Origin of the sequence: Candidatus Pelagibacter sp. HIMB1542 (assembly GCF_052047835.1) — a bacterium.
GTDB lineage: Bacteria > Pseudomonadota > Alphaproteobacteria > Pelagibacterales > Pelagibacteraceae > Pelagibacter.
Window position 1 is genome coordinate 628,136 of the sequence record NZ_JBNAJB010000001.1, and the last position, 54,806, is coordinate 682,941.

Annotated in this window: 66 protein-coding genes (2 of these 66 running past the window's edge); 24 read left to right on the forward strand and 42 right to left on the reverse strand. The window is 29.1% G+C overall.

Going from position 1 to position 54,806, the window contains the following annotated elements; translation table 11 throughout:
* The 4 genes from ACTTBI_RS03440 to mnmA all read right to left on the reverse strand — a co-directional run.
* Positions 1-903 carry the 5' portion of a chorismate-binding protein gene (locus tag ACTTBI_RS03440; protein ID WP_440652555.1) on the reverse strand. The gene continues 312 nt to the left of window position 1, outside the view, so only the first 903 of its 1,215 coding nucleotides appear in the window; it begins with the start codon at positions 901-903; the stop codon falls past the left edge of the window.
* The gene (locus ACTTBI_RS03445; RefSeq protein ID WP_440652556.1) at positions 881-2,101 is read right to left on the reverse strand and encodes an MFS transporter; all 1,221 of its coding nucleotides are present in this window, start codon (positions 2,099-2,101) and stop codon (positions 881-883) included. The genes ACTTBI_RS03440 and ACTTBI_RS03445 overlap by 23 nt, the downstream gene beginning before the upstream one ends.
* Entirely contained in the window at positions 2,098-3,273 is a 1,176-nt protein-coding gene (locus ACTTBI_RS03450) for a trans-sulfuration enzyme family protein (RefSeq protein WP_440652557.1), read from the reverse strand. The genes ACTTBI_RS03445 and ACTTBI_RS03450 overlap by 4 nt, the downstream gene beginning before the upstream one ends.
* Before the next feature lie 163 nt (positions 3,274-3,436).
* Positions 3,437-4,555 carry a tRNA 2-thiouridine(34) synthase MnmA gene (mnmA, locus tag ACTTBI_RS03455; protein WP_440652558.1) on the reverse strand — a complete coding sequence of 373 codons (1,119 nt, stop codon included), beginning with the start codon at positions 4,553-4,555 and terminating at the stop codon, positions 3,437-3,439.
* A gap of 41 nt (positions 4,556-4,596) precedes the next feature.
* On the opposite strand from mnmA, the gene ACTTBI_RS03460 reads away from it, so the two are divergent.
* Genes ACTTBI_RS03460 through ACTTBI_RS03470 form a run of 3 tightly spaced genes read left to right on the forward strand, consistent with a single transcriptional unit; the run spans position 4,597 to position 5,675 of the window.
* Positions 4,597-4,767, forward strand: a complete 171-nt coding sequence (locus tag ACTTBI_RS03460; RefSeq protein WP_440634941.1) for a DUF3553 domain-containing protein — start codon at positions 4,597-4,599, stop codon at positions 4,765-4,767.
* A 3-nt stretch (positions 4,768-4,770) separates the two neighbouring features.
* Positions 4,771-5,532, forward strand: coding sequence for a 3'(2'),5'-bisphosphate nucleotidase CysQ family protein (locus ACTTBI_RS03465; RefSeq protein WP_440652559.1), 762 nt, complete (start codon positions 4,771-4,773; stop codon positions 5,530-5,532).
* Entirely contained in the window at positions 5,532-5,675 is a 144-nt protein-coding gene (locus ACTTBI_RS03470; RefSeq protein WP_440652560.1) for a hypothetical protein, read from the forward strand. The genes ACTTBI_RS03465 and ACTTBI_RS03470 overlap by 1 nt, the downstream gene beginning before the upstream one ends.
* Here the strand turns inward: ACTTBI_RS03470 and ACTTBI_RS03475 are convergent.
* Complete coding sequence (locus ACTTBI_RS03475) at positions 5,667-6,230, reverse strand: regulatory protein RecX (protein ID WP_440652561.1); 564 nt, start codon at positions 6,228-6,230, stop codon at positions 5,667-5,669. The two genes, ACTTBI_RS03470 and ACTTBI_RS03475, sit on opposite strands and share 9 nt — an antisense overlap.
* A 24-nt stretch (positions 6,231-6,254) precedes the next feature.
* Between ACTTBI_RS03475 and ACTTBI_RS03480 the strand changes: the two genes are divergently transcribed.
* On the forward strand, positions 6,255-6,728 hold the full coding sequence (locus tag ACTTBI_RS03480; protein WP_440652562.1) for an ABA4-like family protein: 474 nt from the start codon (positions 6,255-6,257) through the stop codon (positions 6,726-6,728).
* A complete protein-coding gene (locus ACTTBI_RS03485) occupies positions 6,721-7,299 on the forward strand; it encodes a 2-hydroxychromene-2-carboxylate isomerase (RefSeq protein ID WP_440652564.1) in 579 nt (192 codons plus the stop codon). Before ACTTBI_RS03480 ends, ACTTBI_RS03485 begins: the two co-directional genes overlap by 8 nt.
* Here the strand turns inward: ACTTBI_RS03485 and ACTTBI_RS03490 are convergent.
* On the reverse strand, positions 7,296-7,640 hold the full coding sequence (locus ACTTBI_RS03490; protein WP_440652566.1) for a rhodanese-like domain-containing protein: 345 nt from the start codon (positions 7,638-7,640) through the stop codon (positions 7,296-7,298). The genes ACTTBI_RS03485 and ACTTBI_RS03490 overlap by 4 nt on opposite strands.
* Before the next feature lie 89 nt (positions 7,641-7,729).
* Here ACTTBI_RS03490 and ACTTBI_RS03495 point away from each other — a divergent pair, with 89 nt between their 5' ends.
* Together ACTTBI_RS03495 and bcp are read left to right on the forward strand one after the other, a co-directional pair.
* On the forward strand, positions 7,730-8,743 hold the full coding sequence (locus ACTTBI_RS03495) for a rhamnosyl transferase (RefSeq protein ID WP_440652567.1): 1,014 nt from the start codon (positions 7,730-7,732) through the stop codon (positions 8,741-8,743).
* A 1-nt stretch (position 8,744) separates the two neighbouring features.
* Positions 8,745-9,209 carry a thioredoxin-dependent thiol peroxidase gene (bcp, locus tag ACTTBI_RS03500; RefSeq protein WP_440652569.1) on the forward strand — a complete coding sequence of 155 codons (465 nt, stop codon included), beginning with the start codon at positions 8,745-8,747 and terminating at the stop codon, positions 9,207-9,209.
* Between the two features lie 54 nt (positions 9,210-9,263).
* Here the strand turns inward: bcp and ACTTBI_RS03505 are convergent, their stop codons facing one another.
* From ACTTBI_RS03505 to ACTTBI_RS03555, 11 genes are all read right to left on the reverse strand, one after another.
* Complete coding sequence (locus tag ACTTBI_RS03505; RefSeq protein ID WP_440652761.1) at positions 9,264-10,556, reverse strand: ammonium transporter; 1,293 nt, start codon at positions 10,554-10,556, stop codon at positions 9,264-9,266.
* A gap of 227 nt (positions 10,557-10,783) precedes the next feature.
* Positions 10,784-12,085 (reverse strand): ammonium transporter, encoded by a 1,302-nt coding sequence (locus ACTTBI_RS03510; RefSeq protein ID WP_440652570.1) that lies wholly within the window; start codon positions 12,083-12,085, stop codon positions 10,784-10,786.
* Positions 12,086-12,230: 145 nt separating this feature from the next.
* Positions 12,231-12,506 carry an HU family DNA-binding protein gene (locus ACTTBI_RS03515; RefSeq protein ID WP_075506581.1) on the reverse strand — a complete coding sequence of 92 codons (276 nt, stop codon included), beginning with the start codon at positions 12,504-12,506 and terminating at the stop codon, positions 12,231-12,233.
* A 157-nt stretch (positions 12,507-12,663) separates the two neighbouring features.
* Positions 12,664-13,776 carry an RIP metalloprotease RseP gene (rseP, locus tag ACTTBI_RS03520; protein WP_440652571.1) on the reverse strand — a complete coding sequence of 371 codons (1,113 nt, stop codon included), beginning with the start codon at positions 13,774-13,776 and terminating at the stop codon, positions 12,664-12,666.
* Positions 13,777-13,820: 44 nt separating this feature from the next.
* Positions 13,821-14,270, reverse strand: a complete 450-nt coding sequence (locus ACTTBI_RS03525) for a hypothetical protein (protein ID WP_440652573.1) — start codon at positions 14,268-14,270, stop codon at positions 13,821-13,823.
* Entirely contained in the window at positions 14,270-14,836 is a 567-nt protein-coding gene (locus tag ACTTBI_RS03530; RefSeq protein WP_440652575.1) for a hypothetical protein, read from the reverse strand. The genes ACTTBI_RS03525 and ACTTBI_RS03530 overlap by 1 nt, the downstream gene beginning before the upstream one ends.
* Before the next feature lie 330 nt (positions 14,837-15,166).
* Positions 15,167-16,513, reverse strand: a complete 1,347-nt coding sequence (locus ACTTBI_RS03535; RefSeq protein WP_440652576.1) for an NAD(P)/FAD-dependent oxidoreductase — start codon at positions 16,511-16,513, stop codon at positions 15,167-15,169.
* A gap of 46 nt (positions 16,514-16,559) precedes the next feature.
* Positions 16,560-16,979, reverse strand: coding sequence for a hypothetical protein (locus ACTTBI_RS03540; protein ID WP_440652577.1), 420 nt, complete (start codon positions 16,977-16,979; stop codon positions 16,560-16,562).
* A gap of 11 nt (positions 16,980-16,990) precedes the next feature.
* On the reverse strand, positions 16,991-17,590 hold the full coding sequence (locus ACTTBI_RS03545) for a LysE family translocator (RefSeq protein ID WP_440652578.1): 600 nt from the start codon (positions 17,588-17,590) through the stop codon (positions 16,991-16,993).
* A gap of 36 nt (positions 17,591-17,626) precedes the next feature.
* Positions 17,627-18,172 (reverse strand): hypothetical protein, encoded by a 546-nt coding sequence (locus tag ACTTBI_RS03550; protein WP_440652579.1) that lies wholly within the window; start codon positions 18,170-18,172, stop codon positions 17,627-17,629.
* Between the two features lie 241 nt (positions 18,173-18,413).
* A complete protein-coding gene (locus ACTTBI_RS03555; RefSeq protein WP_428080313.1) occupies positions 18,414-18,866 on the reverse strand; it encodes an Lrp/AsnC family transcriptional regulator in 453 nt (150 codons plus the stop codon).
* 117 nt (positions 18,867-18,983) lie between these two features.
* Between ACTTBI_RS03555 and ACTTBI_RS03560 the strand changes: the two genes are divergently transcribed.
* On the forward strand, positions 18,984-19,958 hold the full coding sequence (locus ACTTBI_RS03560; RefSeq protein WP_440652581.1) for a dihydrodipicolinate synthase family protein: 975 nt from the start codon (positions 18,984-18,986) through the stop codon (positions 19,956-19,958).
* A 23-nt stretch (positions 19,959-19,981) separates the two neighbouring features.
* Here the strand turns inward: ACTTBI_RS03560 and ACTTBI_RS03565 are convergent, their stop codons facing one another.
* Positions 19,982-20,371 carry a DUF2306 domain-containing protein gene (locus ACTTBI_RS03565; RefSeq protein WP_440647631.1) on the reverse strand — a complete coding sequence of 130 codons (390 nt, stop codon included), beginning with the start codon at positions 20,369-20,371 and terminating at the stop codon, positions 19,982-19,984.
* On the opposite strand from ACTTBI_RS03565, the gene ACTTBI_RS03570 reads away from it, so the two are divergent.
* On the forward strand, positions 20,370-20,816 hold the full coding sequence (locus tag ACTTBI_RS03570) for a DUF2141 domain-containing protein (protein WP_440652582.1): 447 nt from the start codon (positions 20,370-20,372) through the stop codon (positions 20,814-20,816). The two genes, ACTTBI_RS03565 and ACTTBI_RS03570, sit on opposite strands and share 2 nt — an antisense overlap.
* Before the next feature lie 69 nt (positions 20,817-20,885).
* Here the strand turns inward: ACTTBI_RS03570 and ACTTBI_RS03575 are convergent, their stop codons facing one another.
* From ACTTBI_RS03575 to ACTTBI_RS03585, 3 genes are read right to left on the reverse strand one after another with little or no spacing between them, the layout of a single operon-like run.
* On the reverse strand, positions 20,886-21,335 hold the full coding sequence (locus tag ACTTBI_RS03575) for a YtoQ family protein (RefSeq protein WP_440652583.1): 450 nt from the start codon (positions 21,333-21,335) through the stop codon (positions 20,886-20,888).
* 17 nt (positions 21,336-21,352) lie between these two features.
* The gene (locus ACTTBI_RS03580; protein ID WP_440614521.1) at positions 21,353-22,558 is read right to left on the reverse strand and encodes a M20 family metallo-hydrolase; all 1,206 of its coding nucleotides are present in this window, start codon (positions 22,556-22,558) and stop codon (positions 21,353-21,355) included.
* A complete protein-coding gene (locus tag ACTTBI_RS03585) occupies positions 22,558-23,193 on the reverse strand; it encodes a DUF1028 domain-containing protein (RefSeq protein WP_440652584.1) in 636 nt (211 codons plus the stop codon). Before ACTTBI_RS03585 ends, ACTTBI_RS03580 begins: the two co-directional genes overlap by 1 nt.
* Before the next feature lie 142 nt (positions 23,194-23,335).
* Between ACTTBI_RS03585 and ACTTBI_RS03590 the strand changes: the two genes are divergently transcribed.
* Genes ACTTBI_RS03590 through ACTTBI_RS03605 form a run of 4 tightly spaced genes read left to right on the forward strand, consistent with a single transcriptional unit; the run spans position 23,336 to position 28,704 of the window.
* The gene (locus ACTTBI_RS03590; RefSeq protein WP_440634012.1) at positions 23,336-24,892 is read left to right on the forward strand and encodes an ABC transporter substrate-binding protein; all 1,557 of its coding nucleotides are present in this window, start codon (positions 23,336-23,338) and stop codon (positions 24,890-24,892) included.
* Between the two features lie 56 nt (positions 24,893-24,948).
* Complete coding sequence (locus ACTTBI_RS03595) at positions 24,949-25,890, forward strand: ABC transporter permease (RefSeq protein ID WP_440614524.1); 942 nt, start codon at positions 24,949-24,951, stop codon at positions 25,888-25,890.
* On the forward strand, positions 25,887-27,749 hold the full coding sequence (locus ACTTBI_RS03600; protein ID WP_440652585.1) for a dipeptide/oligopeptide/nickel ABC transporter permease/ATP-binding protein: 1,863 nt from the start codon (positions 25,887-25,889) through the stop codon (positions 27,747-27,749). The genes ACTTBI_RS03595 and ACTTBI_RS03600 overlap by 4 nt, the downstream gene beginning before the upstream one ends.
* Positions 27,742-28,704 carry an oligopeptide/dipeptide ABC transporter ATP-binding protein gene (locus tag ACTTBI_RS03605; RefSeq protein ID WP_440652586.1) on the forward strand — a complete coding sequence of 321 codons (963 nt, stop codon included), beginning with the start codon at positions 27,742-27,744 and terminating at the stop codon, positions 28,702-28,704. Before ACTTBI_RS03600 ends, ACTTBI_RS03605 begins: the two co-directional genes overlap by 8 nt.
* 18 nt (positions 28,705-28,722) lie before the next feature.
* On the opposite strand, the gene ACTTBI_RS03610 is transcribed toward ACTTBI_RS03605, so the two are convergent.
* The gene (locus ACTTBI_RS03610; protein ID WP_440647654.1) at positions 28,723-29,742 is read right to left on the reverse strand and encodes a D-2-hydroxyacid dehydrogenase; all 1,020 of its coding nucleotides are present in this window, start codon (positions 29,740-29,742) and stop codon (positions 28,723-28,725) included.
* A gap of 61 nt (positions 29,743-29,803) precedes the next feature.
* Between ACTTBI_RS03610 and ACTTBI_RS03615 the strand changes: the two genes are divergently transcribed.
* A complete protein-coding gene (locus ACTTBI_RS03615; RefSeq protein ID WP_262589405.1) occupies positions 29,804-30,289 on the forward strand; it encodes a YajQ family cyclic di-GMP-binding protein in 486 nt (161 codons plus the stop codon).
* Positions 30,290-30,374: 85 nt separating this feature from the next.
* Entirely contained in the window at positions 30,375-31,670 is a 1,296-nt protein-coding gene (locus tag ACTTBI_RS03620) for a DEAD/DEAH box helicase (protein WP_440652587.1), read from the forward strand.
* 2 nt (positions 31,671-31,672) lie between these two features.
* Here the strand turns inward: ACTTBI_RS03620 and ACTTBI_RS03625 are convergent, their stop codons facing one another.
* From ACTTBI_RS03625 to ACTTBI_RS03635, 3 genes are all read right to left on the reverse strand, one after another.
* On the reverse strand, positions 31,673-32,293 hold the full coding sequence (locus ACTTBI_RS03625) for an SOS response-associated peptidase (protein WP_440618575.1): 621 nt from the start codon (positions 32,291-32,293) through the stop codon (positions 31,673-31,675).
* A 1-nt stretch (position 32,294) separates the two neighbouring features.
* Positions 32,295-32,843 (reverse strand): tetratricopeptide repeat protein, encoded by a 549-nt coding sequence (locus ACTTBI_RS03630; protein WP_440647658.1) that lies wholly within the window; start codon positions 32,841-32,843, stop codon positions 32,295-32,297.
* A 107-nt stretch (positions 32,844-32,950) separates the two neighbouring features.
* Complete coding sequence (locus ACTTBI_RS03635; protein WP_262589412.1) at positions 32,951-33,208, reverse strand: hypothetical protein; 258 nt, start codon at positions 33,206-33,208, stop codon at positions 32,951-32,953.
* 130 nt (positions 33,209-33,338) lie between these two features.
* Here ACTTBI_RS03635 and ACTTBI_RS03640 point away from each other — a divergent pair, with 130 nt between their 5' ends.
* Positions 33,339-33,734, forward strand: a complete 396-nt coding sequence (locus ACTTBI_RS03640) for a hypothetical protein (RefSeq protein WP_440652588.1) — start codon at positions 33,339-33,341, stop codon at positions 33,732-33,734.
* A 5-nt stretch (positions 33,735-33,739) separates the two neighbouring features.
* Here the strand turns inward: ACTTBI_RS03640 and ACTTBI_RS03645 are convergent, their stop codons facing one another.
* Genes ACTTBI_RS03645 through ACTTBI_RS03655 form a run of 3 tightly spaced genes read right to left on the reverse strand, consistent with a single transcriptional unit; the run spans position 33,740 to position 35,509 of the window.
* Positions 33,740-34,198, reverse strand: coding sequence for a hypothetical protein (locus ACTTBI_RS03645; protein ID WP_440652590.1), 459 nt, complete (start codon positions 34,196-34,198; stop codon positions 33,740-33,742).
* A 9-nt stretch (positions 34,199-34,207) separates the two neighbouring features.
* Complete coding sequence (locus ACTTBI_RS03650) at positions 34,208-34,897, reverse strand: ion transporter (RefSeq protein ID WP_440647664.1); 690 nt, start codon at positions 34,895-34,897, stop codon at positions 34,208-34,210.
* A complete protein-coding gene (locus tag ACTTBI_RS03655; RefSeq protein WP_440647666.1) occupies positions 34,898-35,509 on the reverse strand; it encodes an arylesterase in 612 nt (203 codons plus the stop codon).
* On the opposite strand from ACTTBI_RS03655, the gene ACTTBI_RS03660 reads away from it, so the two are divergent.
* Together ACTTBI_RS03660 and ACTTBI_RS03665 are read left to right on the forward strand one after the other, a co-directional pair.
* On the forward strand, positions 35,508-36,173 hold the full coding sequence (locus tag ACTTBI_RS03660) for an ABC transporter ATP-binding protein (protein ID WP_440614536.1): 666 nt from the start codon (positions 35,508-35,510) through the stop codon (positions 36,171-36,173). The two genes, ACTTBI_RS03655 and ACTTBI_RS03660, sit on opposite strands and share 2 nt — an antisense overlap.
* The gene (locus ACTTBI_RS03665) at positions 36,157-38,691 is read left to right on the forward strand and encodes an ABC transporter permease (protein WP_440652591.1); all 2,535 of its coding nucleotides are present in this window, start codon (positions 36,157-36,159) and stop codon (positions 38,689-38,691) included. Before ACTTBI_RS03660 ends, ACTTBI_RS03665 begins: the two co-directional genes overlap by 17 nt.
* On the opposite strand, the gene ACTTBI_RS03670 is transcribed toward ACTTBI_RS03665, so the two are convergent.
* The 6 genes from ACTTBI_RS03670 to ACTTBI_RS03695 form a co-directional block, all read right to left on the reverse strand.
* Positions 38,692-39,105, reverse strand: a complete 414-nt coding sequence (locus tag ACTTBI_RS03670; protein ID WP_440652592.1) for a carbonic anhydrase — start codon at positions 39,103-39,105, stop codon at positions 38,692-38,694.
* Positions 39,102-39,605 (reverse strand): SOUL family heme-binding protein, encoded by a 504-nt coding sequence (locus ACTTBI_RS03675; protein ID WP_440614539.1) that lies wholly within the window; start codon positions 39,603-39,605, stop codon positions 39,102-39,104. Before ACTTBI_RS03675 ends, ACTTBI_RS03670 begins: the two co-directional genes overlap by 4 nt.
* A gap of 68 nt (positions 39,606-39,673) precedes the next feature.
* Positions 39,674-40,228: a hypothetical protein gene (locus ACTTBI_RS03680; protein WP_440652594.1), complete on the reverse strand. Its 555-nt coding sequence runs from the start codon at positions 40,226-40,228 to the stop codon at positions 39,674-39,676.
* The gene (locus ACTTBI_RS03685; RefSeq protein ID WP_440652595.1) at positions 40,225-40,971 is read right to left on the reverse strand and encodes a sulfite exporter TauE/SafE family protein; all 747 of its coding nucleotides are present in this window, start codon (positions 40,969-40,971) and stop codon (positions 40,225-40,227) included. Before ACTTBI_RS03685 ends, ACTTBI_RS03680 begins: the two co-directional genes overlap by 4 nt.
* Entirely contained in the window at positions 40,962-41,231 is a 270-nt protein-coding gene (locus ACTTBI_RS03690; protein ID WP_440614542.1) for a GNAT family N-acetyltransferase, read from the reverse strand. Before ACTTBI_RS03690 ends, ACTTBI_RS03685 begins: the two co-directional genes overlap by 10 nt.
* A gap of 173 nt (positions 41,232-41,404) precedes the next feature.
* Entirely contained in the window at positions 41,405-42,838 is a 1,434-nt protein-coding gene (locus tag ACTTBI_RS03695) for a helix-turn-helix domain-containing protein (RefSeq protein WP_440652596.1), read from the reverse strand.
* Positions 42,839-42,949: 111 nt separating this feature from the next.
* Between ACTTBI_RS03695 and ACTTBI_RS03700 the strand changes: the two genes are divergently transcribed.
* From ACTTBI_RS03700 to ACTTBI_RS03710, 3 genes are all read left to right on the forward strand, one after another.
* Positions 42,950-43,111: a hypothetical protein gene (locus ACTTBI_RS03700; protein ID WP_440614544.1), complete on the forward strand. Its 162-nt coding sequence runs from the start codon at positions 42,950-42,952 to the stop codon at positions 43,109-43,111.
* Positions 43,112-43,151: 40 nt separating this feature from the next.
* On the forward strand, positions 43,152-44,426 hold the full coding sequence (gene aceA, locus ACTTBI_RS03705; protein ID WP_440652597.1) for an isocitrate lyase: 1,275 nt from the start codon (positions 43,152-43,154) through the stop codon (positions 44,424-44,426).
* A gap of 99 nt (positions 44,427-44,525) precedes the next feature.
* Positions 44,526-45,665, forward strand: coding sequence for a glycine cleavage T C-terminal barrel domain-containing protein (locus ACTTBI_RS03710; RefSeq protein ID WP_440652599.1), 1,140 nt, complete (start codon positions 44,526-44,528; stop codon positions 45,663-45,665).
* Here the strand turns inward: ACTTBI_RS03710 and ACTTBI_RS03715 are convergent.
* Together ACTTBI_RS03715 and ACTTBI_RS03720 are read right to left on the reverse strand one after the other, a co-directional pair.
* On the reverse strand, positions 45,662-46,429 hold the full coding sequence (locus tag ACTTBI_RS03715) for an ABC transporter permease (protein ID WP_262589435.1): 768 nt from the start codon (positions 46,427-46,429) through the stop codon (positions 45,662-45,664). The two genes, ACTTBI_RS03710 and ACTTBI_RS03715, sit on opposite strands and share 4 nt — an antisense overlap.
* A complete protein-coding gene (locus tag ACTTBI_RS03720; RefSeq protein ID WP_262589436.1) occupies positions 46,419-47,351 on the reverse strand; it encodes an ABC transporter ATP-binding protein in 933 nt (310 codons plus the stop codon). The genes ACTTBI_RS03715 and ACTTBI_RS03720 overlap by 11 nt, the downstream gene beginning before the upstream one ends.
* A gap of 69 nt (positions 47,352-47,420) precedes the next feature.
* Between ACTTBI_RS03720 and ACTTBI_RS03725 the strand changes: the two genes are divergently transcribed.
* A complete protein-coding gene (locus ACTTBI_RS03725; protein ID WP_440652600.1) occupies positions 47,421-47,789 on the forward strand; it encodes a thioredoxin family protein in 369 nt (122 codons plus the stop codon).
* Position 47,790: 1 nt separating this feature from the next.
* Here ACTTBI_RS03725 and ACTTBI_RS03730 read toward each other — a convergent pair whose 3' ends face one another.
* Entirely contained in the window at positions 47,791-49,230 is a 1,440-nt protein-coding gene (locus ACTTBI_RS03730) for a sodium:solute symporter family transporter (RefSeq protein ID WP_440652601.1), read from the reverse strand.
* A gap of 127 nt (positions 49,231-49,357) precedes the next feature.
* Between ACTTBI_RS03730 and mgrA the strand changes: the two genes are divergently transcribed.
* The gene (gene mgrA / locus ACTTBI_RS03735) at positions 49,358-50,386 is read left to right on the forward strand and encodes an L-glyceraldehyde 3-phosphate reductase (RefSeq protein ID WP_440652603.1); all 1,029 of its coding nucleotides are present in this window, start codon (positions 49,358-49,360) and stop codon (positions 50,384-50,386) included.
* Between the two features lie 85 nt (positions 50,387-50,471).
* Here mgrA and ACTTBI_RS03740 read toward each other — a convergent pair whose 3' ends face one another.
* Complete coding sequence (locus ACTTBI_RS03740) at positions 50,472-50,765, reverse strand: hypothetical protein (protein WP_262589440.1); 294 nt, start codon at positions 50,763-50,765, stop codon at positions 50,472-50,474.
* 3 nt (positions 50,766-50,768) lie between these two features.
* On the reverse strand, positions 50,769-51,281 hold the full coding sequence (locus tag ACTTBI_RS03745; RefSeq protein ID WP_262589441.1) for a pentapeptide repeat-containing protein: 513 nt from the start codon (positions 51,279-51,281) through the stop codon (positions 50,769-50,771).
* A gap of 105 nt (positions 51,282-51,386) precedes the next feature.
* Between ACTTBI_RS03745 and ACTTBI_RS03750 the strand changes: the two genes are divergently transcribed.
* Complete coding sequence (locus ACTTBI_RS03750; protein WP_440652605.1) at positions 51,387-52,451, forward strand: tartrate dehydrogenase; 1,065 nt, start codon at positions 51,387-51,389, stop codon at positions 52,449-52,451.
* Here the strand turns inward: ACTTBI_RS03750 and ACTTBI_RS03755 are convergent.
* The 3 genes in view from ACTTBI_RS03755 to ACTTBI_RS03765 are tightly spaced (at most 8 nt apart) and all read right to left on the reverse strand, a layout consistent with a single transcriptional unit that may run on beyond the window.
* A complete protein-coding gene (locus ACTTBI_RS03755; RefSeq protein ID WP_440652607.1) occupies positions 52,448-53,485 on the reverse strand; it encodes a Gfo/Idh/MocA family protein in 1,038 nt (345 codons plus the stop codon). The two genes, ACTTBI_RS03750 and ACTTBI_RS03755, sit on opposite strands and share 4 nt — an antisense overlap.
* 1 nt (position 53,486) lies before the next feature.
* Positions 53,487-54,470 carry an aldose epimerase family protein gene (locus ACTTBI_RS03760; protein WP_440652609.1) on the reverse strand — a complete coding sequence of 328 codons (984 nt, stop codon included), beginning with the start codon at positions 54,468-54,470 and terminating at the stop codon, positions 53,487-53,489.
* Positions 54,471-54,478: 8 nt separating this feature from the next.
* Positions 54,479-54,806: the final stretch of an SDR family NAD(P)-dependent oxidoreductase gene (locus ACTTBI_RS03765; protein ID WP_440652610.1), read on the reverse strand. 434 nt of this gene lie beyond the right edge of the window; 328 of the gene's 762 nt are visible here — the last part of the coding sequence; its start codon lies beyond the right edge, outside the window; the stop codon is at positions 54,479-54,481.

Genomic DNA, 54,806 nt, shown 5'->3' on the forward strand with positions numbered 1-54,806 from the left:
ATTTAATATTCCACCGATTGAAGTCACATAATGAAAAAGATGCTTATATTCCTCGACATATTTTTTTTTAAGTATTTTTACACTTCCAGGTTTACAAATTTTTGATAAATCACTTCTTTCCATATCAACTATCATGTTGTGTTCTTTGGTTTCTTTTTCATTATTTTTAAAATACCTAAGAGCTATATTTTTATTTGATAATAATTTTTTCTTAAAGGTACCAGCTATTGGTTTGGTAATTATTTTATTTTTTTTCTTATCTATTAATGTTTCAGGAGAACAACTTACTATAGAGTAATCCTTATCTTTAATCATAAATGACTCTGGTGAAGAATTAACTCGCATTAATTTCCAAAAAAAATTAACAGGATTGATTAAAGATTTATTCTTATATTTTGTGCAAATTTTAATTTGATAAGTCTCTCCTTGTCTTATTTTTTTTGAAAATAATTTAAATATTTTTCTATATTTTGCATAAGAAATATTAATCTTGAAAGGACTTAGTATTTGAGTTTTATTAAATTGATAATTGAAGGTGTGTTTTTTGATATTAGATATAACTTTAATATCCTTTCTAATTTTAATTATTGTCTCGGGTTTATAAAAAATTCCTTTATAAAAATTTATTCTTTTTTTATTTTTTAATTTAATACCAATTAAATTACATAAAATTTCATAACCAAAAAAACCAAGATATAAATCTGTTTCTTTTTTAAACTTTTTTTTCTCGATGGAATTAAGAAATTTATATATATTTTTTTTTGTTAAAATGATCTTTTTAGAAAAATCAGTATAAATATTGTATCCACCATCTACTTTATAAATTATTAAAGGCTTATCTGATTGATATAGATCCTCTAAGTAAGGGTTGAATTTAAGTTTATGCTGGCTGTGTTCTTTCAATTGCTTTCTCTACTATAGGTAAGTGTATCAGACCTGCAAATAATGATAATGCGATAGATCCGTACCATGCATAGTCAAAATTTCCATTTAATTCATAAAATACACCACCTAGATATGCTCCTAAGAAAGAACCAATTTGATGGCTTACGAAAACTATTCCATATAAAAGTCCAACGTATTTTGTGCCAAATATATAGGCCACAATTCCATTTGTTGGAGGAACTGTAGATAGCCATAAAAAACCAAAAGTAACTCCAAAGACGACAGAATTAAATATACTTGGTGGTAAAAAAATAAAATAAATAATTGAAACTCCTCTTAATAGGTAAATTGCACTTAATATTTTTTTCTTACTATACCTTGTTGCTAAATAGCCACTCGTAATCGTACCAGCCATATTAAATACACCAATTAAAGCTAGCACCATTGCTGGTGTCCAGTCAGGCAAACCTTTGTCTGCCATATAAGTTGGAATATGTGTTGCTACTAAAGCAATATGCCAACCGCAAACAAAAAAACCTAAAGTAAGATAGATAAAACTTTTATTTGCAAATGCTTCTTTTAAAGCTTCTCTTGCAGTTTGATTGTTATCTTTATTAACACCAACTGGTATTTTTGGAGTGCTAACAAATAAAGATATTATCAAGCCAATTCCTAAAAGAAGAGAAAAGTATAAAAGAGTATTTTCCCAACCTGTTTCAACTAAAGAATATCTTACAAGTAAAGGTGAAACAAAATATCCAAAAGAACCTGCGCATGTAACTATACCTGTTGCAATAGTTCTATTAGATGCTGGAAAATGCTTAGCTACAACTGATACAGGAATACCTATTGCCGTAGAACCTAAACCAATTCCTATCATTACTCCTATAGTTAAAGTAAAGTAACTTCCAGTATTAAATCCAGAATAAAAAAATAAAACTCCAACTAAATAAAAAACAAAACCAATAAATATTGCAACTGCTCCTCCATACTTATCAGTAATTACACCAAATAATGGACTAAATACTCCCCAGAGTAATAACTGCAATCCCATAGCAAATCCAAAATGAGAAATAGAAATATCCAGGTCAGTATTGAAATCAAAATAAAACAAACCAAAAGTCTGTCTTATACCTAAAGAAATTATTACTACTATCGATGCAGCTATTAGAGTAATTAAAGCTTTTTTACTTATAGTAAAATTTTCTGAGCTCATTTAAGACTTTTGAGAGCTTGTTTTATATCAGCTATAAGATCTGCTGGATCCTCTAAACCAATATGCAGTCTAACTATGTATTCGTTTTTTGCTAATTTAAGATAGCTTCTATTTCCTTGTTCTCTAACATTTTGATGTAAAGCTAAACTCTCAAACCCTCCCCAACTATAACCATGTCCAAATAATTTTAAATTATTTACAAATTTAACAACTGCCTTTTCACTTTTGGCTTTAATTCTTAAACCCATTAAACCTGAAGCTCCTGAATAATATTTTTTCCACATTCTAAAATTGTAAGAGTCTTTTTTGTATGGATACAATAATTTTATATTTTTAAATTTAGATAAAAATTCTGCTATTTTTTTTGCATTTTCTCTATGTCTATCTAATCTTACATCTAAAGTTCTTAATCCTCTTGTAATTAAATAAGCATCATCAGGTCCTAATCTTAAACCTGTGACTCTTTCAGTTGCTTTAACTTTTGGAAATACTTTTTTATTAACCGCTAAACTTCCTCCCATTACATCAGAGTGACCAGAATAATATTTTGTCGCTGAAACGATTGCCATATCAAAACCAAGTTTAATAGGTTTTAAAAAATATGGAGTTCCCCATGTATTATCAATTGCTGTTAAAATTTTATGTTTTTTTGCAATGGAGACAATCTTCCCTAAATCTTGAAAATCAAAAGTGTTACTTCCTGGGTTTTCTACAAAAATTAATTTCGTTTTTTTGGTAATTGCTTTTTCTAGTGTTTTAAGATCATGTGGATCATAAAAAGTTGTTTTAATATTAAATTCTTTTAAAAAATCTTGTGTCAAAAGTCTTGTTGGACTGTAAACTGGGTCAGCTGCAATAATTTCATCACCAGGTCTTGTAACGCTAAAGATTGCAAGGAATACCGCTCCAAACCCAGTAGGTGTTAAAAAAGTAAAATAACTTTCTTCAAGCTTAGATAAAATTTGCTGCAAAATATGAGTCGTGGAAGTTCCTTGTCTGCCGTAATCAAAATGTCCACCTGTTGGGTTTTTTTTTGCCTTGTCTTGTGTTTTTCTAATATCTTGCATCGATTTGAAAATAATCGTTGATGCACGCACAATTGGTGGATTAACTGACTGATTATGAAAGTCTTTTGCTGTATGTTTTAAAAATGTTTTAAAAGAATTGCTCATAATAAAATTTGATATGTTTAAAAGACAATGCTATATCCCGTAAAAAACGTCAATAAATTAATAAATAGGACTAAATGAGTTATCCGAAGAAACATAGGGGTCGAAGAAAACAAGGCTCCAAAAAGAGAAGAGCAAAAAGAAAAAATAAGAAGAAATAATTCTTTTATTCTTTAATCCAACCACCACCCAGAACTCTATGACCATAATGGTCTTTGCTATAGAATACGCATGCCTGTCCTGGAGATATTCCATCCTCAGGATTTAATAGATGAACATTTGCAGTATTATTGTCTTTTAAATCTACTTTTGCCTCAAGAAGACTACCTGTTGATCTAACCTTTACAAATATATTTTGATCAAGATCTTTTTTGTCAGTTAATAAGTTTAAATCTTTTAAAGATATTTCTTTTTTTCCAAGGTTTTCTTTGGGTCCTACTATAATTTCATTTTTGTCTGAATTTATTTTTAAAACATATAAAGCTTCTTTATCTGAAACCTTAATTCCTTTTCTTTGTCCAATTGTAAAATTAATTATGCCATCGTGAACACCAATTACTTTTCCATCTAAATTTTTAATGTTTCCTTTTTGAAAAGAATCTGGTCTAAATTTTCTAATTACTGATGCATAATCTCCATTAGGCACAAAACATATATCCTGACTATCTGGTTTATCAGCTACATTTAAATCTAGCTCTTTGGCAATTTCTCTTGTTTTATCTTTTAACATTCCACCTAATGGAAATCTTAAATAATCTAGCTGCTCTCTTGTTGTGTTAAATAAAAAATAACTTTGATCTCTATTTTCATCAATTGCTCTATACATATTATTAGTGTTATTTGATGTAATATTTTTTACATAATGTCCTGTAACTAACGCATCTGCTTTAAGATCTTTTGATACTTCAAATAAATCTTTAAACTTTACTGTTTGATTACATTGAACACATGGAATTGGAGTTTCACCTTTTAAATAACTATCAACAAAATTATCTATTACTCCTTGCTTGAATTTATCTTGATAGTATAAAATTTTATGTTCAATACCTAATTTATGAGCAACACGTTTTGCATCCATAATATCTTGACCTGAACAACACTGTTTAGATTGAGCTACTTCTTTTCCATCATCATAAAGTTTAAGAGTAATGCCTATAACTTTATAACCTTCGTTTTTCATAATTCCTGCTACAGTTGACGAGTCTACCCCACCAGACATTGCAACAACAACCGTTGTGTCTTCAGGTTTTTTGTTAATTCCGATAGAGTTTAATTCTTTATTCATTAGGTGGTATTTATACTTATTTACAATATAAGTTAAATTAAATGATTTTAGATTATGAACCAGGTGACAAAGTCACTAATCCTGAGAATAAAGAATGGGGCATTGGACAAGTACAATCAATTATAAAAGATAAGGTTACTGTTAATTTTGAAAATGCAGGTAAAAAAGTGATAAATGCAAAAAATATAGAATTAAAAAAAATAGGTAAATAAAAGATGGACTTACAAAAAATCATTGAAGATTTAGTTGATACTTTTTTATCAGCGGGAGACTTGTCCATTCAACTAAGAGAAAAAGGATTAAGCAAAGAAATTAAATCTGACAATACTCCAGTTAGTAATGGTGATATTGAAGTAAATAATTTCATATCTTCTGAAATATCAAAAGTAACACCTGACATTCCAATTATTTCAGAAGAAACTTCTGAAAACAAAAATTCTAAATTAAAGGATTTTTGGTTGGTGGATCCTATTGATGGAACCTATGATTACATAAACAATTTAGAGGAATTTACTATTAACGCAGGTTTAATTATCAACAATAAACCTGTTGCAGGATTAATAAATGTGCCTGCTAAAAAAAGAATGTTTTATTCACACGGGAAAGGCAAATCTTTTGAGTTTACTAATGAAAAAACAATAAACCTTTCTGAGTTACCATCTAAAAGAACAGAGCCACTTAATTTCATTTCTTACAGCAATAAAATTAAACCTGAGATACAAAAAATTTATGATGAGTTAGGTGTTAAGGAACATACTAGAATGAAAAGTTCTTTAAAATTTTGTGTTGTTGCTGCATGTGAGTTTGATGGTTATGTTGCGGAACCTAGAGCTTACGAGTGGGATATTGCGGCAGGACATGCAATTTTAGAAAATGCAGGAGGATCTGTGAGAGACTTTGATGGTAATGAAATTTTATATGGTAAAAAAGATTTAAAAAATCCAAGTTTAATTTTGAAAAGTAAAAATATAATTTAATGGATCAGCAATTAAGAATTATTTTAATTATAATAGTATCAGTCTCGATTTTTGGATTACTAGTTTTTGTTTTTGTTAAAAATTATATTAGAAACAAAATAAATCATCTTGTTGATGAAGAGAAAAAAAGAAAATTAAAGTAATTTAATTATCTTTTCATATTCATTTTTATCAATATCCATCACTTTTTTGGATGTTTCAAAATCAAATCCATTTCTTGCTAGTAAAGAAATATCTTTTTTATAAAACAAAGTTCTATTATCCTCTGCTCTTGCTGGTCCTATTCTCTTTTTTTTACATAATTTTATTGCTGAAAAGAAATCCTGATCAGAATTATCTTCTTTTATTTTCTCAACTGTATCCTTGATAAAACCATCATCAATACCTTTGCCCATTAAATAATTTCTAATTTTATTTATAGAGTTTCCTCTTTGGATCATGCTCTTCGCTTTGCTTTCTGAATAAAATTGATCATTGATAAATTTATTTTTTTCTAGATCAGATAGAACAATATCAATTAATTTGTTTAGATCTTTTTTTCTAGAGTCTGTTGCAGAAAGTTTCATATATTTTTTTAATAAATATGTTTTAAGTTGTTGTTTTGAAGGTGCATATTTTTCAACATAGGCAAACGCAAAATTCCTCATTTCATCAACAGTAACTTGAAGTGTTTTTCTCTTATTTCTTATAGGAATCATCGTTAGATTTTATATAATATAAATATGATCGAACAAATTTATAACTATTTCACAATTGATATACTTTATATGTGGATCAATTTAGGAGTTGTACCTTTTTGGTTCATCTTAATAGTTTTTCCCCAGTCACACTTAAGTAGGTATGTAGTAACTACTATATTTCCATTTCTATTATTAAGTGGGGTTTATATTTACATTTTATACAGATCTTTCATCGTTGGTTATGACTTCGATGCTAATTTTAGTTTGTATCTTGGTTTAGTTGAGTTGTCTCGACTGTTTGAAGACAATCTATACCTAACTCTTTTCTGGACTCATTTTGTAGCTATAAATTTATTTGTTGGTGGATGGATGGTGAAAGACTCTCAAAAATACTACGTAAATAAAGTATTAATGTCAGTCCCTTTAATAATTACATACTTAATTGGTCCTATTGGTTTATTTATTTATTGGATAATTAGAATTTTTTACGCCAAAAAACTAAATCTATATGAGTAATCATATAGATTTTTACTTCGATATTATTAGTCCTTACGCTTACATCGCATATAAAAAAATTTTAAAAATTAATAATGTTAATTTTAAATTGAAGCCAATATTATTAGGTGGTCTTCATAACTTAGCAGGTATTACTGCCCCTGCATTTAACAAATATAAAATGAAAAATATGCAAAATGATTGTGAGCTTATTTCAAAAAAAAATAACATAAGTTTTAAATGGAATTCTAAATTTCCAATTAACTCTTTAAGTATAATGAGAGGTTGTCTTTGTGTTGAAGATAATAAAAAAGAAGAATATTTAAATTCTTTTTTTGAAGCTTATTGGAAAGAAGACCAAGATTTATCTAATGAAGAAAATATCAAAGTAATATTAAAAAAATTAAAAATTGATGAGAATGATTTTTTTAATTCTATTAATAAGCAAAACATTAAAGATAAATTAAAAGAATTAACGCAAGAAGCTTTTGGGAAAGAGGTATTTGGGGCTCCTACTTTTATAGTAAATAATAAAATTTTTTGGGGACAAGACCGTTTAGAATATGCTTTAGATGAAATTAAAAATATTTAAACTATTTTAAAACTACTATTGCTGATAGATCCAAAACCACCTTCAATGTGAGAAATATTTTTGAAACCTTTTTCTGTTAAAGACTTTACTGACATTTCAGATCTAATTCCTCCAGCACAAAACAAGACTACCTCTTTGTCTTTATCAATTTGGCCATTCTTAAAAACATCGCTATCTAGATCAAGAAGAATTTCTAAATTTCCCATAGGTATATGGTTGGCTCCTTCAACTCTTCCTGTAAGTTCTAATTCATTTAATTCTCTGATATCAATTAGATTGCATCTATTTTCTTGAACCATTTGATATGCTTCATCAGCACTTATAGTTTTTATTTCAGTCATTGCTACTTGGCATTGATTGTACTGGTTTTATTGTTTAATAAATTATATCTAGATATCATGTTTTAAAAAAAAAAACTACATTTTGTTGTATGAAAAAAATTAATCTAAAAAAAATAAATTTTTTAAAAAAAATTCTTATTAAGCTTAATAGAAAATTTGGTTATGAATTAATTGATCAAAACAACTTAATTTTACCAACAAGTAATAAAGACATTAATGATAATTTAAGTACTCATAATCAAAAAAGTATATCTCTACCATTGGGAGAAGTAGAAATTAAAAGAAAAGTTGAAAGTTTACTAATAATTTTTAGATCATTTACCAATGAAAACAAACTTCTTAGTCAAAATAAAAAAAGACTATTTGAAAAAGAGAAAAAAGAATACACCTTAAGATCATTAAACTCTATTTGTAAAAATATTGTTAATTTAAAAAAAGAAATTAACAATTTTAAAATTTTTTTAAAAATAATTGATGATAATTCTGAAAAAAAAATAATAAATGAAATGGAAAATATTTGTTCGAAGAACAATATTGATTTTGAAATTTCTATTTTAGATAAAGAAAAATACTTTGATAAAATGAAATTTAAAGATAATCAAAGAATGCTGGCACATAATTCTCATATATTTATGTCAAAAGATTATGCTGTTAATTCTGATTATGATTTGTTGTACTTTGTTGAAGACGATTATGTTCATGAACATGATGCATTAATAGAAATGATTTATAGTTATCAAAGAATTTGCTCACAGCTAAATGAAGAGATTGTAATGTGTCCAGTAGATTACCCTTATCTTTATATAAAAGTTGATCCAACCATAAATTTAATAGGTTTTAAAAAATACTGGAGACAAATAAATCAATCTTTATGCACATATTTAATTTCAAAAAGTACATTAGAAAAATATTGGAATTATTATGAAGAAATGTTTTTAAATAATTACAATCCTTATGAAAAACCACTACACGATCTATATAAAGTGATTAAGTGTTTCTCTCCAATGCCTTCATTAGGAATGCATTTAACAAATATTAATTCAATTTATGGTTTGTCACCTCTTAAGGATTGGATTAAAGTATGGGAAAATAATAAATATTAAAATGAAAACTAATATAAAAGCACCAAGTTTCACAATCCAATCGACTTCTGGAGAAAATTATTCTTTAAAAGATTCAATTGGAAAATTTATAGTTTTATATTTTTATCCAAAAGATGATACTCCTGGATGCACAATTGAAACTAATGACTTTAATAAATTACTACCTAAATTTAAAAAACTAGGCTGTGAAGTATACGGTATTTCAAAAGATAGCTTAAAAAGTCATGATAAATTTAGAGATAAATACAAAATCAAATTTGATTTATTGGCTGATGAAGAATTAAAAGTTCTCAAAAAATATAAGGTTTGGGGTAAGAAGAAATTTATGGGACGAGAATTTATGGGAATAAATAGAACCACTTTTTTAATAGATAAAAAAGGTAAAATCCTAAAAATCTGGGAAAACGTTAAAGTAAAAGATCACGCCAAAGAAGTCTTAGAAACACTAAAAGATATTTCAAAATAAAAAAAGGCTCCTTATTTCTAAGGAGCCTTTTATTGTTATATATTGAGAGATATTTTAGTCTCTTATTGCGTAAGCTTTAACACCAACTTCAGCAACATCAGTTCCAAGTTTTTCAGCTTGAGAACTAATTCTAAGACCAATTGTTTGTTTTAGAACTTTAAACGTGATGTAAGAAAGTATGAAACTAAAAGCACATACCGCTATTACACCTGTTAACTGAGTTCCAAAATTTGTATCTGGATTACTTAATGGCACCACTAAAGTTCCAAAAATTCCAGCAAATAAATGAACAGGAATTGCGCCAACTACATCATCAATTTTTTTACTTTCTAAAAACTTTGTGCCAAAGTACATGATGATAGAGCCAACCGCTCCAATAGCAATTGCAAGCACTGGACTTGGAGTTAAAGGTTCTGCTGTAATTGCAACTAAACCTGCTAAAGCCCCATTAAGCATCATTACGATATCTGTTTTACCACCCAATAATCTTGTAACAACTGCAGCTGTAACAGTACCAGCAGCTCCTGCTAAGTGAGTGTTAACTGCAATTTTACTAATTGCATTTACATCATCGAACGTTCCCATTGCAAGTTGACTGAAACCATTAAATCCAAACCAACCAAACCATAATAAAAAAGTTCCTAATGTAACAAGCGGTATTGAGGATGCTGCAAATGGGACTAAAGATTTTGTTTCACCTTTTTTATTAAATCTTCCTTCTCTTGCACCTAATAATATTACACCTGCTAATGCAGCTGCTCCACCACATGCGTGAACTAAAGTTGAACCAGCAAAATCAGAGAAGCCTGAAGTTGCTAACCAACCTCCACCCCACTGCCATCCCATTGAAATAGGATAAATAATACCAGCCATGATTGCTGCAAAAATAAAAAATGGCCAAATTTTAATTCTTTCTGCTACAGCACCAGACACAATTGATGCAGTTGCACAAACAAACATTGTTTGGAAAAACCAATCTGAATAATCTGAATAACCTGTTGAAAGTTCTGAAGCATCGCTCCACATTGAAAATGAGCCAATAAACCCACCTTCAGGAATTCCGTAAGCTAAATTGTAACCACAGAAAAAAAATATTAATGAACAAATTGCAAATTTACCAATATTCTTTGCCGCAATTGTTGAAACACTTTTAGTTGTCACCAATCCACTTTCAAGCATACAGAAACCTGCTGCCATAAATGCAACTAAAACACCACCAAGATAAAATCCTAATGAATTGAAAATATATTGTCCTTCAGCTGACATTGTTGTTTCTGCTGAAGCTAAATTAGTAAAGCTTAAAAATATTAATAATCTTAATGATATTTTTTTTAAATGATTAATCATTATCTCTCCTTTTTTTGATCTTGTCGTTTTAATAAACATTAAAATTTTAAGTACTGCTGATAGGTCAAAAGAGTTATGAGAAATAAGCATATGTGTAAAAAAAAGGCCCCATTTCTGGGGCCTTTAGTTATTAACTAACTAGAGAGAGATATAAGTTAATTCTTTGTTTAGAGGCTCTTCAATGAGATAACGACATGGAGATCGAAGAGCCTCTATATTGCATGCAATTAGTCACGTATTGCGTAAGCAATTACACCTGTTTCAGTAACGTCTGTACCTTTAGTTTCAGCTTCTTTACTTAATCTGATTCCAAACGTACCTTTCATTATTGACCATACGATGTAAGACACAGCAAACACAAAAATGTTAATTGAAAGTACACCAATTAATTGTGCACTGAACGATGCATCAGCGTTTGTTAATGGCACTGCAAGTGTTCCCCAAATTCCAGCAAACAAGTGAGCTGGGATTGCACCTACAACATCATCAAGTTTAAAGCTAAATAATAATTTAGTTCCAAACACTACGATTAATCCACCAACAGCTCCAATTAAAATTGCTGCAAATGGAGATGGTGCTAATGGTTCTGCAGTGATTGCTACTAGACCGCCGATTGCTCCGTTTAACATTTGAATTACATCTGTTTTACCGTACATTAATCTTGTAATGATACCCGCGGCCATTACTCCACCACAAGCTGCAAGATTTGTATTGATAAAGATTGATGAGATCGCAACTGCATCATCAAAAGTACCTAATGCTAATTGTGAACCACCGTTAAATCCAAACCAACCTAACCATAGGATGAATACACCTATTGTTACTAATGGGATTGAAGATGCAGCAAAAGGTTGTAACGCTTTTGGTTGACCTTTACTGTCAAATCTTCCACTTCTAGCACCTAACAACATGATACCAGCTAAAGCAGCTGCACCACCTGTTGAGTGTACTAAAGTTGAACCAGCGAAATCAGAGAAGCCTAGTTCTGCTAACCAGCCTCCACCCCACTGCCAACCCATTACGATTGGATAAATAACTCCAGCTAATAAAGCTGCAAATAAGAAGAACGGCCATAACTTGATTCTTTCAGCCATAGCACCTGAACAAATTGAGACTGTTGTTGCACAGAATACCATTTGGAAGAACCAATCTGAACCATCTGAATAACCAGTGTCAATTGCACTTGCATCTGACCATGGTGTAAATGATCCTATGTATCCGCCTTCTGGAATACCATAAGCTAAGTTGTAACCAACTAGCCAAAACATAATTCCAGCAATTGCATACAAACCAATATTCTTTGCACAAATTACTGAAACACTTCTTGAAGTTACCATTCCAGATTCTAACATTGCAAAACCTGCTGCCATGAACATGACAAGGAAACCACAAATTAAAAATAGTAGAGTGTTAAATATAAACCCCACTTCAGCAGAAACAGTTGTCTCTGCCATACCCGCACTACTCATGCTTAGTAAAAATACTAAGCTTAGTAATGGTGCAGATATTCTCTTTATTATTTTAGTCATAAGACCTCCACTTGTTAAAGAGGTGGTTTATAAATTTAAAATATTTAAAAACTAACGCTGATTAGGAAAATTGGGTATGCAGTTTTTGCATATAGTAACAGCCCTAAACGTGTTTTTTCAATTGTTTAGGGCTGTTAAAAAAATATTATCTATTGAATACTTCTTTTAAAGCTTTCGCTGGTAAGAATTTTACTTTCTGAGAAGCAGCAATTTGAATCTGCTCACCAGTTCTTGGGTTTCTTCCAACTCTAGCTTTTCTTTTAGCTACTTTGTATGTACCAAATCCAGCGATTTTCACTGAATCATCACCTTTTAGTGCATCTAAAATAGTGTTGGTAATTGTATCAAAAGTTCGCTCAGCATCTGCTTTGCTCAAGTTTAATGAGCCAGAAAGCTTTGCTACTAGTTGTTTTTTGTTCATTTTAGCTCCGGTTTTGTTGGTTAATATTGATACTTGTCATAAACGTTGATAAATCAAGCTTTTTTTTAGTGTTCTTATTTAAACGATACACAAGATCTTGTTAAAAATTAAATAAACGTTGATTTTATTGATCTTTTTAACAATTTAGAAAATTAAATTATCTAAATAAACCAAGGTCTTTTAGGTCATTAAAGGTGGTGAAAAACATCAATGATAGCAACAGAAACAATCCGATTCGAAAAAAGCCTTCTTGTGTTTTTTGAGATAAAGGCCTGCCTAAAACCTTTTCAAATGCATAAAACATTAAGTGTCCACCATCTAACATTGGTATAGGAAACAGGTTAATTAAGCCCAAACTTATTGAAATATAAGCCATCATACTAATAAAAGCTAACACTCCAAAGGTTGCAACTTGCCCTGATATCTTTGCAATCCTAATAGGACCCCCAAGTTGAGAGGTATCTGCTTTCCCCATGATCATTCCACCAATATATTTTAATGAAGAAACACTAACAAAATAGACTTCATTTGCTGCATGATACAATGCTTGTGCTGGTCCTAATTTAACATGATTAATTTTATCATTGTAAGCACTTAGTTTTATACCAACCATTCTTTTATTAATTTTATTTCCTAACCCGTCTTCACCTTCAACAATATTAGGTTTTATTTTTAAAATTAATTCTTCGTAAGAACGCTTTACTTTAAAATCTATAAAGTCTGATGTTGACATTGTGATGTATTTAGAGACTTCCATGATGCTTTTAACTTCATTGCCATCAATTTCTAAAATAATATCTTGATTTTTTAAGCCTCCAACCATTGCAGGGCTGTCTTTTTGAACTTCGCTAATAACCGCAGGAGTAAAATCTTTTCCAACGAAAGTATAAATACAAAAGAAGATTGCTAAAGCCAATAAAAAGTTAGCTAAAGGACCACCGAACACAATTAATACTCTTTGATATAAAGGTTTTAAAATAAATAATTTATCTCTTTCCTCTTCATTATATTTTTCTAAAATTTCTTCATGATCTGCCTGTGAATAAACATTACGATCTCCAAAAAATTTGACATATCCGCCTAGTGGTATTGCACATACTTTCCATCTAGTTCCATGTTTATCATTCCAACCAAATAATTCTTTACCAAATCCAATAGAAAAATCAGTAACTCCAACTCCATATTTTCTTGCAAAATAATAGTGTCCATATTCATGAATAAACACCACAACTAAAATAAGAATTAAAAATGGAACAATATAACTAAGCATAATTTTATATTTTAAGTTAATATCATATTAATCACAACCCCTCATTACCAGTAGTAAGTCTTAGGCTTTTGAACATCTTTTAAAAAAGCCTTAGAATGACCTAATCGTCCTCTATTAATTGGTTCAAAATTAGTAATAAATCTCATACCTCTCAAAGGATCTTTTCTAATAGGCTCAATAAAAGTAATTTTTGGTTTATTATTTTCTTCTCTGATCTTTTTAAGCTCCTCCGCTCTTTCAAGATTTCTTTTCTTTATATAATTATCTATTTCTTTTTCATGATCAGATTTAACTTTTTCTTTTTTAATTTTCTTAAGTTTAATTTTATAGTTTAAATCAAAATTTGGCTTCGTTTCACCAACTTCTTTTTTACCAGATGTCTCATATCTTTTGCAGGCATCTTTAACCATTTGATTAAAGTTTGGCTTCGTTTCACCAAATTTTCTTTTACGAGATTTTGATATTTTAGATCGAGCTCCATTATATTTATTCATTATAAAACTCCTTTCTTTTTCTGTAGTCTTTTCAAAATTTCATAAAGTTTAAAATACTTAGAGAGTAATTTATCCTCAATAGTATTCAGTTTTAAAATAGCACTGCCACCATTACAATCTCTAGCAAAGGAAAGTCCAGATTTTCTAATAATAATATTAGATGATAGCATCATATTTTTATCTCCTCCTTCAACTACTTCTGCGACCTCATCTTTATATTTAGAAGCCTCATATTCTTGCATTTCATGATTAATGATCCCTGCTTCCAATCTAGCTATCCGCTTAAAACGAATTGAAATTTCAATCATTTTTGAAACAATTATTTCTTGTTGAATCCCAACTGGTTTTAATTCCCTAACCATTCGTTCAATAATATCATTGATATCCTCTACATTTTCACCAATGATTGCAATTTTTTCTGCGTAAAGTCCGTGTTTTATTGAATTTAAACTAGACTTTAATTTTCCTTTTTTACTAACAGGTCCTGTAGATTTTTTAGAATTTCTTCTGTTAGCTAATATTTTCTTCTTACTAGTTGCCATGCAACCTCCTATAATTTTAGTCACAGAGTCCCCTCTATGAATATTGTTATTAAAAGTTTAAAAGGCTCACCTAGTAGGCATTATTTAAGGCCGCATAGCATTGCTATGAATTTATTTTCTAACACAAAAACAAAATTAAAAAATGGAACATATATGGAACGCGACAATTTCTTTATCAATAAAAATTTATGGTAATTGTCCCTTATTTGGAGGGACAACTTCTAAAAATTAATTTTTTAAAAAATTATTTGCCTTTAAACTTATAATACAAAGAAAACAAAATAAGACCCACAAGAACAATTCCTACAAATATCCTTAAGTATTGATTAAAAAATATATCTATAAACTCAATCATTAAATATTAAACTTATCCTTAATTCTATAAAACCACACTGCTAATTTAAAATAAAATACTCTTAATTGTGGGAAAATAAATTTCTTAGGTAAACCTTTATAAATTTTTGAAATTTCTAAATCTTTACTATTTGATGAAAAAACTAGCTTAGACAATTGTTTTCCAGTCCAAGGAGCTGCACTAACCCCTACGCCGCTATAACCAAATCCATAATAAATTTCTTCATTATCTATTTTACCAATTGAAGGGGTAAGCTTTTGAGATAAAGCAATTAAACCTCGCCAATTATAATCAATTGTAACGTTATTCCATTTAGGAAAAATATTTTTTAAAAATTGTTCCATATCATTAGCTCTGTTTTGATTAGATTGATCACTTCCTTCAAAGTCTCCTCTAGTGCCAAACAAAATTCGATTATCTGGTAACTTTCGATAATAATACAGAAGGTTTTTAGAATTAGCTATTGGGGCATAAGTATTAAAGTTATGTAAACTAAGTTCTTCATTTGTAAGTGGTCTTGTTACAATAATATTTGAAATAACAGGTAATACTCTTCCATCCATTTCAGGAATTAATCCCTCTTGATAAAATCCATTAGTTGCAACAACTATTTTTTTTGTTTTTATTGATCCTTCACTGGTTCTTAAAAGATAAGAACCATTTTCTTTTTCTATTTTTTGAACTTTAGTGTGCTCATAGATTTTTAGTTTTTTAGACAAAGCACACTTTGCAAGTCCGTTTACAAATTTTAAAGGATTGATTGCAAAACCAGGTTTATATGAAAAAGCTCCAAATTGCTCAGTTCCACCATGACCTACTTCGTCAAATTCTTCTTTTGAATATACTTTAGTCTCTATACCAAATTCAGACTTATAAACTTCTGCTTGATCTTTAATTTGGTCAAATTTGTTTTTATGATGAGCTACTACAAAGTTATTTTCACCCGTTACATCACAATCAATATTATAATTATCAATTAATTCTTTAGTGTAATTAGCTCCTTCAACAGAATTTTTAAAAAATTTTTTAGTCTCCTCTTTTCCATAAAGAGATTGCATTTTTTTATAAGACATTTTGCTTGGAGGTAGACAGCAAAATCCTGCATTACGAGAAGAAGCACCCCAACCTACTTTTCCAGCCTCAACCAAAACTACATCTAAATTATGATTTTCAATTAAGTTAATTGCACAAAGTAAACCTGTGTAACCACCACCTATGACGACTATTTCTGAACTAATATCTTTTTGAAGTTTATCTAAATTTAAATTCTCACTTGAAGTTGCTTCCCAGTAACTAGGAACAGGTTTATTGAACTGATAAATATCTGAATGATAAATATTACTCATTGGTTAACGTTAGGTTAACATAACCCTTAATTATCTAAATAATAATTTACTTAAATTTATCTTCCCAGAATACAACTCTATCATCTGTTTTTTCTATTAAGTCCTTACAGAATATTCCGTATTTATCTAAAACTTTTGAAAAATTTTTATAATCTTGACCCATCTCATTTTTCATACTTTCAAAGGAAGTTTTAACTCTATTTCTCATTGTATCTGTGTTCATGCCTAATTGCTGACCAATCATAAAAACAGATTCTAATGATAAATCTGCCGATTTATTAAGTCCTGCTATAGTTTCATCATTGGCACTTCCACTTTTTTTAAAGCCTTCTTCAGACAATAAATAATAACTATAACAAGTTGTGAAATCTCCTTGCAGGTTATTAAATACAAATGTTTGTTGATCATCAGCATTAGCACTTGTGCTTAAGATACTAAGAATTATTGCAGATATAAGTTTTTTCATTTTTTGATTTTTTAAATTTTAATTGAAAGCATCCATATACCAACCAAAAATAAAGACAATGAGAAGAATTTGTTTAATATTTTTGAATATTTTTCATTTCTAAATTTTGCACCTAGTAAGTCACCAAATAATGTCCACAGAGTAAATGATACGCAGTTATTAACTGTGAAAATTGTACTGATTAAAATTATTCTTATTAAGTTTTGAGAACCGTCTAAAAAGATTGTGAACATTAAAGAAATTATCACATAAGCTTTTGGGTTAAATACCAAAAGTATAACTCCATCAACAAAAGTACATTTTAAATTTTGATTGTTGTTTTCATATGTGCTTGCCTTGAAGAATTTATAGGCAAGATAGATTACATATAATGATCCAATTATCTGAATGTATTGATATTGATCATTAATAAATGAAAAAAATATATTAAAACCAAAACCTATAAGAAAAGTAACTATAATCGTTGCAAGATGATAACCAAAATTTGCTGATAAAGTTTTAACAAAACCAAATCTAGCTCCATTAGCTGCAAAGAACATGTTTCCAGGTCCTGGGCTAAAAGCTAGAGGAAATAAAAAAATTATTAAAGCTACTATTTCAATTAAGGTCATATTTTAATAGGTAATTAAATTTATAATATTCTTAATTTAGGTTTTTTTATTTTTTTTATACATTCTCATCCACTTTTCAAAGATTACAATTGCATCATCCATATCTTTAGTTTTGTTAGGATGATTTTTTGCTCTTCCAAGCATAGTTGCAATAACATTTACTTGATACTTGATGGATCTTTTTTTGATAGCTTTAACTGTGTAAAGAGCCTTTTCTTTATTCTTAAAACCTAAACCATGTAAAGTTGTCTCAGGTTTATAATCAGAAAATAATGAAAGATTTAAAGGTTTAAAACTTTTATCTTTTATCATTTTATTCATTGGCATTTTATCCACTAAGGGGAATATCTTTTTAAGATTTATTGTATCTAACTTAGCTTTTTCGGTTCCATCAAATCCAATTAAACTCACACTAAAGTTTTTAGCTTTATCTAATTTTGTAACTAATTTAATAAATCGTTTGTGAAATTCTTTAATATGTTTTTGATAAATATTTTTTGAGTTTTTATACTCTTGATTAGTATAGTTTGGAGTATTCAAAACTAACAACCTACATTTCCATATATATTTTTTAAAATTCATTGGTATATTAAGTATTTTAGTTAATAGGATATATGAAGGAAAAAGAAATTAAATCTCATTTTAAGAAAAAAGCGCTATCTAAACTTGCTTTATCGATAAGCTTTTTCTTGGTCCTTTTAACTTCCACTGGATACATATTTAATTCTAAAGCAGCAATTTTTCTGTTTTATATTTTTAGTTTTGCATTCATTTACAATTTGCTAATCAATTTCTTATTAGAAAAATTTGATATCTGAAAAATTTATTCCACACGGGAGTATTCCGACTTTACTCTTCTCAAAGGTATAGAGGTTTCAACAGAAGAAACGCCCTCTATTACAGTTAGTTTTTTAGTTAAAAAATCCTCAAATTCCTCAACATCTTTAACTGCAATTCTTATTAAATAATCCTTAGCTCCAGTCATTAACCAACACTCAACTACTTCAGGAAAATTTAAAATTTTTTTCTCAAATTTATCAAAATTTTTTGATTGCTGTTTTTCTAAGCTAATAAATATGAAGGCAGGAAATTTATAACCAAGAGAGGTTTCATCAATATTTACTGAATAATTTTTAATTATATTGTTTTCTTCTAATTGATTTATTCTTCTTGCTGTAGGAGCAATACTTAAATTTATTTTCTCACTTATATTTTGAAGTGTAGTTTTGCTGTTATTTTTAAGTATTTTTACAATCTTTTTATCAACTTCATCCATATTTTTAATAAATTTTATTAATATTTATCAAATATCTTATAAAATTTACTAATATTCAACTATAAATTAGTAATAATAGAGAAAATTTATTTTTTATTTCATGTAATTAATTACTACATGAATAAATCTAAATCATTTGATCCACTTTGGGTTCCAATTATTTCTCAATATCAAAATACAAAAAATTTAGAGCTAGATGAAAAGCTTATTCAAAAACATATCAATTGGTTAGACCCATATGTAAAACAATTCTTGGTATGCGGGACTACAGGGGATGGGTGGGATTTAACTGATGAATTAATAATCAATTGGTTAGATATATTAAATGATAATTCTTTAATTAAAAAAGATAACAAAGTTTTATTTGGAGCATTTGGAAAAACAACAGAAGATGTTCTAAAACGGACAGATATAATTGAAAGATATATAATTAAAAATGGAACCTCTGCAGGATTTTTTGGATTAACTTTATGTGCTCCCGTTGACGAAAACATCAAGCAAGAAGAAATTATTTCACATTTTAAACGTATTATTGAAAATACATATTTACCAATTTCTATCTATCAACTGCCTCAAGTAGTAAAATGCAATATTGAACCTGAAACATTAAAAATTTTAAAAGACAATTTTCAAGATAGAATTCAATTATTTAAGGACACTAGTGGTGAGGATGATGTTATTAATTCTGGAATTAATTTTAATGATTTAATATTTTTAAGAGGAGCAGAGGAAAATTATTTTGATCATTTACAACCAAACGGAAAATATGATGGATTTTTATTAAGCTCAGCAAATTGTTTTGGGAAAATTTTAAGAGAAATTTGTAATAATGTTGAACAGGGTAATTTTAGAGATGCAGAAAAGATGTCTCAAGAGCTAAGTGATATAATTAGAATTTCATTCTCAGAAGGTCAAAAACTAGATTTTGGAAACCCTTTTTCTAATGTAAATAAAGCTTTTGCTCATGTCTTGATTAATAAAGATAATCTTAGCTGCAAAACTTGTTTTGATAGAAATATACCTGGTGAGTTTCTAAATGATATGTTTTTATTATTAGCTAAATACAATTTAACAAAATCTTTAAACGTATAAATTAGATCTTAATTTTAGTATTTTCAGCCTATCAAAATTTGATGCATGATACGTCCTGGATAAAGCGTAAAAAAGCCTGTAAGAATTAAAGCAAAAAAATAAGTTGCGATCATTACTTGTTTGTGACGTTTAATATTACCAACTCTTACAAAGTAAATTCCAAGACCAAGAGAGAAAATTGTCCACAAACTCAATAAATGTATAGGACTATAATCTCCCCACATTTTTGTTTCGTGTATGAAAAAAGAGGTTATCGCTACAATCAGCATTAAGGCTACCCAAATACGACCTAACAATTTATGAATTGTTCCACCTTTTTTCATAGAAAGTTGAATACCACCTAAAATTATTGCAATCATTGCCATAATTGCATGAAGTGGTATAGGGTGTGCTTCATTGAATAATAAAGTCATGATCAAATTTTATCGAAATTTATTTGTAATTTTTATCTTACCGTATCTTATTACTATATCTCATACTTATGCTGCAACTGTAATTGTGAAAGTTAATAATATTAAGAAAAAAGGTGAAATGCATTTAGCTATTTATGATGATGCAGAGGTATTTGAAAATGATGATGGTGAAAAAGGTGGTGCAGCAGAAGGCATTATTCAAGGTGTAATCGAAGATGTAGAAACTGGAAGTGTAACTTACACATTTGAATTACCAGATGGTACTTATGCTATCGGTATTTTTGTTGATAAAAACTACAATAATAAAATGGACAGAAATTTATTTGGCGTACCAAAAGAGCAATTTGGTTTTAGTAATAATGCCAAAGGTAAGTTTGGACCACCCTCATTTGAAGATGCTTCCTTTACTGTTTCAAGCGATATGAAACTTGAGATTAATTTATAAATTTCTGCATATAAATTTGATGAGTTTAAAAAGACGAATACAAACAGTATTTTTAATAATTTCATTACTTTATTTTAATGAACCTTCTAAAACGTATTTTAGAATTCTAACTACTTGTTTTTGATCTGAAGCGACAGCTGAAGCTGCAGCATCTACCTCTTTAAGGGCATGCTGATGGTCGTCACTATGAATAACTATAATTGATTTGTTTAATGCAGATGCATATCCAGCATCAAATGCTGCATTCCATTGTTTGTATTTTTCACCAAATTTAACAATGATGACATCACAATCTTTGATCGATTTTTTAGTTCTAATTGAATTGATATTAGCCCCTTTTCGATCTTTCCAAAAATTTTTCTGTTCAGGTCCTAAAATTTCAACACCACAATCATCTGAAGATGCGTGATCTGTTACAGGTGATGAAAATTGAATGTCTAAATTTTGTTTTTTACATTCATCAATAATTTCATCACGCCAATTTGTGTGAATTTCTCCTGCTAAATATACTTTCAACATCAATACCTCTTATTAAATCAATTAAAATTAATTAAAAATTTTTCAATAACTTTGACTGCTATTTGCATATCCTTTTCGATAGTAAATTCTTTTGGATTATGACTTAAACCTTTTTGACTTCTTACAAAAAGCATTGAAATAGGACATAAATCAGACATTGCTGATGCATCGTGTGTTGCTCCCGACATCAATACAAATGGATTTAATTTTAAATTCTGAAATGATTTTTTAAGTTTACTCATCATTTTCTTATCACAACTAACAGCACTTTGATCGTAAGTTTTGTTTAATTGAAATTTAAGACCTCTTTTTTTGCAAATTAGCCCAATTTTTTTAGAAATCTCTTTTTCTACTTTTTTTCTTTTTTTATCATCGACACTTCTACATTCTACGAAAGATAAAGATTTTGCAGGAATAGCATTTACACTATTTGGTCTATTCTCAATCGATGCCATTGTTGCTAAAAAGTTTTTATTTTTTTTAGCCAAATTTTCCACAGCATTAATAACTTCTGCAGTTGCAGCTAATGAATCTTTTCTAAGATGCATTGGAGTAGTTCCTGCATGAGATGCATAACCTTCGATTTCAAGTTTAAATCTAGATATTCCAGAAATACCATTCACTATTCCAACTGCTAAGTTTTTACTTTCTAGAACTGGTCCTTGTTCAATATGAACCTCAAAGAAGCCTAATAGATCTTTTTTATTTCTTTTTAATGAATTAATTTTTGATGGATTGCATCCAAAACTTTTTAAAGCTTGTTCAATAGAAATATTATTTTTATCTTTAAGTTTTAAATCTTTTTTATTAAACGTTCCTGCTAATGATCTTGGTCCCATTAATGCTGTTGGAAACCTAACACCTTCTTCATCTGCAAAAGCTAAAATTTCTACATTGTAAGGTAAAATAATTTTTTTTTTCTTTAATTCTTTTAAAGCTAAAATTGGAAGTATCACTCCCATGATACCATCATATCTTCCAGAGTTGTAACCGCTATCTTGGTGTGAACCTATCAATAATGTTTTAGCATTTTTTTTAGGACTGACGTATTTACCAATTAAAGTTCCAGCTGCATCTAAACTAATTTTTAATCCAGCATCACTCATCCATTGTTTTAAAAGATTGTTTGCAGATTTATGTTCTTTTGTAAAAGGTAACCTCGTAACCCCTTCTGCAGGTTTTGAACATTTTGCAATTTTTTCAATATAATTTTGTATAATCATTATTTAGTTGGAAGTTTTTTTAACCACTCTTTATATTTAGTTTTATTAGTCATTTTTAGAATTTTTTCTAGTTTTACCAATGGATTTTTATCATGATCCACTCTTATATTTAGTGGTGGATTGTTTTTTTTAAAGACTAGTAATGCAGCAGACATCAATCCTCTTTTGTCGCTGCCAAACTTTTTGCCTATTTTAAGAGCTTCTAGCAATGTCTTGGCTAATGGTTCATTTTTAAACTTAAAATTATCCACAATTTTATTAATCACCTTATCGTTGGACAGCATATTTCCACTTACAACCAAATTTGGCATAACAATATGATTAAAGTATTTTGTATTTTTATTTCCTGTAAATGAAAAACCTTTGCCTGATAAGTTTAAACAAGAGACTTGCCGGTAATGCTTTTGCTTATCATTTTTGATAACTTTATTTGTTGCTATTGTCGGTGAATATTTATTTAGATTATTTAAAATGTTTTCACCCCAAATAGTGCTTGGATAAAAACCTTGTGATGCTGTAACACCTTTTTTTATATCTCCTCTTAAAACCCATCCTCCTACACAAAGATTTCCTGTAGCAGCGGCTCCACCTATTTCGCCCGTTTTTGGATTTCTAGCTAAAATTGAAAATGTCATAAAATGGGTACCCTACTACAAAATTGTTTTATTTTACTATTTTTTTTGCTCAGGAAAAACTGAAATGAACAAATGATCGGGTTGAATTCAAAATTATCAATTGTTAGGCTTTATTTATAATAAATATAACGATGGAGATAAAATGTTAAAAAAGTTAAGAACGTTTTTTATTAGTCTTTTATCATTAGTTTTCATAACTGGTTTTACAGTTGCATCTAACGCCAAAGTATTGGTGGTAGGTCAAATAGCTGAGCCAAAATCTTTAGATCCAAGTACAGTTACGGCTGTAAATGACTTTAGAATAGTAATGAATATCTATGATGGACTTGTAAGATATACAGACGGAAAATTAGAAGTTGAACCAGCTTTAGCAAAAAGTTGGGACATTAGTAGCGACGGAACAGTTTATACATTCAATTTAAGATCAGGAATTAAATTTCATGATGGATCAGACTTTAACGCTGATGCCGTGAAGTTTAACTTTGATAGAATGTTAAACAAAGATCATCCTTATCACAATACAGGACCTTTCCCGCTATCTTTCTTTTTTTCAGCAATCAAATCAGTTGATGTAGTAAATGCTAATACAGTTAAGTTTACATTGAATGAGCCTTACGCTCCTTTTTTATCTAACTTGGCATATCCAACAGGTTTAATTGTTTCACCAGCAGGTGTTAAAAAACACGGAAAAGATTTTGGAAGAAATCCTTCTGGTACTGGTGCATTCAAATTTAATGAATGGAAATCAAATGAAAGAGTTGTTGTAGACAAAAACTCTGGTTATTGGGATGGAAAAGCTGGAACAGATGCGGTTGTTTTTAGACCTATAACTGATGCTAACACTAGAGTTGCTGAAATGCTTTCAGGTGGAATTGACATGATGGTTGAAGTTCCTCCTGCATCATTAAGCAAATTTGGTGGAAGTAAATTTAGCGTAGTTGAACAAGCAGGACCTCACGTTTGGTTCTTGATCTTAAATGCAAAAGAAGGTCCTTTTGCTAATAAGAAAGTAAGACAAGCTGCTAACTATGCAATTAACAAACAAGCAATTGTAAATGACGTGTTAGAAGGAACAGCTGCGATAGCTGCTGGACCAACACCTCCTGCATTTGCTTGGGCGTATAACAATAGTTTACAACCATATCCTTATGACCCTGCTAAAGCTAAAGCTTTAATTAAAGAAGCAGGTGTTGAAGGTGCAAAACTTACTTTCTATGTTACTGAAGGTGGTTCTGGAATGTTAGATCCTGTTGCAATGGGAACTGCAATACAAGCAGATCTTAAAGCTGTAGGTTTTGATGTTGAAATCAAAACTTTTGAATGGAACTCGTTCCTAGGTGAAGTAAACCCAGGTTTAGAAGGAAAAGCAGACATGGCAGAAATGGCATGGATGACAAACGATCCTGATACACTTCCTTTCTTAGCGCTAAGAACAGAATCTTGGCCTGACAAAGGAGGATTTAACTCTGGATATTACTCAAACCCTAAAGTTGATGATCTTTTAAATAAAGCAAGATCATCTACTGACCAAGCAGAAAGAGCAAAATTGTATCAAGAGATGCAAGAAATTGTTCAAGAAGATGCTCCATGGGTATTTGTTGCTAACTGGAAACAAAATGCAGTTACTAGCAACAAAGTGAGTAACTTTTCACTTCAACCTTCATTCTTACTTTTATTAAAAGACGTTAAGAAAAACTAAAAAAAGTTAAGAATTATAATAGTTGCCCTAGGCTTAAAAAAGCCTAGGGTATTATCATGAATTATCTCCTTCAAAGATTACTATCAGCAATCCCTGTTCTTTTAGGTATTACAATTATAGTTTTTTTTATTATTTCACTAATTCCAGGGGATCCAGCAACAGCAATACTTGGTTCTTATGCAACACCTGAGAATGTAAAATTACTAAATGAACAGCTAGGATTAGATAAGGGATTAGTTCAAAGATACTTCATTTGGCTTGGCAATTTAGTTCAAGGTGATCTTGGAAGATCGTTTGCTTTAAATCGTCCAGTATTGGATGAAATTTTAGAAAGATTTAATGCTACATTAATTTTATCAGGAACTGCTTTCATTTTATGTTCTGTTGTTGGTGTTTTAATTGGAACAATCTCTGCATTTAAACAATACACTATTACAGATAAGATAATCACTTTTACTGTTTTAACTGGAATTTCATTGCCATCATTTTTTTTAGGAATGATGATGATTTTATTATTTGCAGTTAATCTTCAGTGGCTCCCAGTATCAGGAATGTATGCAATTTATGGTGGGGGTGATTTTTTAGATCTAATTCATCATTTGATTATGCCTGCAATAGCACTTGCATTAGTTGCAACTGGAGTAGTTGCAAGAATAACAAGAAACTCTGTTTTAGAAATACTTAGACAAGACTACATTAGAACAGCAAGAGCTAAAGGAGTTAGAGAAGGAAATGTACTTTTCAAACATGTTTTAAGAATTGCAATTGTCACTATTCTTCCAATTTTAGGTTTGCAGGCTGGATTTGTTTTATCTGGATCTGTTTTTATTGAAATTGTTTTTCAATGGCCAGGTGTTGGACGAATGTTAGTCGATGCAATTTTAAAAAGAGATATTTTACTTGTTCAAGGTGGTGTCATGTTTGTTGCTGCTTGTTATGTATTATTCAATATAGCAGTTGATTTGTTGCAAAGATATTTAGATCCAAGGATTAAATGATTAATTTTTTAAAATTAATTTCAAGAAACAAACTTGCATTATTTGGTGGGATTTTATTAATTATAATTTTTGTAGTCTCATTTTTAAGCCCTTTGTTGCCTTTAAAAGATCCTGATGTCATTAAAACTAGCGACAGATTTCTTTTACCTTTTTCAGATGGATACTTACTGGGTACAGATCACTTAGGTAGAGATTTGTTATCAAGATTATTATGGGGAACTAGATTAAGTTTATTGGTTGGAATATCAGCAGCTTTAATTTCAGCAACCATTGGATCAATACTTGGAACTATTGCTGGGTTTTATGGAAATAAAACTGACAATGTTATTATGCGTATCATAGATGTATTGATGGCATTTCCTTATATTTTGCTAGCACTTGCAATAGTTGCAGTTTTAGGCCCTGGTCTTTTTAATGCTATGATTGCAGTTGCTTTAGTTAACATTCCTTTTTTTGCAAGAAACATCAGAGGTGTCACTGTCACGATTGCTAACAAAGAGTTTATTGATGCTGCAAGATTATCTGGAATGAGTAATTTTAAAATTATTATTTATGAAATTTTTCCAAATATTCTTCCGGTTATAGTTGTTACAATTTCAACAACTGTTGGCTGGATGATACTAGAAACAGCTGGATTATCTTTTTTAGGTTTAGGTTCACAACCTCCACAAGCTGATTTAGGTTCAATGCTTGGTGAAGGAAGAAGTTCACTAATTGTAAATCCTCATACATCATATGTACCTGGGGCCATGATTTTCTTAATTGTTATTGGAGTTAATTTATTTGGTGATGGTATTAGAGATGCATTAGATCCAAGGTTAAGCAAAGGAGAATTGGTTAAACCTCAGCCTGTCACTCAAATTAAATTAAATAGAAATATTGAAAATAACAGTAATTCTTTTTTATCAGTACAGAATTTAACTACAGCTTTTGAATTTGATAACAAATTACACATAGCATCCAAGGATGTTTCGTTTGATATAAAAAAAGGTGAATGTTTAGGATTAATTGGTGAAAGTGGTTCAGGAAAATCAGTAACAGCTTTATCAATTACTTGTCTTGTTGCTTCTCCTCCAGGTGTGATTGTTGATGGATCAATAAAATTTCAGGGTGATGATATTTTAAAAATGAATTATGAACAAATTAGAGAGTTAAGAGGAAATAAAATTTCATATATTTTCCAAGATCCTCTTTCTACCCTACACCCACTGATTAAAATTGGAAAACAGCTTGAAGAAGCATTTATTGAACACAATCATCAAAAAAATAAAGAGGCTACATTAAAAGGGAAAGAGTTATTAAAGTTAGTTCAAATTCCTAATATTGAAAATGTATGGAATTCCTATCCTCATGAACTTTCTGGTGGAATGAGACAAAGAGTTTCTATTGCAATGGCATTAACTAATGATCCAGAATTAATTATTGCAGACGAACCAACAACTGCTTTAGATGTAACAGTTCAAGCTCAAATATTATCATTACTAGATACTTTAAGAAAAGAGAGAGGATTATCCGTTTTATTTATTTCACATGACTTTGGAGTTGTTTCGCAAATTTGCGATCGTGTAATTGTAATGTATGGAGGCCAAATTGTTGAGGAAGGTAAAACAGAAAATATAATGAGCAAACCAAGACATCCTTATACAAGTCAGTTGATGGAGTGTGTTCCTCATATTGGATTTGGCAAAAGAAAACTTCCAACGATATTAGGTAGTCCCCCATCTATTACATATAAGAAAGAAATTGGATGTTCATTTTTTAGTCGGTGCTTAATTAAAAAAGACAACTGCCAAAATGAAGATATCAAAATAGTTCAGAAAGGAGATAGTGAGGTTAGATGTTTGTACCCTCATGAATAATACAATGGACATTTTATCTGCAAATAATCTCTCAAAGTTTTATTCAAAAAATAAAGGTTTATTTAACAAGCAATCAATAAATTTAAGAGCCGTAAACAATATTAATATTAATTTAAAAGCAAAAGAGTCACTTGGAATAGTTGGCGAGTCTGGTTGTGGTAAATCAACATTAGCAAAAATGTTAGCAGGATTAATTTCACCTTCTTCTGGTGAAATAAAGATACAAGACAAAGATATAAATAATTATGAAAAGTATGAACTACCAAATCATATTCAATATATGTTCCAAGACCCAATCAGCAGTCTAAATCCTAGAAAAACAATCTATCAATCTTTAGCAGCACCTTTAAAATATCTTAGAAATCTCGATGAAAAAGAAATTGAAAAAGAGATTAAAAGCATAATTAAAGAAGTTAATTTAAAAGAAGAATTTTTAAATCGTTTCCCACACGAATTTTCAGGAGGCCAAGCTCAAAGAATTGGTATTGCAAGAGTATTGCTATCTAAAGCGAAGATTATAATCCTAGACGAGCCAGTTTCTGCTCTAGATGTTTCAGTTCAATCACAAATATTAAATTTATTAAACGATTTGCAGAAAAAGTTTGAATTGTCTTATATTGTAATTAGTCATGACCTTGCTGTGATAGAAGCTATATGTGACAGAGTAATGGTTATGTATTTTGGTGATATAGTTGAAAAATCTGATGCTAAAGAATTATTTCAAAAACCTTATCATCCATACACAAATTTACTTTTAAATAGTGTACCTAAAACTAATCAAAAAATTGAAATTCAAAGTTTAGTTGAAACAGAATTGCCTGATCCTATTAATCCACCTAAAGGATGTTCGTTTTATTCTAGATGTGAAAATAAAGCTGAAAAATGCAAAGATGTTAATCCTTCAGAAACTGATAAAGAAAATAGAAAATATAAATGTTTTTTCCCAAACATTTAATGCTTGTTTAAGCTAGATCTAATAACCTAACTTTCTATCTATTTGATTAATTAATTCTTTATTATCTGTGAATAATTTTAAATTTTTAAAGAAAATTTTAAGAACCATCTCAATATAATTACCCTCACTATCAGAGGATATATGAGGAGTGATAATTAAATTTGGGGTATCCCAAAGGTTTGATGTTTTTGGAATTGGTTCTTGTGAAAATACATCTAAAATTGCTCCAGCAATTTCATTGTTTTGAAGTTTAATCCTTAAAGCTTCGTAATCTAAAACTGATTGCCTTCCAATATTAACAATCCCACACGTAGATTTTAATTTATCTAATCTTGATTTATTAATTAATCCTTTAGTCTCCTCTGTTTCTGGAACTGCTAGATATAAAAAATCAGCATCAGGTAAAACTTCATCAATTTTATCAAATGTAATAACTTTAGAGCATCCCTCAACATTTTTTCCTTTTCTATTAACACCAATAACGTTTGCTCCAAGTTTGCTGATATGTTTAATCATTGAACCACCCAAAGAACCAGTTCCAACAACAACTACTTTTCTTCCCTCTATTGGTTTTCCAAGTAAAGATACAAATTCTTTATTTTTTTGGTTCGTTACAATTCTCGTCATGTGATTTTGGAGCATTAAAATACTCATCAAACCAAATTCCCCTGCTTTTTTAGCATGAACACCGCTACTGTTTGTTAAAACTAAATCTTCTGTCATCCAATCAAATGGAGATAAATGATTAACACCAGCTGAAATCACATGGATCCATTTAAGGTTAGGTGCAATTTTTTTTAAATCTTGTGTTGGAAACTGCCAACCAAGTAAAATGTCAGCTGATTGCATTGAAGAGACAAAATTATCATCATCCCAATCAATTACATATTCAACTTTGTCTCTTAATTCAGGATATTGATCAAAACCCTTTTCAATTTTTTCCTTAGTGATTGTATTATTTTTCTCCCCTTCAGCATCACAAGGTAAAAATCCCTCTTTCCAATGATTATTTCTGATGTGAATTTTAATTTTTTTCATATTTAAATTAATATTATCTTTAATTTCGTTTAATAAAAAATAGATTATTGTATAAATATCTATGCCTTCATTTGATGTAATCAGTAAAATTAATTATCAAGAATTTGATAATGCTTTAGCAAATTGCTTAAGAGAAATTAGCAATCGATACGATTTTAAAGGACTACACATCACTATAGAGAGAAAAGATAAATCAGTTACAACCAATGCTCCTGATGAATTAAAATTAAAGCAAGTTAATGAATTATTACAAACTCATTTAGTAAGAAGAAAAGTAGATCCAAGAGTTTTAGAAGTTAAAAGCTCAGAAGGTGCATCAGGTGGAGCAATAAGACAAGTAAGCGAACTTAAAGAGGGAATTAGCCAAGAAAATGCAAAAAAAGTTATAGCTGATATTAAAAAACTTAAACTTAAAATTCAGGTAAAAATTCAAGGTGATGAATTAAGAGTTGATGGTAAAAAAAGAGATGATCTTCAAGAAGCTATAGCAGCAATTAAAGCTATTGATATTGGGCTTCCAATAGACTTTGTAAACTTTAGAGATTAATCCTCCCAAACTATTTATTGTATTTGGTACAAAAAGATATAAGCAGACACTCAATTACTTAAAAATTTATACCAATCCCGACATAATGAACTTCTCTGATCTAAACATTGAAAATAAATTAAAAAGATCAATTGAATTAGCTGAATTTAAAACTCCAACCCCTATTCAAAGTCAATCAATACCAATTAGCTTAGAAGGAAAAGATGTTTTAGGAACTGCTCAAACCGGTACCGGTAAAACATTAGCATTTACAATTCCAATGCTGAATAAGCTTTTAAAAAATAAGCAGGCAATGGCATTAATAATTTGTCCAACAAGAGAACTTGCAACTCAGGTAATGGAAACCGTTCTAAAACTTAATGTGAGAGAAATAGGAATTGGTAATGCTCTTTTAATTGGTGGTGAAAGTATGCAAAAACAACTTAGACAATTAAAAAAAGGAGCAAGAATTATAGTTGGAACCCCTGGACGAATTAACGATCACATAGAACGAAAAAGTTTGAACTTATCTAGAGTTAATTACCTAGTCCTAGATGAAACAGATCGAATGTTAGATATGGGATTTACTCCTCAAATAGAAGTAATTTTAAAATTTATTCCAAAAGATCATCAAACATTATTGTTTTCTGCAACTTTACCTGAAAACATTTTAAAAATTTCTCAAAAGTATCTTAACAATCCTGAAAGGGTGTCTGTTGGATCTTTATCAACTCCAATTGAAAAAATTAAACAAGAAACTTTTCAAATCACATCAGACAAGAAATATCATGAGTTGATTAATCAATTAGTTGAAAGAAGTGGATCTATTTTAGTTTTTGTTAAAACTAAACATGGTGCTGATAAAATTGTAAAAAGATTAAAATATGATGGCCATAAAGCTGATGCCATTCATGGAAATCTTAGACAAAGTAAAAGAGACAGAGTTATTAGAGGATTTAGAAATGGTAATAGTAGGATTTTAATTGCAACAGATGTTGCAGCAAGAGGATTAGATATTCCAGTTATAAAACACGTAATCAATTACGATCTTCCACAAGTTCCAGAAGATTATATTCACAGAATAGGTAGAACTGGTCGTGCTGGAAAAGATGGTTCTGCTTTAACTTTTTTAACAAACAACGACAGAGGTATGTGGAGATCTATACAAAAATTAATTGATCCTGACTTTAAAGTTAAAGAAGAAGCAAGACCAAACAATCAAAAGAATAAGAAATTTAATAAAAAAAATAAATTTAAAAAGAAATTTAAGAATAAATTTTCTAACAATAAATTAAGTAAAAAGAAAAAATTCAAAAAATTTGAAAACAAAGATAATAAAAGAAAATTTAAAAATAGAAAAAGACCTAAAAACTTTAAGTTTAAAAAAAATAAAAGAAAATAGATTTATAATTTTTGAATTAAAGAAGCGCTGTTATTAGTAGGCTTATTTACATCTTTTGAAACTTCATGAAATATAAGATCTGGTGATTTACGTTCATTTAGAAACGCTGATCCTTGTAATTCTAAATTTAAATATCTATTAACATCCGCTTGATTAAGAATAACTGGTTGTCGGTGATGAATTTCCTTAATATTTTCTTTTGCTTCTTCTGTAATTAAACAAAACTGATCATCTTCAAATATTCCAGCAAAATAGATGGTGTTGGTGTCTTTACGGGTAAAATAATGAGGAGTTTTTTCTTTCTCTTCCCTCTTCCATTCATAAAATCCATCCGCAACTGCAACACATCGATTATTTTTTATCAATTTTTTAAATGAAACCTTTTCATCTATGGTCTCAAGTCGTGCATTAATCAGAGCTTTAAAATCTTTATCTTTAGCCCAGCTTGGAACCAAACCCCATTTCAAAGATTCTAAGGTATTTCCATTTTTATATTTTTTTATAACTGGAAGTTTTTGATAAGGATGAGCATTATAGTTTTCACTATCTTCAACCTGAATTGCAGATTTAACTAGAGAACTAGTTTTAGTAACTGGATTTTTAACAACGTATCTTCCACACATTTTAAATTGTTTGTTCTTTCATCAAATCTTCGATTTGTTTTATCATGATTTCTGGAGATCGCATGGACGGATAAATCTCTTGTGCTTGTTTGTAGCTTCTAATTGCTTTTTCAAAATTTTTTAATTGAATGTTCACTAAACCTTGTCCTGCTAAAGCACCAAAATGTCTTGGCTCTAATTCTAAGACTTTATCAATATCATCTTGTGATTTTTGATATTCTCCTAACATATAAAGAACAGTTGCTCTCTTATTCCAAGCTTCAGCCCAATTTTCATCAAGATTTATTACTTCAGTAAATATTTCTCTTGCTCTTTTTGGCTGTTGGTTTCTAACAAACATTGAACCTTCTTCTAAACGAGCAGTCAGCTTTTCATCAGTTGGATGAGTACTCCATAAAGACCAAATTTCCTGTTCAACAATAGATGCTACTTTTGCTTTATTAACTTTGAGCTCATTAAATAATTGATTTAGCCTTATGTCTCGATCATTTGCAAAAGATTGCAATTGTGAAAGTAATAAAATTAAAATTACTATAAATGACTTTTTCATAATTAAATATTAACAAATATGAATAATAGAGTCTTTATTCTTAAAACAATTTGATCATATTTTTACAACTTCAAAATGAATTTATAAATTTATTAAGATGAAAATTCTTAAGGTTTGTAACAATTCGTTGTTTCTTTTTTTATATTATAAATACAAGTAATTAACTTAGGTTCAAATTGCATTTTTGACGAACCATTATTTTTAAGATTATACAATATTTTTTGATCATTTATTAAAATTGTACTCTCTAAATTATATCCATTTGATAGATAATGATTTACTGTTCTAAGATTTCCAAGAGAGTCAGCAATAGCTGAAGAAAAAATAAAATTTAAACAAAATAATGTAATTAGTACTTTTTTCATGAAATGATTATTTCACTTTAAATTATTATATGGAAAAAAAAATATTTATTTATCAAAAAATCTGTTTATTGCTTAATAGATTTAAATATTTTGTTTATTTTTTAGTGATTTTTAGGACTATAGAAGATCAATGAATTTTTTAAAAAATTTGATTAAAGGTGACTACGGACTTGGTAAAACATTCTGGGTTTATGGAACCCTATACCAGTTAATATTTAGCTTAATAATTTTTGTAACATTTTTTTTTGCTTTAGATTCAATTGATAAATCTCTTATAAATTATAATCAAAATCCTGAGTTAATTATTAAACAAATTTTTTCTAATATTAATAATTTTTACGCAACAATACTCGTAATAGAGTTAGCAATACTGTTGATTTATACATTAATAATTACTGTTGCGATGTGGAGAAGTGCAAGTAATAATAAAAATTGGTTTTGGCCAAGAGTTGTGAAAGTTTCTATAGCACTTTCTGTAGTTTATTATTTATATAAATTGATAATATTCCTAGAATTATTTGGTTAAAATCATCAAGTATTTTGATTTTTATTCTTGCAGTTGTAAAATAAAATTTCTTTTTCCTTTTCTTTTTCTTTTTGATTAATATTTTTTGTTATTTCGTGAATAAGTTCTCCTGTTTTAAAAGTTAAAACAGCTGATTCTGAATAATTTTTATTTTCATCAAGAGCTTGAATTAAAACGATATCTTTATTAGAAATTTTTACGTCTAGTTCAATTTTATCAATAAAATTAGATAAATTTTTAATGTTTAATAGATTTGGTGATTTAGACTCTATTACTAATTTATTAATATCATCTCTCTTAATTTGATCTTTTGTGAACGTTTCAAAGTTATGATCTGGATTTTTTAAAATTACTTTTTCAAATGCACATGAAAGATTTAAATTTCTATCTATGGTAATATTTGTATTCTGTGCATTGGCATAACCAAAACAAATAAAACTTAAAACTACAACAAATCTTTTCATTAAAAAGTCTTATAACTTTTTCTGATTGATTACTACGTCCACTAATATCGCAATCAACAAATTAAGCATTGTAATTCCGCATATAATTATAAAGCTGAAAAAATAAATCCAAGCCCACCAGTAAACATCTTGTAATGGTAGCATTACTTGTTCCCAACTAGATAGAGTTAAAACCTGAAACAACGTAATCATAGCAACTCCAACGTCGCTCCATCTTTCAGGAATATCTGTGCTAAATAAAATTGAGCCTATAGTTGCGTATATATAAAGAATGATAAACAATAATAATCCAACATAAAACACTCTTTTGACGGAAGTAAGCAGCGCTTCAATGATTTTTTTTAATTCTGGAACAACTGAAATAATTCTTAATACTCTAAATACTCTTAATAATCTTAAAAGTAAGAAGCTAGAATTATTAGGTATAGGAATTAATGAAATTAAAACAATTAAAGTATCAAATACATTCCATCCACTTTTAAAAAAGTGTAGTTTTTTAGGCTCTCCAACAAATCTAATTATAATTTCGATTACAAAAAATATAGTAATTGAATAATCTAAATAGTTAATTGCTTGTCTGGTAAGATCACTTAATTCATAAGTGTTAACTCCAATTGTAATTGCATTTAATATGATAATTGAAATAACAACAAATTGGAAAATTCTGCTTTCTTTAAGATTATATAAAAATTTATTCATTTAATTTAAAATATTAATAATACTTTTTTTAATAGTTTCACTTACTTTAATTGTTCCTTCTTTATTTGGGTGAATTCCATCTTGTTGATTTAAATTTGGATTGAGTGCAACTCCCTCAAGTAAAAATGGGATCAAGGGTAAGTTATATTTTTTTGATAGTTTTGGATAGATTGCATCAAACCTTTTTTTGTATTCAGCACCATGTGTGGTTGGAGCAACCATGCCTGCAATTACTATTTTGATTTTTTTATTATTAGCTATCTTTATAATTTCTTCTAAATTCTTCTCAGTTTCCTCTGGTTTTATTCCTCTCAACATATCATTGGCGCCTAAACCTAAAATGATTAAGTCAATACCAGGTTCTGATAAACTCCATTCAGCAATATTTAATCCTCCTGAAGATGTGCTTCCAGAAACACTGCCATTAATTATCTTTATATTTAAACCATCTTTTTTAAAATTATCTTCTAATACTACAGATAAATGATGTTCTTTAGGTAAACCATATCCAGCCATCAAACTATCGCCAAATAAGACAACCTTTTCTATTGCGAAAGCGTTTATGTGCACTAGAAAGATCATCAAAATTTTTATAAATAAACTTTTATTCATGAATGATCTTCTTAAATTAAAAAAAATAAATCTCAAATACCAAACTGGTAAAGAAAGTATCAGTGTTTTAAAGAATATTGATCTAACCATTAAGCAAAAAGAGACAGTTTCTGTCGTAGGTGAAAGTGGATCTGGTAAAACTAGTTTAATAATGTTGGTTGGAGGACTAGAAAAACCAACTTCAGGTAAAATTGTTTTTCAAGATCAAGAAATAACAGGTTTAAATGAAGATGAAGTTTCAGAGATTAGAAAGAAGAATATTGGAATTATATTTCAATCTTTCTATTTAATTCCAAACTACACAGCAGTTGAAAACGTTGCTTTAACATTAGAATTAAATAATTTTAAAAATCCTGAGAGTGAGGCAAAAAATTTGTTAGATAGATTTGGTTTAAAGCACCGATTTAATAATTTACCTAGTCAGTTATCTGGTGGTGAACAGCAAAGAGTTGCAATTGCAAGAGCTATAGCAATGAAGCCTGAATTAATCCTAGCTGATGAACCTACTGGAAACTTGGATACTGAAAACTCATTAATGATTTCAGATATTCTATTTAAATATGTAAAAGAGGAAGGGTCTTCCTTAATCATGGTAACGCACGATCCAAAACTTGCAAACAAAGCAAAAAGAAAAATCAAAATAAAAGATGGAAAAATTAAATAATCGATCTGAATTTAGTTTGATTTTTAAATATGCTTTAAAGGATTTAAGCAGAAACTATCACAAAATCTCAAGTATTATTGTTACTCTATTTATCAGTCTCTTTATATTAAGTGCTATTTTTACTATTGAAGATAGTCTTAAAAAAGAACTGAACGATAATGCAAAAGCCTTATTAGGTGGTGATTTAGAAATTGATTACAATCGTAACCAAGGAAATCTAGAACTAGTTAATCAGGTAAAAGAATTTGCAACTGTATCTCAAATGATTGAGTTCAGCACTATGCTTTCAACAACTGGAAGAGAAAAAAATAAATCTTTATTTACTAGAATTAAAACAGTTGATGAAAAATACCCGTTATACGGCGAAGTAGTATTTGAGCCTGAAGGTGCATATGAGCGAATGCAAAAGGAACCAAACACTATTTTAATTAATGAAAGTTTGTCAAAAACACTAAATATAAAACTTAATGAACAAGTTAAAGTTCAAGACCAAAACTTTACAGTTATTGGAATTATAAAATCAGTACCAGATGTAAGTGGATTTGTTGCTTTTGGTGATTGGGCACTCGCAGGAAAGCAAACATTAGAGATATTAAAACTAAACGGGATTGGAAGCTTTTTAAACTACGAATATAAAGTAAAATTTAATGAAGGAGATAACCCTGAAGAGTTAGAAAAACGAATTGAAGATATCTTTAAAGATGATCAAAAAGTAAAGCTTCGTTATCCCGAAAATTCAGCAAGTGGAATAAAGAGAATAATCAACAATTTTTCACAATTTTTATCACTTGTTTCAATCAGTGCGATGTTGATTGCTGGAATTGGTATTGCAAACACCCTTCTCTCTTTTATTAACCAAAACAATATGTCAATTGCTGTTAGAAAAGCAGTTGGATTTTACTCAGGAAATATAAAGACACTTTATTATCTTCAATTATTAATTTTGTTGTTTGTAATCACAGTTGTTTCCTATGGATCTAGTTTTTTAATAGTCCCTATAGCTGATAAATACTTATCAGATGGACTTGGATTAAATGTTTATCCAGTATTTTCTATAGTTAATTTTATTAAAATATTTTTAGTAGGTTTGTTGGTACTTGTAATATTTTCTATCCCAACAATAAGTTCAATTGACCAAGTAAAAGCATCTAATTTATTTAGAAATGTTTTTCAAAACCTACAATTTTATTATTCAAAAAAGTCTGTTGTTTTAAGTTTTATTTTACTCTCTATTTTAGTTTTATTATTTACAGTTGGTTCAGAGCAACCGACTTACAGTCTTGGTTATTTTGCTGCATTTTTTGTGTGTTTAATTGTGTTTTTCTTTCTTTCAAGAATAATTATATTTTTTCTTAAAAAATTTAAATCAAGCTCCAATATCTCATTAAAGGTATCAATTAAAAATATCACTCAAACTAAAAGTATCACTCCAATTACTATAATGTCTTTAGGGTTGGGAGTTACTTTACTTTTAACATTGGCGTTAGTTGGAACAAATTTTCAAAGAGAAATTGCTAAATCAATTCCTGATATTGCACCTGATTATTTCTTTGTAGGAATTCAAAAAGGAGAGCGTGAAAAATTTGAACAAGGGATATTAAAGATGGATCCGGATGCAGATATTGAAGTGGTTCCTATGGTCTCATCTGGCATTACAAAAATTAATGGCATTAATCCAAATACTTATATTAAACCTGATAATGATAGTTATTGGGTAATAGGAAGTGAGAGAAGATCCTCATGGGTTGAAGATGTTCCTGAAGATAATCCATTAGTTGCTGGAAAATGGTGGGATTTGAATAAACCCAATCAACTTCAGATATCTTTAGATGCTAAAGTTGCAAGAGATTTTAATATTCAATTAGGAGATATTTTTACTCTAAATATATATGGAAGAGAAATAGATGGTGAAGTGATTAATTTTAGAGAAGTTGATTATCGAGATTTAAGTATAAACTTTGCAATGCTATTTAATCCTCAGTTCGCTCAAAATATTCCTCATGAATATTTAGCAACAGCAAAATTTAACTCTGATAAATTTGATGAAACTGAAATGCTGGAAGTTATGCCCAGCTTGTCTATGATTAAAATTGCAGATTATCTGACAAAAGTAACAGCTGTTTTAAATAAAGTATTCATTGCAGTTACTCTAATATCAGCTGTAACTATTGTGATTGGTTTAATTGTTATTTCAAGTGCAATTATGGTTCAAGGTAAAGTTAAAGAGTATCAAAACTTAGTGTTTAAAATTCTAGGCTTTTCAAAAAAAGAAATAATCCTCTCATCATTAATAGAATTTATCATTATATTTAAATCAGTCATACTGATTGCAATATTTTTTGCAGTAATTGGTTCTAAATTTATTATGGAAAATATCTTTGAACTTGTATGGATGTTTGATTTTAAAGTTTTAATCTACTTAGGTTTTTCAATCGGATTTGTAACATTGATATTGATTATGTTAACAAATTTAAAATATCTAAATCCAAAAGTTTACCCTTTGATTAGAAATCAATAATTAAAATTTTATAATTTTACTATCTAAAGCAATTACATTTAATTCTACTTTAAGTTTTGGAAATCTTTTTTTAATTTCTTTTTTAAGTTTATTAAATGAGTCTTGGTGTATTTTTTTTTCATTTGCTGGTGTAAATTCTTTTTTTCCATTAGCAATTTTTGCAGCACCACAATCTTTGTGATTTATAACAATAAGCTTTTCTATTTTATGAAGCTGTATTGAAGTTCCAAGATTATCATAAAAAGTATTATGCCATTTTTTAAATTTATTGTGTGTGACCCCTACTGCAGCACCAGCAATTGTAAAAGCACTGTACTTACCAGTTAATTTTTTTTTCTTTAAATGATTGTGAACTAAATGTTGAAATCTTGGGTCCATACAAGATAACACCATTGCTTTAAATTTTGACTTCATGAATTAAACTCCACTTTATACATTGCCTCATTCCTTCTATTCATTGGAAGGGTAAAGGGGCTATCATATGTAGCTCTAATAGGTGGACTTATAATTGAAATATTATTTTTGTTTAACTCTTTTTCTAGGATTTCTTTGTGCTTTATGAAATTTCCATCAGACGCTCGACCAGAATATCTAAGCACAGCATAATATCCTCCTTCAATATTTACTATTCTTACATCATCTCTACTTGGGTTGGGTACGTTATCTGAATTAAACTTTGAAGGTAAATAAAACTGCATAGTCATATTTCCATTTTTTTCGACTTGAGTAACCGGAGTAGTCATTGCTATCTTTTCTTGAGCATCATTTCTTCCAGAAATATAATTAAATAATTTTCTAAAATTACTATCTATTCCAGCTCTAGAGGTTTCAACTGCTAAACGATCAGAATATTTTCTGATCTCATAAATTTCATTTTTATCAACTACTTCATACTTTGCTTCTTCATTAGCCATGACAATAGAATACGGTAAAAGAAAGAAAGTACAAAATAGAAGAATTAATTGTTTTTTTATCCTCATGGTTAAATGATTTTATATTCAAAATTTTGTGTTGTTTCATTAATTTGAACTAATTTTGCTCCATTTCTTTCATGAAAATTCGTTGCCATCTCTGTTAAAGGTGAAAGTGTTACTAATCTATTTAAATGATTAGATTTTTTTATCTTTTTAAACACTTCTTTTACAATTAACTTTCCTCCACCTTTTTTTTTTGACCAAACAGTATAAGCAATAGCGATTTGTCCACCTTTTTGATCTCTCATCGCACTTTGCAAAAAAGCATCAGTACTTAATTTTTCAAGTTCATCGACACTTTTGGGAATTTGATTGGTGTAAGCAAAACACATAACAGCATGAATTTCGCCTTGATACTCAACCCCATAAATTTTTCTTCCAAATCCTGTTCTAAATTTATTATCTAACTCTGGTCGAACTGGATCTTCTTCTACATTACATTCTTTAAGCTCAACAAGTTTAGCACCTTTTACCCAACCAAAAAAATTATCAATTTTTTTATTAAGTACTTGTTTATTTTTTCTTATTCTTGCTTTTATTCTGGGATTAAATTTTTTTTTCATATTAAATAATCATATAAAAGTTTTGAACTACTTATAAAAATTAAAATATATAAAATATTATAAAATAATTTTTCGTTTATAATTTTAATTAATCGATAACCAATTAGTATTCCTATAAAAGCAATTGGAAATAAAAATACTGATTGTTTAAAAGTTACTAAATTTGTCATTGAAAGGTTAATATATAAAGGAAGCTTTATTAGATTAACAAAAGTAAAAAATATAATTCTTGTTCCTACATAAATTTCTTTCTGCATCCTTAAAGGAAGCATGTAAACACTTACAGGTGTTCCTCCTGCATGGACACAAAAACTTGTAAAGCCAGCTATGACAGAACAAATGCTTCCTTTGATAGAATTTTTTTGCGATTTGGCTTCTTTATCTTTTTTAAAAAAAAAATAATGACCTGCAAAAATAAATCCCATTAAACCAATCATAAATTTCAATAAATCTTCAGAAAAATATGTGAACGTGAAAGATGCAATTATTATTCCAGCAGCAGCAAATGGAACCATTAACTTTAAAGTTCCTAAGTCATATTCTTTTCTATATTTATAAACTGCAATAAAATCAGAAAATATTAAAATTGGTAAAATTATTCCTAGTGCTTGGTTCAAAGGCATTACGATGGTCATTAATGGAATAGATATTAATGTCATCGATCCACCCAAACCTGATTTTGCAATACCATATAAAATTATTGCTGGCACAACTGTGATGAAAAATAGTAAATTTATTTCCATTTGTTTAATGAATTTAATAGTTTTGATCCTAAAGGACTAATTGGTTCTTGAAGAATTATTTCTTTTCCTGTTTTTTGTTTAACTAGCTGTAATAATTTTGTTGCTATTCCTTTTTTTCTAAAAATTGGATTAACGAAAATGTACTCCACCTCTCCCTTTTCATTAAATCTAACAAAGCCTAGTGTTGTATTTTCATTTTTATAAGTAAAAACACCGTCAGCTTCATCTAATTTATAAGTAGATAAATCAATACTGTTCATAAATCCTAGTAATTAAGGAGCAAAAGGATAATTGCTATTGCAGCAACTATAGAACTAACAACGATATAATTAAGCTTAATATTGAACTTTTTCTCAACAAAATCAGTTATTTTTTCCCAAAATAATACGATCAGAAAAATTATTATGGCAGGTAAAATATATTTAATCATAGTTTAAGATTTGTCGTCACTGACATAAACAGAAACCCCACGACTATTTAAATCAACATCAAATTTTTTATGTAGTGGTGGAAATGCTCTTTGTGAACAATCTAATCTGTCACAGGTTCTACATGAAACACCAATAGGAATTTCCGTTGATTTATCATTAATGTTCATATTTTCAGTATAAATAAAATCTTTTGCATATTTTGCTTCACAACCCAAACCAATCGATAATACATTTTTAGATTGTCCAAATCTTCCAATTCCTTTTTCCACAGTTTTTGCAATACAAACATATTTTTCACCATTATTCATTTTGCTAACTGCTGTATGTAAAACTCCAGGAGTAGTGAATGCTGTATAAACATTCCATCTTGGACATGCTCCACCATATCTTGGTATATCAATTCCAGATAAAGAAAATCTCTTTGAAATATTTCCAGCCATATCAACTCTTAAAAAATGAAATGGAATACCTGGTAGTTTTGGATCTTGCAAACATGTAACTCTATGAGCTACTTGTTCAAATGAAGTTGCAAATGTATTTTGCAATAGTTCTAAATCATATTTTAATTTTTTACATTCAGAATGAAATAGTTTGTATGGCATCAAGATTGCAGCACCACAATAATTTAACAAAGCAACTTTAGTAAGTTTTTTCGATTCTTCTGATGGAAAACTAAACTTAGTTAAATAATATTCAACATCTTTAATTGCACCCAGTTGTGCAATTTGAGAGGCAGCATGTAATTTTTTTGTTTCTAAAGAACTATAATCACTTAGTAATAACTCCTTTTTACTTTTGTTATAGATTTTTGAAAATGGTTTACCCTCATCCGGAATAACATCTTTTACAGTTATTGAATATTCTGACAGTAAATAATCACACAGAGATAAATATCTTGTTCGATTATTTTTTTGAATTTTATTAAAAACTTTATTTGCAAACTCTTCTAGCTTTGGAAAATAATTTTTATTCTCTTGAAAAAAATCAACTACCACTTCTCCAGGAAAAGAATTTTTTCTATTATCTACAATTTTTCCTGAAATTTTTTCAATCTTACTTATTAATTCATGATCTTTTTTTTTAAGAATATCTCCCAGTCTAACGATTGCTTTTCCAATCTTTGGGTTAGTGCTCACTAAATCTTTTACTTCAGGACCTAAAATATCTAAGTCTTCAAATAAACTATCATCTAAAATTTCTGAAATTGTGTTTTGAAGATTAATATCTGTTTTAGATGTAAGATCCGATAATTGGATGTTTAGTTTTTCACAAACATTTAAGAGTAAATCGCCATCTATTTTTCTTTTACCGCTTTCAATTAAGTTTAAATAACTAGGAGAAATGCTTAAATCTTCAGCTAATTTATTGGCTTGTAGCCCAAGTTGTCTTCTAAAAGCTCTTATTTTTGGCCCTATTTTAAGATCTATTTGACTCATTTTACTATTTGTAAATTTTGTAAATTTATTTTTACAATATTTTTTCCCTATTTACAAAGCTTTTTAACGTTTTTTATAGATTTTGTAAATTTTGTAAAATATATGACTCGTATGGATAAAAACTTAAAAAACACAGAAAATGAGGCCCAAATCATTAAAAAAGAGGATTTAGATCACCATCATAGTAAAGGAATTTACATGAGGGACGATCATTGTGATTGGGGTTCAAGTGGAATGAGTGAACTAATCGAAGCTTTAAACGATAGTAACTAATTCAACTTTTTCAATTTTCTTCAACAAAGGATTAAAAACAATGAGTGCTGAAAAAATCTCTTACGAGTTAAAAAGGTTCGCAGGTATCAAACGAGACTACACTGATGAAGAAGTAGAGAGATTAAGAGGTTCTATAAAAATAGAGTACTCACTTTGCAAAAATCAATCTGAAAAACTTTGGAAATTATTAAATACAGAAGCTTATGTTAATACACTTGGTTCTTTGTCAGGTAACCAAGCTGTTCAGCATGCAAAAGCAGGTTTAAAAGCAATATATCTAAGTGGTTGGCAAGTTGCAGCGGATGCTAATACTGCTGGAGAGATGTATCCAGATCAATCTTTATATCCTTATGATAGTGCTCCTAAGTTAGTTGAGTCTATGAACAACTCTTTAATTAGAGCAGATCAAATTCAGCATATGGAAATGCAAGATGGTGACATGAAACCTGAAGAAAAAGTTGATTATATGCTTCCAATTATAGCTGATGGTGAAGCAGGTTTTGGTGGACCATTAAATGTATTTGAATTAACTAAAAAATTTATAAGAGCTGGTGCTGCAGGTGTTCACTTTGAAGACCAATTAGCTAGTGAAAAAAAATGTGGTCATATGGGTGGAAAAGTTCTTGTTCCAACTGGTACAATGGTCAAAAACTTAAAAGCTGCAAGATTAGCTGCTGATATTGCAGAAGTTCCTTTAATTATATTAGCAAGAACTGATGCTAATGCAGCAAAACTTATTACAAATGATTTTGATGAAAATGATAAACCATTTTTAACTGGTGAAAGATCTCCAGAAGGATTTCATTATGTTAAAGATGGAATTGAACAAGCTATCTCTAGAGGTTTAGCTTATGCACCGTATGCTGATTTAATTTGGTGTGAAACAGCTACTCCTAATTTAGCTGAAGCCAAAAGATTTGCAGATGCAATTCATGAGAAATTTCCTGGAAAACTGTTAGCTTACAATTGTTCTCCATCATTCAATTGGAAAAAGCATTTAAGTGATGATGAAATTGCTTCATTCCAACAAGAAATTGCTAAAATGGGTTACAAATTCCAGTTCATTACTCTTGCTGGTTTTCATACTCAAAACATTGCAATTTTTGAGCTTGCTGAGAAATATAGAAAAGAAGGTATGGCTGCATATTCTAGAATTCAACAACAAGAATTTGCTAGAGAAAAAGATGGCTATACTAGCGTTAAACATCAAAGAGAAGTTGGAACATCTTATTTTGATGCAGTATCAAATACTATTAGTAGTGGCCAAAGCTCGACAACAGCAATGGCTGGATCTACTGAATCTGAACAGTTTTAAAAAAAAATAACTTCCCTCTCCATTTTTTTTTGATAGCCCTTAATTGTTAGGGCTATTTTTTTTATTTGTAATTAATACTCAGACTGTTAAGGCTCTCAAATGTCTAATAAAAACTTTGGTTTTGGAACACAGATTAGAAAATCTCCTTATTTCGATGCTACTGTGAAATGGGGAGCAACAGGTTTCTCTGTATATAATCACATGTATATTCCAAGGGATTTTGGAAGTCCTGAGCAAAACTTTTGGAACCTAATTGAAAAATCAATTTTATGTGATGTGGCAGTCGAAAGACAGGTCGAGATCACTGGTCCTGATGCATATAAATTTACTCAGCTTTTAACTCCTAGAGATCTTTCAAAGTTATCTGTTGGACAATGTAAATATGTTTTAATTGTAAATAATGATGGTGGAATTTTAAATGATCCAGTTTTATTAAGACTGGCTGAAAATCATTTTTGGTTATCTTTGGCTGATAGTGATGTTTTGTTGTGGGCGCAAGGTGTTGCAGTTAATTCAGGTTTAGATGTTAAGATATCTGAACCAGATGTTTCCCCTCTACAGTTACAAGGACCTACCTCACAAGAAATAATGGTCAAACTATTTGGTGAAGATATCAGAGATCTTAAATATTATTGGTTAAGAGAATATCAACTTGATGGAATTCCCTTAATTGTATCAAGAACTGGCTGGTCAAGTGAACTTGGTTATGAAATTTATTTAAGAGATGGTTCAAGAGGTAATGAACTTTATGAAAAAATAATGGAAGCTGGTAAAGAACACGGCCTTCAGCCTGGTCATACATCTTCTATTAGAAGAATTGAAGGTGGTATGCTTTCTTATCATGCAGATGCAGATATTCATACAAATCCATTTGAATTAGGATTTGATCGATTAGTTAATTTAGATACTGATATAAATTTTATAGGTAAAGAAGCACTAAGAAAAATAAAGCAAGAGGGTATTAAAAGAAAACAAGTTGGTCTTATAATAGATTGTGACCCTCTATCAGGACCTAACACAACTTTTTGGCCAATTGAAAAAGATGGCAAGAAAATTGGTAAGGTAACTTCAGCTGTATATTCGCCTAGATTAAAAAAGAATATTGCACTTGCAATGATTGAAGTTAATCATTCCGAATTAGGTAATAAATTAGATATAGAAACTCACGAAGGAAAATATTCTGCTACAATAGTAGAAAAACCTTTTTACGATCCAAAAAAGAAAATAGCTAGTACCTAAGATTTAATATTGTATCCTTTTTTCAATAGAACTGTAACCACAGTTACACATGACATCAAAAATACTACCATTGAAATAACACTCACCCAAATATTGAAATCTGAAACACCATAAAAGGCAAATCTTAAACCATTAATTAAATAAACAACCGGGTTAAAATAAGTAACTGTTTGCCAGAACTCAGGCAACATATCTAAAGAATATAAACTACCACCTAAAAATACCATTGGCGTAATAACTAATGTGGGAATGATAGACATTTGCTCAAAATTAGAGCTCATTAAACCAATTAAAAAACCAAATAGAGCAAATGTAAATGCTACTAATACTAATAAAAATATCATTAACAATGGATACATCACTTGAACCTCAACAAAAAACGTTGATGTTAAAAATATAACTAATCCGACTATAAGAGTTTTAGTAGCGCCAGCACCCACAAAAGCTAGAACAATTTCAAAAGTTGAAATTGGTGCAGCTAAAATTTCATAAATAGTTCCATTAAATTTTGGAAAAAATATCCCAAATGAAGTGTTACTGATTGATTGAGTTAACAACGTTAACATTAAAAGACCAGGAACAATAAAAGACCCATAACTAATTCCATCAATTTTTTCTACATAACCACCAATTACAGATCCAAAAACAATAAAATATAATGATGTAGATAAAACTGGAGAAAACAATGATTGCATCAATGTTCTCTTAAATCGATCCATTTCATGTAAGTACATTGCTCTAAATGCGTAATAATTAAACTTCATTGTTCTCCTTTACTAATGTCACAAATATTTTCTCTAAAGTAGTTTGTTCAGTTTTTAAATCTTGTAATTTTAAATTTGCATCTTTTAAATCTTGTAACAAGTTAGTTATTCCAGTGCTTTTAGCTCTAACATTATATGTGTAATTGATTGATTTTTTATCTTCTCCAATTTCTAAATTATACTTATCTAAACTGCTTGGGATTTCAGTGATTTCTTCTTGAAGATCTACTGTAAGCTTTTTATGTCCCATTTTTTTCAATAATTCTTTTGTTTCATCAACAACGATAATTTCTCCTTGATTGATTACTCCTACTCTATCAGCGATTGCTTCTGCTTCTTCAATATAATGAGTAGTAAGAATAATAGTAACACCAGTTTTTCTTAGAGTTTCAACTACCTTCCACATGTCTTGACGTAATTCAACATCAACACCAGCAGTTGGCTCATCTAAAAATAATATAGTTGGCTCGTGAGACAATGCTTTTGCAATCAATACCCGTCTCTTCATTCCTCCAGATAACTGTCTTAATCTTAAATCTTTTTTGTCCCATAAGCTTAAGTCTTTTAAAATTTTTTCAATATGTTTTGGATCTGGTTTTTTTCCATACAAACCTCTTGAATAAGAGACATTATTAAAAACTGTTTCAAATTGTTCTAGGGTTAACTCTTGTGGAACTAATCCAATTCTAGATCTTGTTTCTCTGTAATCATCAATGATATCAAAATCATCTACTGTAACTTTTCCTGAAGATGGTCTAACGATTCCACAAATAATACTTATAAGGGTAGTTTTACCTGCACCATTTGGTCCAAGCATTGCAAAAATTTCACCTTTTTTGATGTTCAGGTTTATTTTCTTTAAAGCTTCAAAGCCATTATCGTAGACTTTTGATAGATTATTTATGCTTATTTGATCTGACATGAACTAGGCATATATAGAGACAATTTATTGTATTACAATATTTTAAAATTTGTTTACAACCAACGATTAATGAGAAAAATTTTTGTATTTATCTGTTTTATCTTTGCATTCACTACTAATGGGATTGCTAAAGAAACAACTTATACTAAAGAGCAGTTTGATAAGGCTTTAGCGGATGGAAAAGTTGTGGTGGTTAGTTCTTGGGTTAAATATTGCACATCTTGTGCCAGCCAAATGAAAGTTCTTGATAAAGCAAAAAATGATTTTGATAATATTGAATACTTTAAATTTGATGTAACCAATAAGGAAATTGCTAAATTTTTTAATGTTCAATATCAAACGACACTTTTAATTTTTAAAGATAATAAAGAAGTTTACAGAAGTATTGGTGAGACTACCAAAGAACTTATTTATGATGCTTTAAAATCAGTGATCTAAATTAATTACTTTTCAATTTCAAAATTACTGCTGGTAAAAAAGTTGCAACAACAAATGATAAAAATAATAAAGATTGTGCAACAAAAGGTGAAAATAAATCTTTAGACATCAATCCCCCAACCAATAAACTCTTAGAAAAATCTGGATAAGGAAACATTAAAAATCCACCAATTAAACCAATTATAATTGAAACATAAGCAGTTTTTTCATTTACCTTGTTGTAAAAACTGTAAAAGACTGTGAACACAAATGCACAACAAAATAAATCTGCAAGTAAAAATAAATACAAAATATCAAATCCTTTTGATGCAACACCAAATGCAATCAATGACAAAAATACAATAAAGTATTTAGAAACTTTTAAATAATCTGTTTTTTTATCTAAATTAAAAGTTGCTTTACCATCAACAACAAACAAACTTGATATCGCATTAACCAATGTATCAACTGTTGAAATTGTTAAAGCTAAACCAAGAACAATAATAATTAAAGATAGTGTTTCAGTTTGTTCTTTTAACAATAAAGTGAAAAATCCTAAATCAGCTCTTGCTGAAGGATCAATAGAAAATGAAACCATTCCAATAAAGCCCATTAAAAAAACTATCGGTACAATTACAAAAAACGAAATGATTAATGCTGATTTTAAAGTGTTGTAATCTTTAGCAGCATAAACCCTTTGCCAATTTCCTTGGTGAAATAGATTAGTAGCTGCAACAGCTATAAAAAAAGTTAATCCAGCTGTATAACTTGGAATATAAGATGAACTTAACAATTGTGGATTTTTTTCTTTAATTAATGCAAAAGAAAAATTATCTCCTGTTGATGAACTGATAATTAAAATTAGAATTAATAAAAGAAAGCCAATTACTATCATTTGAATATTATCAGTAAAAATAGAAGCTCTTAATCCGCCATAAAGAGTGTACGTTAAAGTGGCCAAAAGTACTATTAATGCAGTGATCCAAAGATCTGTACCTGATAAATAATTTATCAAAACTGCAACAGCTGTCACCTCTGCACAAAGAAAAATAAACATGTAAAAAATTGTCATTAACAAAATCAGTTTAAATAAACTTTTTCCAAATTTTTTTCTCATAAACTCAATTAGAGAAGAACCTTTTGGAAACTCTGATCTAATTTTTCCTCCAAAATAGATTAAGAAAATCATAGGAAAAGCTGTACCAAGTGCATAACCAATAACAGCCCCTATTCCTCCCCATGTAGCAGCAGCAACAGGGCCAAATAAAATCCATGCTCCTAAAGCAGATGCAACAAGACTGGTCGTTAATGAAAATAATTCAATATTTCTATTGGCTGTTAAATAATTACTTATTCCTTGGAATTTTTTAGAATGATAAATTCCTAAAACAGCAAATACCAAACTAATTACAATTACTAATGTTAATGATGATGATTGACTTAAAAAGTATGTGTTATCCATTTTATCCCTTTCTGAATTACCGGACAGGTTCGTAGGGTTTAATCTCAGTCTGTTAAGACACCCCTTTCTTTAAGTATATATTTAATTTTAAGTTTTTAAACTAGTAATTTAAGGTATATTAAGAATAATGAGTTACAAAGCATCACCAAAAAGATATTCCAACATGAAATATAGAAGATGTGGAAAGAGTGGTGTTGATCTACCTTTAATAAGCCTTGGTCTTTGGCATAATTTTGGTGGTAAACAACTTACATCTGAAGCAAAGAAAATGTTGTTTTATTCTTTTAATTCAGGGATTACTCATTTTGATCTAGCAAATAATTATGGTCCACCAGCAGGAAGTGCTGAGGCTAATTTTGGAAAAATTTTAAGTAAAGAATTTAAAAGATATAGAGATGAATTAATTATCTCATCTAAAGCAGGTTATGATATGTGGGAAGGACCTTACGGTGAATGGGGTTCAAAAAAATATATCATTGCAAGCTGTGATCAAAGTTTAAAGAGAATGGGGTTGGATTATGTAGATATTTTTTACTCGCATAGATTTGATCCAAATACACCATTAGAGGAAACAGCAGATGCCTTAGAGCTTATTTATAGATCTGGTAAAGCTCTTTATATTGGTATTTCTTCTTACTCCTCAAAGAAAACAATTGAGATGTTTAATATTTTAAAAAAAAGAAACATTAAAATATTTATCCATCAACCTTCTTACTCTTTAATAAATAGATGGTTTGAAAAAGATTTAGATAAAAATTTAATTAAATTAGGAATTGGAACTATTGCTTTTTCACCATTGGCACAAGGAATGTTGTCGGATAAATATTTAAAAGGAATTCCAAAAGCATCAAGAGCAAGTGATCCAAAATCTGCATTAGATAAAAGTTTTATAACTAAAAGAAATATAAAGATAATTTCAGATTTAAATCAAATTGCTAAAAAAAGAGGACAAACATTATCTCAAATGGCTTTAGCTTGGGTATTAAATAATAAAGCAGTTACTACAGCTTTAATTGGTGCAAGTAGTGTAAAACAAATTAAAGAAAATATTGAAAGTTTAAACAATTTAAATTTTTCTAAATCTGAGCTTAAAGAAATAAATAAAAAAGCTAAAGACGGAAATATTAATAAGTGGGCAAGATCTAGTTCTTATTAAAAGAAGTGTTTTTCAATTAAATAATGAAGAGTAAAAATAATTAAAGAAGCACAAATAATTAAAAACACTCTTTCTTGATTACTCATTATTGTTGACCTTTGTGATTCATTATTTCAATCATACACTGAGTAGCATACTCTCTCCACTCTGTAGAATTTTTATTTTTTAGGCTATTTAAATGATCTCGGTTACTTTGAATATCATCTTTATGTTTGAGATAATCAGCCCCATTTAGGTTTGCTTCCATAGAAGAAAGGTTGGTTTCCATTGCTTTTATCCACTCTTTTCCAAGCTCAACACATTTTTGATCATCTTTTTCATCACAGATTTGTTTGAAAAAATTAAAAATAACATCATCAGTATTAACTGAAGTGTTCATATCTTATTGCTCAATACAGGTTCCAATTGAGTCTGGACCACATGTCTTACCATTAGTCCAAGTAGCACCAATCAGATTTGCATTTTCAAAATTTGCATTAGTAATGTTTGCAGATGTAAAATTTGCTTCCATTAAATTAGCATTTTGAAAATTAGCTTCAATTAGAGTTGCTCCCATGAAATCAACTCTAGTTAAGTTTGCATTAGTGAAATTTGTTTTTTCAAAATTGCCACCAATACTAATTGTTTCATAAAGATTAGCTCTAACAAATGTAGACTCTGGAAAAGTTCCAAAAGATAAATTTGAATTCATCATTATGCTTTTATCTAAATTTACTTGCACAAAACTTGCAAAAGATAAATTTGAATTTGGTAGATAACTACCTTGTAGATCCTGTGCATCTGAAAATCTGCATTTAGAATAATCTACACCATCTGTTAATGGATCATCACATGCAGCATTTGAATTTGAAACAAAAAAGAAGCTAAAGAATATTAAAAGAAGTATTTTTTTCATAATCAAAACTAACAAATAAAATATGTCAAAACAATGAAGGTTTATGACTTTAAAAATAATTTAACATTATAAATTAAAGTGTTTTTGAAGTATAAAAATCAACCTATGAAAGAATATAACATTGCATCAATAGCAGGAGATGGGATAGGAAAAGAAGTAGTCCCTGAAGGCTTAAAAGTACTAAAAGACGCTGCTGAAAAACATCAATTCAAAATAAATTTTACAGAATATGATTTTGCTTCATGTGATTATTATGAAAAACATGGAAAAATGCTTCCAGATGATTGGAAGGAAAAATTAGGAAAACATGATGCAATATTCTTTGGCGCAGTTGGAATGCCAGATCAAGTTCCAGATCATATATCTTTATGGGGATCCTTACTTCAGTTTAGAAGAGAGTTTGATCAATATATTAATCTTAGACCAGTAAAATTATTTCCTGGAATAAATCCTCCTTTAGCAAATAAAAAACCAGGTGACATTGATATGCTGATTGTTAGAGAAAACACTGAAGGTGAATACTCTTCTGTTGGTGGAAGGATGTTTAAAAATACTGATAGAGAAATAGCTATTCAGGAAACTATCATGTCTGCGCATGGAGTAGATAGAGTTCAAAAATTTGCTTTTGAATTAGCAAAACAAAGAAAAAGGAAAAAATTAACGAATGCAACAAAATCAAATGGCATTTCAATTACAATGCCGTTTTGGGATGAGCGTTTTAATGCAATGAAAGAAAATTATCCTGATATTGAAACAGATCAATATCATATTGATATTTTGGTTGCTAGATTTGTACTAAATCCAGAATGGTTTGATGTTGTTGTTGCATCTAATTTATTTGGAGACATTCTTTCTGATTTAGGACCTGCTTGCACTGGAACTATTGGAATTGCTCCATCTGGTAATATTAATCCTGAAAATAAATTTCCATCTTTATTTGAACCAGTTCATGGTTCAGCACCTGATATTGCAGGAAAAGGTATTGCTAATCCTGTGGGGCAAATTTGGTCAGGAGCAATGATGTTAGATTATTTGGGAGAAAAAGAAGCATCTAATTCAATTGTTGAAGCTATTGAAAAATCTTTAAGTCAAAAAGAAAATAGAACTAAAGACTTAGGTGGAGAAGCTGATACCTTAAAATGTTCTAATTCAATATTGGCTAATCTTTAAATCTTAACCTTCTTACCAGTTTTTGCACTTTTTGTTATTGCTGCAAAAATCTTAAGAGAGATCAAACCATCATTACCATTAACTTTTGGCTTAACTTTTTTTGATACCACATCTGCAAAATGATCAATTTGGTTTACTAAGGTACTGTCGTCTTTTTTGTTTTTATCTTCGTTAACAAATATCTTATTCCACCAACTTCGCTCATTTTTATAGAACCAATATTTTAAATTAGGAAATTGCAATGATCCCTTAGTACCACCAATCATATATGCGGATTGATTAGTTATAGGATAAGCTGGATTTTCTCCTGCAGTTAACTCATAACTCCATGGAGCAACAATTGTATCTGATAAATTTAATGTACAAAGTGCACCTGAATTAAAAATTAAACTAATTGTTGCTGTATCTTCAACTGCAAATTTTCTAGTTTTGTTGGTTGTAAATGCTTGAACGTATTTAATTGAACCAAGTAAGTAGCAAATCATATCGATATCATGGACTAAATTAATTCCTAAAGGTCCGCCTCCTTTACTAATTCTCCATTTTTCTTTGTAATAAGCTTTGTGTTTATAAAGCCAACACAAGACATTGGCTGAAACAATGTTTCCTAATTTACCTTTATCAATTAACTCTTTTACCTTTGATACAATAGAGTTATGTCTTCTATGATACCCAATTAATAACGGCGTTTTATTTTTATTAGCGCTACTAATAATTTTTTTAGCTGAATTAATATTATCTGAAATAGGTTTTTCTAATAATACTGGAATTTTTTTCTTTAAAAAACTGACTGTATGTTTTTCATGAAGTTGATTTGGAGTAGCTACAATTACTGCATCTAAATTCTTTGAATTTAAAAGTTCGTCTACATTTGAAAATAATGGGATTTTATATTTTTTTGATAAATTTTTTGCGTTGTTACTAATATCAACTATTGAATGAAGGTTTGCTTTTTTAGATTTTGAAATTGCCTTTATATGTTGCAATCCCATTAAGCCAGTTCCAACAATGGATATGTTTATTTTTTTATTCATTTTATGAAATATTTATTTTTGTAAAGTACTTATAAAGTTTTTTAGGTTTAATTAAAGAACTTGGAAAATTTTTATTGTTTGGTGCATCTGGGTAGTGTTGCGTTTCTAAACAAACCCCTTGGTATGGAGCAAGTTTATTTTTATACCTCAAACCTTGACTGGTATAGAGCTGTACACCAGGAAGATTTGAATAAAAGTCTAATTGAATATTAGTTTTTTTATTTTTTAGAGAGGCTAAATAATTTTTAGAATTTTTTTTAATACAATATGTTAAATCAAATCCCAATTGATTGATTGTATTAGATACTCTCTTTATTTTTTTGTTTTTAATAATGTCTATTTTTTTTCCAATATTTTGAAACTTATTAAAATCATTAATAGTATTTTTAACTTTTTTAATTTTACCAGTTGGGATTAATTTATTAGTTACTTCAAGATATTTTTCAGAGTTAATTTTTAAATCATGATTGAAAATTGTCTCTTTTTTACTCTTATTCAAGTTCCAATAACTATGATTGGTTAAACTCACATGAGTTAATTCGCTTGATTTATATTGATATTTTATAAATAAGCTTTTGTTTTTGATTTCAAAAATACACTCTGAATTTAAGTCCCCTGGGAAACCTTGGTCTAAATTTTTAGATAACAATTGATAGATAATTTTATTTTTTGAATGATGTTTAATTTTCCATTCTAATCTATCAAATCCTATTTTTCCTCCATGAAGTGTATTTCTTCCTTCGTTGCCTTCAAGTTTATAAATCTTATTTTTAATCTTAAATCTTGAATTTGAAATTCTGCCTGCGTACCTGCCGCAAGTAGCGCCCACATAAAAATTCTTACTGCCATAATTTTTTGTAGGACCTAGGTTTAAGATTAAATTAATTTTCCTTTGCTTGTCATAAACTTCATATAAACAAGCACCAATATTAATTGACTTAACTTTTAAATACTTACTTTCTATCGTTGAACTTTGTATTTTCACAAAGTCTCTTATAGCCAACCTTTATCAACGATGTAAGATTGATTTGTGCAACCAGAAGACTGTTCTGATGAAAAAAACAAAACAGTTTGCGCAAGCTCATGAGGCATTAGTTTCTCTTTTAAACATTGGTTTTTCATCAAATCTTTTTCGGATTCTTCGTTTAACCACATATCAATTTGTCTTTGTGTTAAGACCCACCCTGGGACTACTGAGTTAACTCTAATATTAAATTCTCCTAAATCTCTAGCGAATGACCTTGTTAAGCCAACTACTCCAGATTTCGCGGCTGTATAAGCTGCCATACCACCTTGTCCAACCATCCAAGATGCTGAACCC

What these genes read in the sequence shown, in the direction of transcription:
- ACTTBI_RS03445 (WP_440652556.1), bottom strand. Translation starts at nt 2,101, where the DNA reads ATGAGCTCAGAAAATTTTACTATAAGTAAAAAAGCTTTAATTACTCTA.
- ACTTBI_RS03450 (WP_440652557.1), bottom strand. Translation starts at nt 3,273, where the DNA reads ATGAGCAATTCTTTTAAAACATTTTTAAAACATACAGCAAAAGACTTT.
- mnmA (WP_440652558.1), bottom strand. Translation starts at nt 4,555, where the DNA reads ATGAATAAAGAATTAAACTCTATCGGAATTAACAAAAAACCTGAAGAC.
- ACTTBI_RS03460 (WP_440634941.1), top strand. Translation starts at nt 4,597, where the DNA reads ATGATTTTAGATTATGAACCAGGTGACAAAGTCACTAATCCTGAGAAT.
- ACTTBI_RS03465 (WP_440652559.1), top strand. Translation starts at nt 4,771, where the DNA reads ATGGACTTACAAAAAATCATTGAAGATTTAGTTGATACTTTTTTATCA.
- ACTTBI_RS03470 (WP_440652560.1), top strand. Translation starts at nt 5,532, where the DNA reads ATGGATCAGCAATTAAGAATTATTTTAATTATAATAGTATCAGTCTCG.
- ACTTBI_RS03475 (WP_440652561.1), bottom strand. Translation starts at nt 6,230, where the DNA reads ATGATTCCTATAAGAAATAAGAGAAAAACACTTCAAGTTACTGTTGAT.
- ACTTBI_RS03480 (WP_440652562.1), top strand. Translation starts at nt 6,255, where the DNA reads ATGATCGAACAAATTTATAACTATTTCACAATTGATATACTTTATATG.
- ACTTBI_RS03485 (WP_440652564.1), top strand. Translation starts at nt 6,721, where the DNA reads ATGAGTAATCATATAGATTTTTACTTCGATATTATTAGTCCTTACGCT.
- ACTTBI_RS03490 (WP_440652566.1), bottom strand. Translation starts at nt 7,640, where the DNA reads ATGACTGAAATAAAAACTATAAGTGCTGATGAAGCATATCAAATGGTT.
- ACTTBI_RS03495 (WP_440652567.1), top strand. Translation starts at nt 7,730, where the DNA reads ATGAAAAAAATTAATCTAAAAAAAATAAATTTTTTAAAAAAAATTCTT.
- bcp (WP_440652569.1), top strand. Translation starts at nt 8,745, where the DNA reads ATGAAAACTAATATAAAAGCACCAAGTTTCACAATCCAATCGACTTCT.
- ACTTBI_RS03505 (WP_440652761.1), bottom strand. Translation starts at nt 10,556, where the DNA reads ATGATTAATCATTTAAAAAAAATATCATTAAGATTATTAATATTTTTA.
- ACTTBI_RS03510 (WP_440652570.1), bottom strand. Translation starts at nt 12,085, where the DNA reads ATGACTAAAATAATAAAGAGAATATCTGCACCATTACTAAGCTTAGTA.
- ACTTBI_RS03515 (WP_075506581.1), bottom strand. Translation starts at nt 12,506, where the DNA reads ATGAACAAAAAACAACTAGTAGCAAAGCTTTCTGGCTCATTAAACTTG.
- rseP (WP_440652571.1), bottom strand. Translation starts at nt 13,776, where the DNA reads ATGCTTAGTTATATTGTTCCATTTTTAATTCTTATTTTAGTTGTGGTG.
- ACTTBI_RS03525 (WP_440652573.1), bottom strand. Translation starts at nt 14,270, where the DNA reads ATGAATAAATATAATGGAGCTCGATCTAAAATATCAAAATCTCGTAAA.
- ACTTBI_RS03535 (WP_440652576.1), bottom strand. Translation starts at nt 16,513, where the DNA reads ATGAGTAATATTTATCATTCAGATATTTATCAGTTCAATAAACCTGTT.
- ACTTBI_RS03540 (WP_440652577.1), bottom strand. Translation starts at nt 16,979, where the DNA reads ATGAAAAAACTTATATCTGCAATAATTCTTAGTATCTTAAGCACAAGT.
- ACTTBI_RS03545 (WP_440652578.1), bottom strand. Translation starts at nt 17,590, where the DNA reads ATGACCTTAATTGAAATAGTAGCTTTAATAATTTTTTTATTTCCTCTA.
- ACTTBI_RS03550 (WP_440652579.1), bottom strand. Translation starts at nt 18,172, where the DNA reads ATGAATTTTAAAAAATATATATGGAAATGTAGGTTGTTAGTTTTGAAT.
- ACTTBI_RS03555 (WP_428080313.1), bottom strand. Translation starts at nt 18,866, where the DNA reads ATGGATGAAGTTGATAAAAAGATTGTAAAAATACTTAAAAATAACAGC.
- ACTTBI_RS03560 (WP_440652581.1), top strand. Translation starts at nt 18,984, where the DNA reads ATGAATAAATCTAAATCATTTGATCCACTTTGGGTTCCAATTATTTCT.
- ACTTBI_RS03570 (WP_440652582.1), top strand. Translation starts at nt 20,370, where the DNA reads ATGATCAAATTTTATCGAAATTTATTTGTAATTTTTATCTTACCGTAT.
- ACTTBI_RS03565 (WP_440647631.1), bottom strand. Translation starts at nt 20,371, where the DNA reads ATGACTTTATTATTCAATGAAGCACACCCTATACCACTTCATGCAATT.
- ACTTBI_RS03575 (WP_440652583.1), bottom strand. Translation starts at nt 21,335, where the DNA reads ATGTTGAAAGTATATTTAGCAGGAGAAATTCACACAAATTGGCGTGAT.
- ACTTBI_RS03580 (WP_440614521.1), bottom strand. Translation starts at nt 22,558, where the DNA reads ATGATTATACAAAATTATATTGAAAAAATTGCAAAATGTTCAAAACCT.
- ACTTBI_RS03585 (WP_440652584.1), bottom strand. Translation starts at nt 23,193, where the DNA reads ATGACATTTTCAATTTTAGCTAGAAATCCAAAAACGGGCGAAATAGGT.
- ACTTBI_RS03590 (WP_440634012.1), top strand. Translation starts at nt 23,336, where the DNA reads ATGTTAAAAAAGTTAAGAACGTTTTTTATTAGTCTTTTATCATTAGTT.
- ACTTBI_RS03595 (WP_440614524.1), top strand. Translation starts at nt 24,949, where the DNA reads ATGAATTATCTCCTTCAAAGATTACTATCAGCAATCCCTGTTCTTTTA.
- ACTTBI_RS03600 (WP_440652585.1), top strand. Translation starts at nt 25,887, where the DNA reads ATGATTAATTTTTTAAAATTAATTTCAAGAAACAAACTTGCATTATTT.
- ACTTBI_RS03605 (WP_440652586.1), top strand. Translation starts at nt 27,742, where the DNA reads ATGAATAATACAATGGACATTTTATCTGCAAATAATCTCTCAAAGTTT.
- ACTTBI_RS03610 (WP_440647654.1), bottom strand. Translation starts at nt 29,742, where the DNA reads ATGAAAAAAATTAAAATTCACATCAGAAATAATCATTGGAAAGAGGGA.
- ACTTBI_RS03615 (WP_262589405.1), top strand. Translation starts at nt 29,804, where the DNA reads ATGCCTTCATTTGATGTAATCAGTAAAATTAATTATCAAGAATTTGAT.
- ACTTBI_RS03620 (WP_440652587.1), top strand. Translation starts at nt 30,375, where the DNA reads ATGAACTTCTCTGATCTAAACATTGAAAATAAATTAAAAAGATCAATT.
- ACTTBI_RS03625 (WP_440618575.1), bottom strand. Translation starts at nt 32,293, where the DNA reads ATGTGTGGAAGATACGTTGTTAAAAATCCAGTTACTAAAACTAGTTCT.
- ACTTBI_RS03630 (WP_440647658.1), bottom strand. Translation starts at nt 32,843, where the DNA reads ATGAAAAAGTCATTTATAGTAATTTTAATTTTATTACTTTCACAATTG.
- ACTTBI_RS03635 (WP_262589412.1), bottom strand. Translation starts at nt 33,208, where the DNA reads ATGAAAAAAGTACTAATTACATTATTTTGTTTAAATTTTATTTTTTCT.
- ACTTBI_RS03640 (WP_440652588.1), top strand. Translation starts at nt 33,339, where the DNA reads ATGAATTTTTTAAAAAATTTGATTAAAGGTGACTACGGACTTGGTAAA.
- ACTTBI_RS03645 (WP_440652590.1), bottom strand. Translation starts at nt 34,198, where the DNA reads ATGAAAAGATTTGTTGTAGTTTTAAGTTTTATTTGTTTTGGTTATGCC.
- ACTTBI_RS03650 (WP_440647664.1), bottom strand. Translation starts at nt 34,897, where the DNA reads ATGAATAAATTTTTATATAATCTTAAAGAAAGCAGAATTTTCCAATTT.
- ACTTBI_RS03660 (WP_440614536.1), top strand. Translation starts at nt 35,508, where the DNA reads ATGAATGATCTTCTTAAATTAAAAAAAATAAATCTCAAATACCAAACT.
- ACTTBI_RS03655 (WP_440647666.1), bottom strand. Translation starts at nt 35,509, where the DNA reads ATGAATAAAAGTTTATTTATAAAAATTTTGATGATCTTTCTAGTGCAC.
- ACTTBI_RS03665 (WP_440652591.1), top strand. Translation starts at nt 36,157, where the DNA reads ATGGAAAAATTAAATAATCGATCTGAATTTAGTTTGATTTTTAAATAT.
- ACTTBI_RS03670 (WP_440652592.1), bottom strand. Translation starts at nt 39,105, where the DNA reads ATGAAGTCAAAATTTAAAGCAATGGTGTTATCTTGTATGGACCCAAGA.
- ACTTBI_RS03675 (WP_440614539.1), bottom strand. Translation starts at nt 39,605, where the DNA reads ATGGCTAATGAAGAAGCAAAGTATGAAGTAGTTGATAAAAATGAAATT.
- ACTTBI_RS03680 (WP_440652594.1), bottom strand. Translation starts at nt 40,228, where the DNA reads ATGAAAAAAAAATTTAATCCCAGAATAAAAGCAAGAATAAGAAAAAAT.
- ACTTBI_RS03685 (WP_440652595.1), bottom strand. Translation starts at nt 40,971, where the DNA reads ATGGAAATAAATTTACTATTTTTCATCACAGTTGTGCCAGCAATAATT.
- ACTTBI_RS03690 (WP_440614542.1), bottom strand. Translation starts at nt 41,231, where the DNA reads ATGAACAGTATTGATTTATCTACTTATAAATTAGATGAAGCTGACGGT.
- ACTTBI_RS03695 (WP_440652596.1), bottom strand. Translation starts at nt 42,838, where the DNA reads ATGAGTCAAATAGATCTTAAAATAGGGCCAAAAATAAGAGCTTTTAGA.
- ACTTBI_RS03700 (WP_440614544.1), top strand. Translation starts at nt 42,950, where the DNA reads ATGGATAAAAACTTAAAAAACACAGAAAATGAGGCCCAAATCATTAAA.
- aceA (WP_440652597.1), top strand. Translation starts at nt 43,152, where the DNA reads ATGAGTGCTGAAAAAATCTCTTACGAGTTAAAAAGGTTCGCAGGTATC.
- ACTTBI_RS03710 (WP_440652599.1), top strand. Translation starts at nt 44,526, where the DNA reads ATGTCTAATAAAAACTTTGGTTTTGGAACACAGATTAGAAAATCTCCT.
- ACTTBI_RS03715 (WP_262589435.1), bottom strand. Translation starts at nt 46,429, where the DNA reads ATGAAGTTTAATTATTACGCATTTAGAGCAATGTACTTACATGAAATG.
- ACTTBI_RS03720 (WP_262589436.1), bottom strand. Translation starts at nt 47,351, where the DNA reads ATGTCAGATCAAATAAGCATAAATAATCTATCAAAAGTCTACGATAAT.
- ACTTBI_RS03725 (WP_440652600.1), top strand. Translation starts at nt 47,421, where the DNA reads ATGAGAAAAATTTTTGTATTTATCTGTTTTATCTTTGCATTCACTACT.
- ACTTBI_RS03730 (WP_440652601.1), bottom strand. Translation starts at nt 49,230, where the DNA reads ATGGATAACACATACTTTTTAAGTCAATCATCATCATTAACATTAGTA.
- mgrA (WP_440652603.1), top strand. Translation starts at nt 49,358, where the DNA reads ATGAGTTACAAAGCATCACCAAAAAGATATTCCAACATGAAATATAGA.
- ACTTBI_RS03740 (WP_262589440.1), bottom strand. Translation starts at nt 50,765, where the DNA reads ATGAACACTTCAGTTAATACTGATGATGTTATTTTTAATTTTTTCAAA.
- ACTTBI_RS03745 (WP_262589441.1), bottom strand. Translation starts at nt 51,281, where the DNA reads ATGAAAAAAATACTTCTTTTAATATTCTTTAGCTTCTTTTTTGTTTCA.
- ACTTBI_RS03750 (WP_440652605.1), top strand. Translation starts at nt 51,387, where the DNA reads ATGAAAGAATATAACATTGCATCAATAGCAGGAGATGGGATAGGAAAA.
- ACTTBI_RS03755 (WP_440652607.1), bottom strand. Translation starts at nt 53,485, where the DNA reads ATGAATAAAAAAATAAACATATCCATTGTTGGAACTGGCTTAATGGGA.